General features: G+C 38.2%; 56 protein-coding genes and 1 pseudogene (1 of these 57 only partly in view). 9 read left to right on the top strand and 48 right to left on the bottom strand.

Translation table 11 applies throughout. From position 1 onward, the window contains the following. Together OMU_RS14715 and OMU_RS14710 are read right to left on the bottom strand one after the other, a co-directional pair. Nucleotides 1-775 carry the 5' portion of a FecCD family ABC transporter permease gene (locus tag OMU_RS14715; RefSeq protein ID WP_016180675.1) on the bottom strand. Its footprint begins 209 nt before the window's first position, so only the first 775 of its 984 coding nucleotides appear in the window; the start codon lies at nucleotides 773-775; its stop codon lies off the left edge, out of view. Between the two features lie 2 nt (nucleotides 776-777). Beyond that, nucleotides 778-1,566 (bottom strand): ABC transporter ATP-binding protein, encoded by a 789-nt coding sequence (locus OMU_RS14710; protein WP_016180674.1) that lies wholly within the window; start codon nucleotides 1,564-1,566, stop codon nucleotides 778-780. A gap of 158 nt (nucleotides 1,567-1,724) precedes the next feature. Between OMU_RS14710 and OMU_RS14705 the strand changes: the two genes are divergently transcribed. Then, nucleotides 1,725-2,651: an ABC transporter substrate-binding protein gene (locus OMU_RS14705; RefSeq protein WP_016180673.1), complete on the top strand. Its 927-nt coding sequence runs from the start codon at nucleotides 1,725-1,727 to the stop codon at nucleotides 2,649-2,651. A 59-nt stretch (nucleotides 2,652-2,710) separates the two neighbouring features. On the opposite strand, the gene OMU_RS14700 is transcribed toward OMU_RS14705, so the two are convergent. The 7 genes from OMU_RS14700 to OMU_RS14670 form a co-directional block, all read right to left on the bottom strand. Continuing rightward, complete coding sequence (locus OMU_RS14700) at nucleotides 2,711-3,442, bottom strand: DUF6681 family protein (protein WP_016180672.1); 732 nt, start codon at nucleotides 3,440-3,442, stop codon at nucleotides 2,711-2,713. After that, nucleotides 3,439-3,846, bottom strand: coding sequence for a hypothetical protein (locus OMU_RS14695; protein WP_016180671.1), 408 nt, complete (start codon nucleotides 3,844-3,846; stop codon nucleotides 3,439-3,441). Before OMU_RS14695 ends, OMU_RS14700 begins: the two co-directional genes overlap by 4 nt. 272 nt (nucleotides 3,847-4,118) lie before the next feature. After that, nucleotides 4,119-4,268, bottom strand: coding sequence for a 50S ribosomal protein L33 (gene rpmG, locus OMU_RS14690; RefSeq protein ID WP_010740369.1), 150 nt, complete (start codon nucleotides 4,266-4,268; stop codon nucleotides 4,119-4,121). Nucleotides 4,269-4,392: 124 nt separating this feature from the next. Then, nucleotides 4,393-4,866: a glutathione peroxidase gene (locus OMU_RS14685; RefSeq protein WP_016180670.1), complete on the bottom strand. Its 474-nt coding sequence runs from the start codon at nucleotides 4,864-4,866 to the stop codon at nucleotides 4,393-4,395. 163 nt (nucleotides 4,867-5,029) lie between these two features. Beyond that, nucleotides 5,030-7,156: a penicillin-binding transpeptidase domain-containing protein gene (locus tag OMU_RS14680; RefSeq protein WP_016180669.1), complete on the bottom strand. Its 2,127-nt coding sequence runs from the start codon at nucleotides 7,154-7,156 to the stop codon at nucleotides 5,030-5,032. Nucleotides 7,157-7,575: 419 nt separating this feature from the next. Continuing rightward, nucleotides 7,576-9,516 (bottom strand): threonine--tRNA ligase, encoded by a 1,941-nt coding sequence (gene thrS / locus OMU_RS14675; protein WP_016180668.1) that lies wholly within the window; start codon nucleotides 9,514-9,516, stop codon nucleotides 7,576-7,578. Nucleotides 9,517-9,834: 318 nt separating this feature from the next. Beyond that, nucleotides 9,835-10,011, bottom strand: a complete 177-nt coding sequence (locus OMU_RS14670; protein WP_016180667.1) for a 2-hydroxymuconate tautomerase — start codon at nucleotides 10,009-10,011, stop codon at nucleotides 9,835-9,837. A gap of 318 nt (nucleotides 10,012-10,329) precedes the next feature. Between OMU_RS14670 and OMU_RS14665 the strand changes: the two genes are divergently transcribed. Both OMU_RS14665 and OMU_RS14660 read left to right on the top strand, forming a co-directional pair. Then, entirely contained in the window at nucleotides 10,330-10,740 is a 411-nt protein-coding gene (locus OMU_RS14665) for a VOC family protein (protein WP_016180666.1), read from the top strand. A gap of 17 nt (nucleotides 10,741-10,757) precedes the next feature. Next, complete coding sequence (locus tag OMU_RS14660; protein WP_016180665.1) at nucleotides 10,758-11,624, top strand: VOC family protein; 867 nt, start codon at nucleotides 10,758-10,760, stop codon at nucleotides 11,622-11,624. Nucleotides 11,625-11,761: 137 nt separating this feature from the next. On the opposite strand, the gene OMU_RS22950 is transcribed toward OMU_RS14660, so the two are convergent. Further along, a protein-coding gene (locus tag OMU_RS22950) for an IS3 family transposase (RefSeq protein WP_225844249.1) occupies nucleotides 11,762-13,182 on the bottom strand; the annotation gives its coding sequence in 2 pieces (ribosomal slippage) (nucleotides 11,762-12,705 and nucleotides 12,705-13,182; 1,422 coding nt in all). A gap of 403 nt (nucleotides 13,183-13,585) precedes the next feature. On the opposite strand from OMU_RS22950, the gene helD reads away from it, so the two are divergent. Further along, nucleotides 13,586-15,868, top strand: a complete 2,283-nt coding sequence (gene helD, locus OMU_RS14645) for an RNA polymerase recycling motor HelD (protein WP_016180662.1) — start codon at nucleotides 13,586-13,588, stop codon at nucleotides 15,866-15,868. Between the two features lie 44 nt (nucleotides 15,869-15,912). Here the strand turns inward: helD and OMU_RS14640 are convergent, their stop codons facing one another. The 31 genes from OMU_RS14640 to OMU_RS14490 form a co-directional block, all read right to left on the bottom strand. Then, nucleotides 15,913-16,632 carry a YebC/PmpR family DNA-binding transcriptional regulator gene (locus OMU_RS14640; RefSeq protein WP_016180661.1) on the bottom strand — a complete coding sequence of 240 codons (720 nt, stop codon included), beginning with the start codon at nucleotides 16,630-16,632 and terminating at the stop codon, nucleotides 15,913-15,915. Between the two features lie 72 nt (nucleotides 16,633-16,704). Next, nucleotides 16,705-17,844, bottom strand: coding sequence for a nucleotidyltransferase (locus OMU_RS14635; RefSeq protein ID WP_016180660.1), 1,140 nt, complete (start codon nucleotides 17,842-17,844; stop codon nucleotides 16,705-16,707). Between the two features lie 74 nt (nucleotides 17,845-17,918). Further along, nucleotides 17,919-18,647, bottom strand: coding sequence for a class I SAM-dependent DNA methyltransferase (locus OMU_RS14630; protein WP_016180659.1), 729 nt, complete (start codon nucleotides 18,645-18,647; stop codon nucleotides 17,919-17,921). Further along, nucleotides 18,647-19,003: a ribosome silencing factor gene (rsfS, locus tag OMU_RS14625; RefSeq protein ID WP_277956735.1), complete on the bottom strand. Its 357-nt coding sequence runs from the start codon at nucleotides 19,001-19,003 to the stop codon at nucleotides 18,647-18,649. Before rsfS ends, OMU_RS14630 begins: the two co-directional genes overlap by 1 nt. 59 nt (nucleotides 19,004-19,062) lie before the next feature. Next, the gene (gene yqeK, locus OMU_RS14620; protein ID WP_016180657.1) at nucleotides 19,063-19,659 is read right to left on the bottom strand and encodes a bis(5'-nucleosyl)-tetraphosphatase (symmetrical) YqeK; all 597 of its coding nucleotides are present in this window, start codon (nucleotides 19,657-19,659) and stop codon (nucleotides 19,063-19,065) included. Further along, complete coding sequence (locus OMU_RS14615) at nucleotides 19,649-20,284, bottom strand: nicotinate-nucleotide adenylyltransferase (protein WP_016180656.1); 636 nt, start codon at nucleotides 20,282-20,284, stop codon at nucleotides 19,649-19,651. The genes yqeK and OMU_RS14615 overlap by 11 nt, the downstream gene beginning before the upstream one ends. Nucleotides 20,285-20,317: 33 nt before the next feature. Next, nucleotides 20,318-20,629 carry a ribosome assembly RNA-binding protein YhbY gene (yhbY, locus tag OMU_RS14610; protein WP_016180655.1) on the bottom strand — a complete coding sequence of 104 codons (312 nt, stop codon included), beginning with the start codon at nucleotides 20,627-20,629 and terminating at the stop codon, nucleotides 20,318-20,320. 29 nt (nucleotides 20,630-20,658) lie between these two features. Then, nucleotides 20,659-21,768 (bottom strand): ribosome biogenesis GTPase YqeH, encoded by a 1,110-nt coding sequence (gene yqeH / locus OMU_RS14605; RefSeq protein ID WP_016180654.1) that lies wholly within the window; start codon nucleotides 21,766-21,768, stop codon nucleotides 20,659-20,661. Beyond that, on the bottom strand, nucleotides 21,769-22,293 hold the full coding sequence (locus tag OMU_RS14600) for a YqeG family HAD IIIA-type phosphatase (RefSeq protein WP_016180653.1): 525 nt from the start codon (nucleotides 22,291-22,293) through the stop codon (nucleotides 21,769-21,771). It abuts the gene before it with no gap. A gap of 127 nt (nucleotides 22,294-22,420) precedes the next feature. Continuing rightward, entirely contained in the window at nucleotides 22,421-23,155 is a 735-nt protein-coding gene (locus OMU_RS14595; protein ID WP_016180652.1) for an amino acid ABC transporter ATP-binding protein, read from the bottom strand. Nucleotides 23,156-23,173: 18 nt separating this feature from the next. Continuing rightward, complete coding sequence (locus OMU_RS14590; RefSeq protein ID WP_016180651.1) at nucleotides 23,174-23,863, bottom strand: amino acid ABC transporter permease; 690 nt, start codon at nucleotides 23,861-23,863, stop codon at nucleotides 23,174-23,176. A 12-nt stretch (nucleotides 23,864-23,875) separates the two neighbouring features. Next, a complete protein-coding gene (locus tag OMU_RS14585) occupies nucleotides 23,876-24,718 on the bottom strand; it encodes a transporter substrate-binding domain-containing protein (RefSeq protein WP_016180650.1) in 843 nt (280 codons plus the stop codon). A gap of 243 nt (nucleotides 24,719-24,961) precedes the next feature. Further along, nucleotides 24,962-25,747 (bottom strand): acetyl-CoA carboxylase carboxyl transferase subunit alpha, encoded by a 786-nt coding sequence (locus tag OMU_RS14580; RefSeq protein ID WP_016180649.1) that lies wholly within the window; start codon nucleotides 25,745-25,747, stop codon nucleotides 24,962-24,964. Further along, nucleotides 25,747-26,613, bottom strand: a complete 867-nt coding sequence (accD, locus tag OMU_RS14575; RefSeq protein ID WP_016180648.1) for an acetyl-CoA carboxylase, carboxyltransferase subunit beta — start codon at nucleotides 26,611-26,613, stop codon at nucleotides 25,747-25,749. Before accD ends, OMU_RS14580 begins: the two co-directional genes overlap by 1 nt. A gap of 11 nt (nucleotides 26,614-26,624) precedes the next feature. Beyond that, a complete protein-coding gene (locus OMU_RS14570; protein ID WP_016180647.1) occupies nucleotides 26,625-27,989 on the bottom strand; it encodes an acetyl-CoA carboxylase biotin carboxylase subunit in 1,365 nt (454 codons plus the stop codon). A 6-nt stretch (nucleotides 27,990-27,995) separates the two neighbouring features. After that, the gene (gene fabZ, locus OMU_RS14565) at nucleotides 27,996-28,418 is read right to left on the bottom strand and encodes a 3-hydroxyacyl-ACP dehydratase FabZ (RefSeq protein ID WP_016180646.1); all 423 of its coding nucleotides are present in this window, start codon (nucleotides 28,416-28,418) and stop codon (nucleotides 27,996-27,998) included. A 200-nt stretch (nucleotides 28,419-28,618) separates the two neighbouring features. Further along, nucleotides 28,619-29,086, bottom strand: a complete 468-nt coding sequence (accB, locus tag OMU_RS14560) for an acetyl-CoA carboxylase biotin carboxyl carrier protein (RefSeq protein ID WP_016180645.1) — start codon at nucleotides 29,084-29,086, stop codon at nucleotides 28,619-28,621. Nucleotides 29,087-29,088: 2 nt separating this feature from the next. Beyond that, a complete protein-coding gene (gene fabF, locus OMU_RS14555; protein WP_016180644.1) occupies nucleotides 29,089-30,315 on the bottom strand; it encodes a beta-ketoacyl-ACP synthase II in 1,227 nt (408 codons plus the stop codon). Between the two features lie 17 nt (nucleotides 30,316-30,332). Then, entirely contained in the window at nucleotides 30,333-31,064 is a 732-nt protein-coding gene (fabG, locus tag OMU_RS14550) for a 3-oxoacyl-[acyl-carrier-protein] reductase (RefSeq protein ID WP_016180643.1), read from the bottom strand. 46 nt (nucleotides 31,065-31,110) lie between these two features. Further along, nucleotides 31,111-32,037 (bottom strand): ACP S-malonyltransferase, encoded by a 927-nt coding sequence (gene fabD / locus OMU_RS14545; RefSeq protein WP_016180642.1) that lies wholly within the window; start codon nucleotides 32,035-32,037, stop codon nucleotides 31,111-31,113. A 64-nt stretch (nucleotides 32,038-32,101) separates the two neighbouring features. After that, nucleotides 32,102-32,329 (bottom strand): acyl carrier protein, encoded by a 228-nt coding sequence (locus OMU_RS14540; RefSeq protein ID WP_010746005.1) that lies wholly within the window; start codon nucleotides 32,327-32,329, stop codon nucleotides 32,102-32,104. Nucleotides 32,330-32,381: 52 nt separating this feature from the next. Further along, the gene (locus OMU_RS14535; RefSeq protein ID WP_016180641.1) at nucleotides 32,382-33,344 is read right to left on the bottom strand and encodes a beta-ketoacyl-ACP synthase III; all 963 of its coding nucleotides are present in this window, start codon (nucleotides 33,342-33,344) and stop codon (nucleotides 32,382-32,384) included. Further along, nucleotides 33,341-33,781 carry a fatty acid biosynthesis transcriptional regulator FabT gene (fabT, locus tag OMU_RS14530; protein WP_016180640.1) on the bottom strand — a complete coding sequence of 147 codons (441 nt, stop codon included), beginning with the start codon at nucleotides 33,779-33,781 and terminating at the stop codon, nucleotides 33,341-33,343. The genes OMU_RS14535 and fabT overlap by 4 nt, the downstream gene beginning before the upstream one ends. Nucleotides 33,782-33,988: 207 nt before the next feature. Further along, the gene (locus OMU_RS14525; protein WP_016180639.1) at nucleotides 33,989-35,404 is read right to left on the bottom strand and encodes a DUF2142 domain-containing protein; all 1,416 of its coding nucleotides are present in this window, start codon (nucleotides 35,402-35,404) and stop codon (nucleotides 33,989-33,991) included. Between the two features lie 133 nt (nucleotides 35,405-35,537). Continuing rightward, nucleotides 35,538-36,701, bottom strand: a complete 1,164-nt coding sequence (locus OMU_RS14520) for an SAM-dependent methyltransferase (RefSeq protein ID WP_016180638.1) — start codon at nucleotides 36,699-36,701, stop codon at nucleotides 35,538-35,540. A gap of 248 nt (nucleotides 36,702-36,949) precedes the next feature. Next, complete coding sequence (locus OMU_RS14515) at nucleotides 36,950-37,180, bottom strand: YkuJ family protein (RefSeq protein WP_016180637.1); 231 nt, start codon at nucleotides 37,178-37,180, stop codon at nucleotides 36,950-36,952. Nucleotides 37,181-37,284: 104 nt separating this feature from the next. Beyond that, entirely contained in the window at nucleotides 37,285-38,184 is a 900-nt protein-coding gene (locus OMU_RS14510) for an NAD(P)-dependent oxidoreductase (RefSeq protein WP_225844248.1), read from the bottom strand. 32 nt (nucleotides 38,185-38,216) lie between these two features. Then, entirely contained in the window at nucleotides 38,217-39,455 is a 1,239-nt protein-coding gene (locus OMU_RS14505; RefSeq protein ID WP_016180635.1) for a glycosyltransferase family 4 protein, read from the bottom strand. Nucleotides 39,456-39,470: 15 nt separating this feature from the next. Further along, the gene (locus OMU_RS14500; protein ID WP_016180634.1) at nucleotides 39,471-40,514 is read right to left on the bottom strand and encodes an LTA glycolipid anchor biosynthesis glycosyltransferase, IagA/BgsA family; all 1,044 of its coding nucleotides are present in this window, start codon (nucleotides 40,512-40,514) and stop codon (nucleotides 39,471-39,473) included. 249 nt (nucleotides 40,515-40,763) lie between these two features. Then, the gene (gene ptsP, locus OMU_RS14495) at nucleotides 40,764-42,491 is read right to left on the bottom strand and encodes a phosphoenolpyruvate--protein phosphotransferase (protein ID WP_016180633.1); all 1,728 of its coding nucleotides are present in this window, start codon (nucleotides 42,489-42,491) and stop codon (nucleotides 40,764-40,766) included. After that, entirely contained in the window at nucleotides 42,491-42,757 is a 267-nt protein-coding gene (locus tag OMU_RS14490; protein WP_010740408.1) for a phosphocarrier protein HPr, read from the bottom strand. The genes ptsP and OMU_RS14490 overlap by 1 nt, the downstream gene beginning before the upstream one ends. Nucleotides 42,758-43,197: 440 nt before the next feature. On the opposite strand from OMU_RS14490, the gene OMU_RS14485 reads away from it, so the two are divergent. Beyond that, nucleotides 43,198-45,417 (top strand): ATP-dependent Clp protease ATP-binding subunit, encoded by a 2,220-nt coding sequence (locus OMU_RS14485; RefSeq protein WP_016180632.1) that lies wholly within the window; start codon nucleotides 43,198-43,200, stop codon nucleotides 45,415-45,417. A gap of 148 nt (nucleotides 45,418-45,565) precedes the next feature. Beyond that, nucleotides 45,566-45,862, top strand: a complete 297-nt coding sequence (locus OMU_RS14480; protein WP_016180631.1) for a DUF1827 family protein — start codon at nucleotides 45,566-45,568, stop codon at nucleotides 45,860-45,862. A gap of 26 nt (nucleotides 45,863-45,888) precedes the next feature. On the opposite strand, the gene OMU_RS14475 is transcribed toward OMU_RS14480, so the two are convergent. From OMU_RS14475 to OMU_RS14460, 4 genes are all read right to left on the bottom strand, one after another. Beyond that, complete coding sequence (locus tag OMU_RS14475) at nucleotides 45,889-47,667, bottom strand: hypothetical protein (protein ID WP_016180630.1); 1,779 nt, start codon at nucleotides 47,665-47,667, stop codon at nucleotides 45,889-45,891. 22 nt (nucleotides 47,668-47,689) lie between these two features. Beyond that, nucleotides 47,690-49,267 (bottom strand): peptide chain release factor 3, encoded by a 1,578-nt coding sequence (locus OMU_RS14470; protein WP_016180629.1) that lies wholly within the window; start codon nucleotides 49,265-49,267, stop codon nucleotides 47,690-47,692. Nucleotides 49,268-49,474: 207 nt separating this feature from the next. Continuing rightward, entirely contained in the window at nucleotides 49,475-50,851 is a 1,377-nt protein-coding gene (locus tag OMU_RS14465; protein WP_016180628.1) for a hemolysin family protein, read from the bottom strand. A 112-nt stretch (nucleotides 50,852-50,963) separates the two neighbouring features. Further along, nucleotides 50,964-52,088, bottom strand: a complete 1,125-nt coding sequence (locus OMU_RS14460) for an AI-2E family transporter (RefSeq protein WP_016180627.1) — start codon at nucleotides 52,086-52,088, stop codon at nucleotides 50,964-50,966. Between the two features lie 76 nt (nucleotides 52,089-52,164). Here OMU_RS14460 and OMU_RS14455 point away from each other — a divergent pair, with 76 nt between their 5' ends. After that, nucleotides 52,165-52,608, top strand: coding sequence for a GNAT family N-acetyltransferase (locus tag OMU_RS14455; RefSeq protein ID WP_016180626.1), 444 nt, complete (start codon nucleotides 52,165-52,167; stop codon nucleotides 52,606-52,608). Between the two features lie 84 nt (nucleotides 52,609-52,692). On the opposite strand, the gene ntdP is transcribed toward OMU_RS14455, so the two are convergent. The 3 genes from ntdP to recX form a co-directional block, all read right to left on the bottom strand. Then, nucleotides 52,693-53,226, bottom strand: coding sequence for a nucleoside tri-diphosphate phosphatase (ntdP, locus tag OMU_RS14450; RefSeq protein WP_010740416.1), 534 nt, complete (start codon nucleotides 53,224-53,226; stop codon nucleotides 52,693-52,695). A gap of 96 nt (nucleotides 53,227-53,322) precedes the next feature. Continuing rightward, a complete protein-coding gene (mutY, locus tag OMU_RS14445) occupies nucleotides 53,323-54,474 on the bottom strand; it encodes an A/G-specific adenine glycosylase (protein WP_016180625.1) in 1,152 nt (383 codons plus the stop codon). Beyond that, a complete protein-coding gene (gene recX / locus OMU_RS14440; protein ID WP_016180624.1) occupies nucleotides 54,467-55,264 on the bottom strand; it encodes a recombination regulator RecX in 798 nt (265 codons plus the stop codon). Before recX ends, mutY begins: the two co-directional genes overlap by 8 nt. A gap of 173 nt (nucleotides 55,265-55,437) precedes the next feature. On the opposite strand from recX, the gene rlmD reads away from it, so the two are divergent. Continuing rightward, nucleotides 55,438-56,811, top strand: coding sequence for a 23S rRNA (uracil(1939)-C(5))-methyltransferase RlmD (rlmD, locus tag OMU_RS14435; protein ID WP_016180623.1), 1,374 nt, complete (start codon nucleotides 55,438-55,440; stop codon nucleotides 56,809-56,811). Between the two features lie 233 nt (nucleotides 56,812-57,044). Further along, nucleotides 57,045-57,671 (top strand): annotated as a pseudogene (locus OMU_RS14430) (ISL3-like element IS1476 family transposase); the annotation flags it as partial.

Genomic DNA, 57,671 nt, shown 5'->3' with positions numbered 1-57,671 from the left:
ACCCAATGAAACCGATTGTTCCAACTAAAGCTACAGAACTCCCTGCTAATAGTAAAACAAGTAACATGCTTAGTTGTCGAATCCGACTGGGATTTTTCCCCAACGAAATTGCTGTTTCATCTCCTAAACTCAGTAACGTAATTTGTGGGCTGATTAAACATGTACCAATAACACCCACTACAATTACTGGAGTGATTACCTGCAATTGATTCCAAGTAAGATTAGACGTTCCTCCCACAAACCAAAAGGTCATATCTTGATTCAGATCAAAAAGCAAACTGATACTTTGGCTTATAGCTGTAAAAAAAGAACTCAAAGCAGCACCCAATAAAATAATTCGGACTGGAGATAATCCAAATGAGATTTTAGTTGAAACTAGATAAATCAAAAACAGCGAGACCGAGGCTCCGATAAATGAACCTAGCACTCCCATAGTTGGTGAAGGATTTGTATTGAAAGCAAAAACCAAGGCAAGACCTAGACCTGCTCCTGAATTGATTCCTAATAACCCAGAGTCAGCGATTGGATTTGAAGTGATTCCTTGGATCAATGCTCCAGAAATAGCAAAAGCCGCTCCAACCGAAATAGCTCCTAACATACGCGGCAGACGCAGATATCGAATCAATTGTTCCCCCTGATTATTCGAATCAAAGTGCAGTAAAGCCTGAGTGACATCTGACCACTTGCTGGTAACCGCTCCATAGCGCAGGGAAAAAAACATAGCTACTAATAGTAACAGAAAAACAATCGGAAAAAAGTATTTTCGTTTTGCCATTTCTAGTGCTCCTTTACTAAATCATAAGCAAGAACTAACGGTTTGTCGCTATTAGGCATCGTGGCAAAGGTTGCTTGAATGTCAAAAAGATTCAATAATTTCTCTGCAGTAAAAATCTCCTTTGGTGTACCTTGAAAAATCAACTCACCATTTTTCATTCCTAACAAGTAATCGGAGAAACGCGAAGCATGATTCAAATCATGAATTGTCATTAAGATTGTTTTTCCCTGACGATTGATTCCTTGTAACAACTCCAATATTTCTAATTGATGAGCAGGGTCTAAAAAAGTAATGGGTTCATCCAAAATTAAAATATCCGTGTCTTGAGCTAAAGCCATAGCGATCCATACTCGTTGCTGCTGGCCACCAGATAACGTAATTAATGTCCGCTCTTTCAATTCTTGTAGATTCGTTGCCTCTATCGCCCAATTAATCAAATGATGATCCTGTTCTTTTAAGCCTGAAAAACCTTTCTGATATGGGAAACGACCATAGGCAACTATTTCTTCAACAGTCAGCCCGCTGATTTGTGTACTGGTTTGTGATAATGAAGCGATTTTTTGTGCGACTGTTTTGGTATCTAAACGTTGAATATTCTCACCGTCAATAAAAACTTCACCTTTGGCAGGCTCAAGAATTCGAGCTAAGGTTTTTAGTAAAGTCGATTTTCCACTACCATTTGGACCAATCAAACTAGTGATCTGACCTTTAGGGATTTCTACGGTAATATCGTTTACGACAATTTTTTTATCATACCCGATTGAAAGATCAGTGGTATTCAATTTTGTCATAGACTTTCCTCATTTCTCTGATAATCGTTCTCAATTATGAGCTTATTTGTTATCTACGTCAACTATCATTTAGAAAAAATTACGGTTGACACCCTTATGTCTTTCAGTAATAATAGCAATTGAGAATATTTCTCAATTAACTTCAAAGGAGTTTTTTTATGCTAAAAAAAATAATTTTAGGTACATTTTCTCTGCTGGCTTTAATCAGCTTAACTGCTTGTGGGCAAAGCAGTGAGAGTAAAGATAAAAACAATGACGTGCGAACGATGACCGATGCGCAAGATCATAAAGTGAAAATCCCTAATAAACCGAAACGTATCATTGCCTCCTATTTAGAGGATTACTTAGTGGCTCTAAACGAAAAACCGATTGCTCAGTGGACAGTCGGTGAAGGAAAAATTCAAAATTACTTACAAGATGAACTAAAAGATATTCCGACTATTAATTACGACTTACCCTATGAAGCTGTATTGAAATTTGAACCTGATCTGTTATTAATTGGAGCAAACGGGTCACTTGAAGGCGGAAAATACAAAGAGTATTCTAAGATTGCACCAACCTATGTTGTAAAAAATGGTGGGAACGTCACTTGGCGGGAGCAATTAGAAGATATCGGCAACGTTTTGGATAAAAAAGACCAAGCCAAAAAAGTGGAAAAAGACTATGATCAACTCATTGACCAAACTAAAAAGGATCTGAAAGAGCAAATCAACGGCAAGTCAGCTGCCGTATTATGGGTAACAAATAATTCAGCCTTCATGGTAGCGGATAATCGTTCAAGTGGGCAACTACTATATAAAGAACTTGGATTTGAAGTTCCTCAACTGACAAAAGATATCAGTAAAAAAGCAACGGCAGATTTTTCTCAAGTCTCTTTAGAAAGCCTGTCACAACTTGACGCGGATTATATTTTCTTAGTCAATAGCGATTCTGGTGCTGCGATGTTTAAAGATCCGTTATGGAGCAATATTCCAGCTGTCAAAAACAACCGACTATTTGAATTTGATGGAGAGTCAAGCTGGTTGTACAATGGTCCCATCGCTTATACAAAAATGGTGGAAAATATTCGAGATGTCTTAAAATAAAAATACCGTTCTGATCAAAGCTCATTCTATTTAGAAAGCGGCTCTTGATCAGACGGTATTTATTTTTTACTACGGCGAGTTCGTGTAGTGCTTTCTTCTACTCTGACTAAAAATTTTAAGCGATAAGGTTCATGGTATCGTATGCCCTCCTTAACAAAATCTCCACCGACGATAAATAATCCAATCGGTTTTAGTGGTTCGACATGTCGAATGGTTCCAATCGTTTCCAATTCACGATAATTTCTACCAATCTGTAACTGATATATCCCTGTATCGACTTGCTTAACATAATAATAGGGATACAATGTATTTTCGTCGATTAAAAATCCTTCTTCTTTAGAAAGATCTCGCGTTACAATCTCTTTTTTATCAATTAGTGATTGGATGTTTTCAGCGAGTTTTAATTGATAATCTTCATTGAAGTCAACTGAAATTTCTTTGGCCTGACCAAAAACTTTCTTATTTTTTCTAGGTTGTTCATTTTGAATATTGAAGGCATCATCCGGTAGATATTTAACAAAAAGCTGTGTAATATCTCCCTTCACATTTCTATCCAAAAAGTAATAAAAGAAATTCAAAACGAAGAAATACACTAAAACAATAAAGATTAACCCATAGAGTACTAATTGCAGATAGTTTTGATTAAGCCACAATCCATAAACAATTCGTAAAATATACACAGTTGGAATAATACTCAACAAAGTGTATGCTCGATTTGAGTACTTCGGACTGATATCTAAAAATCCTAAAAACTTATTTAGCCCATTAATAATATCTAAAAGTATCGTCATTGATTACCACCTGCTTCTGAACCAATTGGAGCATCAGCTGGCTGCTGTGTGGGCGTCGTCTGCGATGCCTCCGTTGAGGTTTGAGCTGTTACAGAGCTGCTTTCTGTTGAAGGTTGTGTATTTTCAACCTGATTGTTTCCAGCCGTGCTTTCTTGAATAGTATTATTAGCCTTCGACTCTTCAGTCGGTGTCACTTCATCGGCTGTACTTGTTTCATTGGTAATGCTATTTAGATCACGAGAAGAATCGGTCGTAGGATTCGTAGATTCTGTCGTCGAAGTTGTCGGTGTCGTTGCTTTAACCTGTCGATAACTCGAATTATTTAAAATTCCTGTAGTCGTCGCTATCAAGATTGACAGGGTCAGAAGAGCGATTGGCTTTAAAATCGGTGGAACTTTACGCATTGGATTCTTCCTTTCTATGTTTAGTTTATTTAATACTTAGTTTTAGCACTGGAAGGTTAGCTTTTGTTTAGGATTCTGTGAAGATTTCATGTAGATTTCTGAAAATGATTTGCGACTCTAACATTCTTTATAAATTACCCTTAGCTAAAATTTTTACTAAAAGCAGATAGACTCATCTTTACCTACGGATACAATTATACTGATAAAAACGTGTAACTTTAAAAACACAAAAAAGCCAGCAATCATAAGTGATCGCTGGCTTATTGATATGACTATTTTACTTCTTTATGCAAAGTAACCTTACGTTCGCGTGGGCAATATTTCATTTTTTCCAAACGATCTGGATTGTTACGTTTGTTTTTATTAGTTAGGTAGTTACGTTCTTTACAAGAAGTACATTCTAAAGTGATATTTACGCGCATGATTTTCCCTCCCCAGTTAAGATCAGTTTTCCAAGATATTTCTCAGACTTTGATATCATATCATGTTTTTATTTTCTTGACCAGTCTTTTTGTCAATTTTGTTAAGTAGTTCTACTTGACGTTTTTAAAGTTGGGCTTCAATATCTTTTGCAATATCTTCTGGCTTTGTTTGTGATGCATAGCGTTTTATTACGTTTCCCTCACGATCAATCAGGAATTTTGTAAAATTCCATTTGATAGCTTTGTTAAGTAAACCACCTTGCGCACTCTTTAGATAGCTATACAATGGGGCTTCATTTTCGCCGTTCACATCGATTTTTCCAAATGTTTCAAACGTCGTATGATAATTCATCTGACAAAAATCTGCGACTTCGGCATTGGTGCCAGGTGCTTGATTTCCAAATTGATTGCAAGGAAAATCCAGAATTTCAAAGCCGCTATCTTTATAATGGTCATACAAGTTTTGCAATCCTTCATATTGCGGTGTAAACCCGCATCCGGTTGCTGTATTAACGATCAATAAAACTTTTCCTTGATAATCCGCTAAAGATTTTTCTGTCCCATCCGTTTGTTTCACTTCAAAGTTATAAACTGTCATAGTGTCTACTCCCTTTCATACAAAGTCCATTTATCCTTTTTAGGAAAATACTTTTATGCTATATTTCTCTCAAAACTATGGTTAAGAATTCTCTCTACTCTTCTTTCACAAGAATAATAGAGAAAACTAAACAAATAAAGCTAAGGAGCAAAGCTCCCTAGCTTTATTGTACGCCATATGTGTCTGCAAATGCATTTATTATGTCTTTTGCAATTGCTTTATTTGTATCGTCATGCTCTTCGTCTAAGTTTGGCAGCATCACACTAATAGCTATTTGTGGTTTATCGTGGGGAGCATAGGCGACGATATTACTGTTAATCGTATTAACCGCCTGACCGTTGACCGATACAACTGTTTCGGCTGTTCCGGTTTTTGCCGCAGGATCAAGTTTTGCCGAAGCTAAGTCTCTAGCCGTTGTATAAGGATCACTTCCGTGTACTGCCTGATAAAAACCTTGCTTGATAATCCCCATTTGCTCTGCTGTGATATTCACTTGATCCAGTTTTTTGCCAGTAATCTCTTGCTGCAATTCTCCAAGACCACCGCTGTCATTATTTCCATAAATTCCCTTAACAACATGCGGAGCAATTCTAGTACCGCCATTCGCAACAGTGGACGCATATTGTGCTAATTGCATGGGTGTATACGTATCATACTGCCCAAATGACAGGTCAAGCAAGTTTCCGCCCCCAGGAGCATGATCCGTTCCAAAGTCTTCATTAACTAGCCCACGCGTTTCGTTTGGCAAATCAATTTGCGTCTTCACGCCCATCCCGTATTCTGCAAAAGCGTTACGTAATTTATCGTACATTTCTTTAGAAGAGGCGCTCTCTGGTAAGGACATTTCTTGTTGATATTGAACTCCTAGCATACGCAACACAATTTGCATCATATAAGCATTAGAGGACCATTCCAACGCTTTTACTGTATTCAATGGAATTTGATTTCCTAATACTTTATTATAAATCGACCCTTTTAGCGCTGTACCGGATAATTTAATCGGTTGATCAATTAATGTGTCATTTCCAGTAATGGCACCCGTCTGATAACCAGCGGTCACCGTACCGGCCTTCACCACAGAACCTGGTTCAAACGCGCTGGTGATTGTCCCTAATGTGTTTTCTTCTATCTCTTTGCTGTTCACATCATGTGTAAAGCCAGTCATAGCTAAAACTTCGCCTGTATTTGGGTTCATCGCTACAGCATAGGCCCCTGGAGAATACTTTGCAACACCACTATCAACTAAACCTTGATAATGCTTTTTCAGAATATCTTCGACTTTTTTCTGGAAGTCGCTATTAATAGTCAAAACGAGATTCGATCCCTTTTCACCTTTTTTTACTTCCTTTTGTTTTTCAATGTTTCCTTCACTGTTCAAGGTGACCTTGTATTCACCTTTCTTACCTTGAAGCTGCTCTTCATATTGCTTTTCTAGATAGCTCTTGCCGACACGGTCATTCCTTGCATAACCTTTTTTCAATAATTCGTCCGCTTCTTCGGCAGGCAGTCCTTCTTTTTCCGTTGTAATTTTCCCTAGGATACTTCTTAATGAACCATCTAAATCCTCATTATAAGAACGATCCCAGTCAGTACCTGTAGAGACTCCTGGCAAATCGGAGGCACGTTCAGCTACCACTGCCAACTCCTCGTCTGTCACACCATCATTTTTAATGAATACAGTGCTAAGCGCGGAGGCACTATTCATTCGTTTAAAGATCGTTGCAATTTTCAACTGGTCTTCGGTGAATTGAATTTCACTATCTTTAACTTTATCTACAAGTTTTTGGTATTCATTTGTATTATCAAGATTTTTTTCCTTAAAGGATAACCGATCCTCGGCTTCTTTTAAATGATCCTTATCCGCAAGCCAATAGTCCTTTTTGTCGCGGGTAGTTAGATTTTCATCAGCCGGTACATCGATTAACTTATCCAACTCAATCGCTAACTTGAGAATATCTGATGCTTCCATTTGATTACCACGGGTAAAGGTGATTGCTGGGTTAGCCTTATTATTAACTAACGCTGTTCCTTTAGCATCATAAATAACCCCACGTGGTGCATTTTCTTTCACAGTGATTGTGGTAGAAGCCTTCATTTCGGCTTTCATTTTATCGCCCTCAACAATTTGGAGATAACCTAGTCGTGTAACCAAAATAACGAATAAGCCGAAAATCACAAAAAATAGAAAATTCAACCTGAATGGAATATGACTCTTATTTTGATTACGGCCTTTTTCATCCGCAAGTTTTAATTTCTCAAAAAAATTCTTAAATGGATTCGTTAGTTTCATTCATCTGTTCCTTCCACTTTGACAGTTACTTGTCTTATTGTAGCCGAAAAAGTGTTTTTTCAAAAGGATTAATCGTGGTTCCTTTAATATAGTTTAAGAACTTCCGCTTACTTTACCTTGAAAACAGTAATGTGTTTCACGAGCATACAATTATTTTTTTAAACAAAAATTAATTTAGCTTAAAATATGGTTTTTCAGCTAATTACAAATCCTTCTTTTGTGAAACATTAAATTCAGCGATTTTCTGTGGAAAACTTTTAAAAATAAAAAAGCGTCTATTACGCATTTTCTTTAAAAAGTTTTCCACAAATGGTTCGTTCTCTCGTTTCCCATAAATTTGAGCTTATTCATTTATGATAAGACTATTTTTCCAATTTGAACCTAAGAAAAAACCGGTGGAGGAACCCACCGGCATTTTCTTAATTACGACTCATATTGTCAATGTCTGCTTTAATAGCATCTACGAACATATTCAAATCCTGTATCTCTTGTTCCTCACTACCATAGCGACGAACGTTAACTGTCGCATCATTGACTTCTTTGTCACCGATTACTAACAGATACGGAATTTTTTTAGTTTGTGCTTGACGAATCTTATAGCCAAGTTTTTCATTACGATCGTCAACTTCAACCCGGACACCCTCACGAACCAAACGATCTTTCACTTCATACGCATAATCGCCATGATGTTCTGGTGATACTGGCAGAATTGCTACTTGCTCTGGTGCTAACCAAGTTGGAAAAGCTCCTTTGTATTGTTCAATCAAGTAAGCAGTGAAGCGTTCCATTGTTGAAACAACACTACGATGAACAACGACTGGACGATGTTCTTTTCCATCTTCACCAATATAAGATAAATCAAAACGTTCTGGTAATAGGAAGTCAAATTGAATTGTCGATAATGTTTCTTCAGTCCCTAAAGCCGTTTGAACTTGCACGTCTAGTTTAGGACCATAGAAAGCTGCTTCGCCATCTGCTTCAAAATAATCAAAACCAGATTCATCCATAACTTCTTTCAATAGACGTTGAGAATTTTCCCACATCGCATCGTCATCAAAATATTTTTCAGTATTTTCAGGATCACGATAGCTTAAGCGGAAACGATAATCTTCAAAGCCAAAGTCTTTATAAACTTCCAAAATTAAGTCCAATGTACGACGGAATTCTTCTTTGATTTGATCCGGACGAACAAAAATATGCGCATCATTCATTGTCATTTCACGAACCCGTTGTAAACCAGACAACGCACCAGATTTTTCATAACGATGATCCATTCCTAGTTCAGCTAAACGAATTGGCAATTCACGGTATGAGTGAATATGATTTTTATAAATCATCATATGGTGTGGGCAGTTCATCGGACGAAGTACTAATGATTCCTCACCATCTCCCATGTCCATAATTGGGAACATGTCTTCTTTGTAATGATCCCAGTGACCAGAAGTTTTGTATAGACCAGTATCGGCTAATACAGGAGTATAAACATGTTCATAGCCCATTGAGATTTCTTTATCAACGATATAACGTTCGATGATTCGACGAATTGTTGCGCCTTTTGGCAACCAGAATGGCAAGCCTGAGCCTACTTCTTGCGAGATCATAAATAAATCTAATTCTTTACCTAGTTTACGGTGATCACGTTCTTTGGCTTCTTCACGCATTTTTAAGAAATGATCAAGATCTGCTTGTTTGAAGAATGCTGTTCCGTAAACCCGTTGCATCATTTTATTATCGGAGTTTCCTCGCCAATACGCACCAGCCACTGATAATAATTTGAAAATCTTGATTTTACCTGTTGAAGGCACATGTGGCCCGCGACATAAATCAGTGAATTCACCTTGAGAATACGCCGTGATAACTTCATCTTCTGGCAAATCTGTGATCAATTCTACTTTATATGGATCATAACTGAAGAAATCTAACGCTTCCTGACGACTCATTACTTTGCGTTCAATCGGCAGATTTTCTTTTATGATCTTCTTCATTTCTTTTTCAATTGCAGGGAAATCCTCTTCGCTGATTTGTTCTCCATCACCGTTGTCAGTATCATAATAAAACCCTGAATCAATCGCCGGACCTACACCAAAGTGCATATTTGGAAATAAACGGCGAATTGCTTGTGCCATTAAATGCGCGCTTGAATGACGAACTAGTGGTAGTGCTTCTTCATCTTGTTCAGTCACGATTTTTAATTCCGCATCTTCTTCGATTGCTCGGTTTAAATCTTCCAACTCACCGTTTACAACAACCGCTAATGCTTTTTTTGCCAATGAACTAGAAATGCTTTTTGCGATTTCTAAGCCAGTAATACCGTTGTCAAACTCTTTTACTGATCCGTCTGGAAATGAAATTTTTACCATCCTATGTTCCCCCTTATTCGTTTTGATTGATAAAAAAAGTCCTAGTACCGAAATCGGTACTAGGACGAATTAACGTGGTTCCACCTAATCTTTGGACAGATTTCCTGTCCCTCGCAAGCGATAACGGCGCTGTCCGCTCCTGCATTTAACAAGAGTCTTCTGAAAGTGGTCATCCCTTGCGCTTGTCTGGAAAAAGTTTCAGCCGAGCTTTTCCTCTCTGTTAAACAGCCTTCAAGTTCAGGTGTCTTTCTTCATCAATCAATTACAAAGTCATTATAAACACTTATTGGATTGAAATGCAAGTATAAATAGGAAATCTTATTTCCATTTACCACCTTGTGCATATTTGCCCTTTTGCATCTCATTAATGATAACATGAATATTTTCTTTTGGCGCTCCTGCTGTTCTTGAAACTGCCTCAGTTACTTCCTCCACCATTTTAGTCAATTGCTCTTCTGTTCTTCCTTCAATTAACTCGATGTGCACGAATGGCATAATAAATCGCTCCTTTAACATTTGTTTTTATCGCCTTATTTTATCATATTTCATCTAAAAACATGGTGCTACAGATTACCTTTTGCTAACTTAAGGAAATAATTGCAGATGATTAACGAATCAGAGCTTATTTTTTATACATAGAAAAATTTTTAAATTAGCAAAAAAGCTTCTAATTTAACCACCCTGAGCAGATTCACGACAACTATTTCAGCCATTCTTCAAAAAAATCAAGCATCTGTCTCTTCAGTAAGTCAAATTACTATTGATAGCCCTTTCTTCGTGTTAAAGTATCAGCATAAGAATGGAGGAAAAATCATGGATATTTACTTGCATTTCAAAGATCAAGCTGCTGAAGTAATCGCCTTTTATGAAAAAGTTTTCGAAACAGAGCCAGCTCAAATTATGACTTTTGGGCAGATGCCCCAAGATGACGAGCATCCGATTGATGATGGTCTCAAAGATTTAGTGATGAACTCCAATTTAAAAATTAATGACACGAATGTTATGATCTCAGACAGTCCTGAAAATTTGGCACCTCCAATAATTGTGGGGAACAACGTGGCCTTAGTATATAATGCGAAAACAACAGAAGAAGCTACAGATATTTTTCAGCAATTAGCAGAGAATGGTACTATATTGCTCCCGCTTGAAAAAACCTTTTGGGCAGAATTATATGGAATGGTTAAAGATCAATATGGTGTAATTTGGCACATCAATCTTTATTAAAAAGAGGAGGAAATTCCATGGAACAGCAATTTGGCTGTTGTCTCTGGTTTAACGGACATCTTAGTGAAGCTGCTGACTTTTATTCGTCCACCTTTGAAGATAGTAGGATTGTGAATCAAACACATTTTATTACAGATGAGCACGGTGAAATTGGTGACTTATTAACGATTACTTTAGAATTAGCCGGCTGCGAATTTCTTTTATTGAATGGAGGGGATGATTTCTCCCCGTCACCTGCAATCTCCTATGTTGTTAATTGTGAAAACGAAGAACAACTTCTTAATGTTTGGAAACAATTAAATCATGACGGTGAAACATTAATGCCACTGACAGATTATCCTGAGCTTGGCAAATTTGGCTGGACAAATGATCGCTATGGTTTTTCCTGGCAGGTCCGTTTGGGAGAAAACTTGCAAACAATCATCCCTTGTATCATGTTTGCCAACAACAATTATGGCTTGGCTCAAGCCGCAATTGATGAATGGATCGCCATCTTTGGTGGAAAACAGACTTTTGTCATCAAAGGAAAAGAAGACCGTCTGCGCGCTTCAGGATTTCAATTACGCGGTCACGATCTGATTATTATGGATAGCCCAGAAAAGCATACTTTTACTTTTACGATGGCAAATTCTTTTTACTTCTATTTTAAGGATCAAACGGATATTGATAAGGTATGGGAGGCTCTTACGTATGATGGCAAGGAATGGCCTTGCGGCTGGATGGAAGATCGATACGGAGTCTTTTGGCAAACACTCAATAAGGATCTGCTAAATTGGACCAATAGTTCGGATTCCGAAAAAGCTCGTCACGCGACGCAAGAAATGTACAAAATGAAAAAAATTAATCTTGCACAAATTAAGCAGGCTTTTGATGGAACTAATTGACTACCTATAAAGAAGTTTAGGTAAAATACCTAGTAAAACGAACACTTATGAGCTTTCATATTGAAGTGACCCCCAAATGTTAGACTTTTTTCGGAGTAGAGAAATCTACTCCGTTTTTTGTTTCTTAAGCTAAGCGATTATGCCGCTTTCTGTGCTGTTTCTCGAAACTGAACAGGGCTTTTCCAGTTCAATTTCTGTTTCATCCGGTGATTGTTGTAGTAATAGATAAAATCATCAATCGCCGTTTTTAGTTCATCAAAACTGTGATAGGTTTCTCCATGAAAAATTTCTTGTTTTAGAAGACTGAAGAAATTCTCCATGATGGAATTATCTAAACAATTTCCTTTTCGAGACATACTTTGAAAAATTTTCTGTTTCTTTAGTTTTCGACGGTAGGCTTTCATCTGATAAGCCCAGCCTTGATCCGAGTGGAAAGTGCGACGATACGGGCAATCATTCGTGATCGCTATGGCTTCTTCTAAGCCTTCCATGATTGCCAAGGCATTTGGCTTTTCCGAGATGCGGTACGAAAGAATCTCGCTATTATACATATCCATAAACGGGTCCAGATATAACTTTCTCTGACGGATCACGCCTTTGGTATCCACTTCAAGATATTTGAACTCTGTTGTATCTGTCGTAATTTTTTGGTGACAAATAGTCGTATAAAAGTGACGACGAATCCGGTGTTTCGCCACTTTCCCGACTTTTCCTCGGTAAGAACTGTAGCGCCGTGATTTCCGCGTGTATGAACGCACTTCGATTCCTAGTTTTCGAATCAAACGTTGGACTTTCTTTTTATTAACATGGAATCCACGATTCTTTAGTTCGTTCGTCATTCGTAAACAGCCATAATTTTTATGTTCTTTACGAATACGAAGCATTTCGGCTTCAATTTCTTGATCAGGGTTTTCTCTGTCAAATCGTTTTTGCCAGTACATAAACGTTGCTTTAGGAAAGTCCAAGGTCTCAAGAAGCTCAACTAATTTGAAGGATCCTCGGAGGCTGTGGATGATTCGTGCGATTGATTCGTTCGTCTTTGTTGGGCTTCCTGATTTCGCAGCTTCCTCAGTTCTTTTAAAAAGGCATTTTCTATCTGAAGTGAACGGACTTGTTTTTCTAATTCTTTAATACGGTCGCGTTCTTCCGATGTTACTTTAACAAAATCTTTCTTTGGCTTTTCTTTTTTCTTAGGCACGGTAGGTGGACGTCCTTTCGGTTTTGAGAGTCCCTTGATACCATCATCTCGAAAACTCCGCATCCAACTGGCAATCAGAGCATGATTCCTCATACCGAGTCTATTGGCAACTTCACGATAGGACAACTCACTCGTTTGATATAACTCTATCGCATCCATCTTGAATTGAACAGAGTAAGTATTATCATAATGTTTTCGAAAGAGTCCTTCCTCACCAAATTGTTGATAGGAATTAATCCAGCTTCTTACTTGATCCGCGTTCTTAACTCCATACTTTTTCGCTAGATAGCGATAGCCACCTTTTCCATCTAAATAATCTTGAACAACTTTCAGCTTGATTTCAAAGCCATATTCAGTCATAAAAATACCGACCTCCAAAAAGTTAGATTTTTGGTCTAACTTTTGGGGGTCGGTTCATATTTTAAAGCCCTTAGGTGTTCGTTTTTTATTAAAAGTCCTTCGTTTTAGAATTTCTTTGACCAAATAATTGAACAGTTCAATTTTCTTTGTCATTTTGCATTCCTCTAATCATCTAACAGCCTCACATTTGTCTGTTTCTCGACCTCTCTTGTTTATCTATATATTTCTTCCACTTCTCTCTAAAATTCAATGTTTTTCACGTTTAACATCAACTATTCAAATTTTAAAGTTACTAATTCCATCTCCTGCTAGTCAAAACGAGCTCTTTGCTTCTCTTTGACCTTATATGCTATACTATTATGCTGTTATAAACAGCTAATGGAAAAACAAAGGGGGATGCTCAATGAACGCAAGAGAGTACGAACAAGAGCACGTCCAACAGACAAGCGCTTTGATCCAACAAGAAATAGTTTTTTTGGACAGCCAAAAGAAAAAAACAAAAGAAAAATTTGATACTGATATGTTAGAAAATGCCGGACAAAGAATCCAAGGTGGTTCTTTTGAAGCTTTGGCTGAAACAATGGCCGATACTCGGCAGCATGAAGCAGAACTACTTGTACGCTACCAATCTTTAGCCTCTCAGGAAAAACGGCAACGAGCTTTAAGATTGATGTTGGAAAATCCTTATTTTGCACGAATCGATTTTAAAGAAGATCAAGAAGCTGAGACGCTTTATTTAGGAATCGCTTCTTTACGGGACCTCCAAGAAGAAACCGTAGTAATTGATTGGCGAGCACCGATTGCTAACCTTTATTATGAGGGGACATTGGGACAAACTCAGTATGAAGCTCATGATGCTATCATCCCGATTGAGTTATTGTTAAAGCGCCAGTTTAAAATCCGTGAAGGTCACATACTATCAATGGTAGATACATCAGAAGCAATCAATGATGATTTTCTATTGGAAATTTTGGACGAAGCCTCTTCTAATCATATGAAGAATATCGTAGCTACGATTCAACGTTCGCAAAATGAAATAATTCGAGATACGAGAAGCAAAGTTTTAGTAGTAGAGGGAATCGCCGGAAGCGGAAAGACCTCCGCATTACTCCAGCGTGTTGCTTACCTGCTGTACCACAATCGTAAGTGGTTAGATAATGAGCAGGTCTTATTATTTTCTCCTAATCATATTTTTTCTGATTACATCTCAACAGTCCTACCTTCACTTGGTGAGAGTGGTATTCCGACTGAAACATTTAAAACCTTTTTAAGCGCCCTACTTCCGTCCTATCAAATTCATACAGAAGAAAGCCATGAGGAAGTTTTTCTTTCTGGACAAGATGACCGAGTATTGCGAACGAAGAGTAGTTTTGCGATTGTTCAGGAATTGTACAAGTATGTCGATCGTATTACTGAGTTTGGTCCACTCTTTCGTGATCTTAAGTTGAATCAGGAAGTATTAATTTCTAAGAAGCAAATTCGCAATTGGTATCAAGAAGCTAATCTAGAGCTTCCAATGTATCAACGGATGCAATTATTGCAAACCAAGCTTTTGAAAAAAATTGGTGGCTTAGAAAAAGACGAAATGAAAAAAGATTGGGTTAAAAAGGCTGCAGATGAGTTGGTTGAAGCTGTATTTGTTAACAACCCTAATATGGAAGATTCAGAAAAGGCTGAACGCCGCCTACGCCGACAAATGGCACAAAAAATTGTACGTAAAAAAATGCGTCCGATCCGTAGAATGATTAATCGATTTGGATTTATTAATTACGCCAAACAATATCTGCATTTCTTACAGAGCATTCCAAACCAGCTCTTAACTCGCTATCAATTGACTGATGAAAATTGGAAAGATATGCTCGAGGCACTTCGAACCGATTTTAAACAAAAAGATATTAGTTTAGAGGATGGTACGTTGATGTTTCTTTTGATGAAATCCATTCATCCATTAGATGTGAAACAAAAAGCCCGCTTCATCTTTATCGATGAAATGCAGGATTTCTCACCTGCACAAGTGGCGTTATTGCGTCACCTATATCCGAAGGCGACGTATACCTTATGCGGCGACTTAAATCAAAAAGTTTTTGGAAATGAAAGTATGGTTCATTCATTAGAGGAGATTTTTCCAGAACAATCACTGACTCATTTTGAATTAACTACAAGTTACCGTTCAACAGAAGAAATCACCAACTTCGCCAATCAGTTTTTAACGCAAGAAAATCGCGTGGAACTAACTGCTCGTATTGGTAACCTGCCGCAAGTCTATTATGCTAATGAATCTAGCCAAATGATTGAAGGCTTGATTCATCAAATTGAAGAAACAGCTGAAATGGCGAAATATTGGCGAACGGCTATTATTGCCAAAACAGTAGAAGAATGTCAGGCATTGTATAATCAACTGACTACAGCTCAAAAAGAATACGTGCAACTATTGACTGATGAAGAAGACTTCATGAAGAAAAGTCTGATTATCATTCCTACTTATTTAGCAAAAGGATTAGAATTTGATCGTGTTTATGCGTGGAATATCTCGCCAGAAAATTATCATACTGAACAAGACAAATTAATTCTCTATACTGTCTGCACACGCGCGATGCATGAATTGAATTTATTAGTTATTGGGAAAAGAAGTCCTTTATTGGAAATGATTCCAGAAAATTTATATAAAGAACAATCTCTACTATAAAAAAAGGCCAGAAAGAAAAATGATTCTTTCTGGCCTTTTTTCTATTAATCATCTAATTCGACATTGTGATAAACTTGTTGAACATCTTCTAACTCGTCCAACACATCAATCATTTTCTCAAATTTTTCTAAATCATCACCAGTTAAAGTGACTTCATTCTGAGGAATCATTTGCATTTCAGCAACGGAAAATTCTGTAATACCTTTTTCTTTCAAGGCTTCTTGAATCGCATTGAAATCTTCAGGTTCACCATAGACAATGATCTGACCTTCTTCATCTACTACATCGCGTACATCGATTTCTTTGTCCATTAAGTATTCCAAAATTTCGTCAGCATCTTCTCCAGTAAAACCAAATAGTGCCGTATTGTCGAACATATAAGAAACCGCACCAGAAACACCCATGTTCCCACCGTTTTTACCAAAAGCAGCACGAACATCTGAAGCTGTCCGATTTACATTATTTGTTAATGCATCTACGATTACCATTGAACCGTTCGGGCCGAAGCCTTCGTAACGTAATTCTTGGAACGTTTCATCGCCAGAACCTTTTGCTTTTTCAATCGCTCGATCAATAATATGTTTTGGAACATTATACGTTTTCGCACGTTCGATAACAAAACGCAATTTTTGATTGGCATGCGGATCAGGCTCACCCGATTTAGCAGCTGCATAAATCTCAATTCCAAATTTAGCGTAAATTTTACTGTTGTTTGCATCTTTCGCAGTTTTCTTAGCTACGATATTCGCCCATTTACGTCCCATGTTTTCACTTCTCTTTCGTTAATTTCATACTTTCTCATTATAACGACTCCCTTGCGCTTTGCAAAGTATTTTTTATACTCGAATCGGAAATCGACCAATCGTTTGTTCCATAGGGTGAACTAATTGGTAAACTTGATCCGCACGATAAGTTAAGAAATGTTTTTCTTTTTCCTTTTGACCTATTTTCGCGGCCACTGGTAACGTAAATTTTTTCTTCATATTATTTAAATAAGTCTGTCCCTTTTCAGTAAAGCCCAAAATATGCAGCATTGTATTCTCCTGCTCCATTTGTATCTCAACTTCTTTGACTTGTAGCAAAACATAGGTTAAAAGACGTTGTAATCGAGGCTGTGTGTAACGTTTCGTACTGATTTCTCTTAAATAATTCGAAAAACTACCAAGATCTCGCTCAACTAAGCGATGCTCTAGACCTTCCCTCATCTGATAAATATCTCGCAGTTTGTCCAATGAACTTGCCCGTAATTGATAATTTAAATACGGCCAAAAATCTGACCATGAGATATGACACTGACTCACTTCAGCTTGTGTCTCCTTTGGCACAAATGCTGAGATATCTTCTCCCGTCAGAACAGCTTGTCGAATCCCTGTTGCACTTGCAAATTGATCAATAACTAACTGCTCATCATGGTAGCCTTGATCTTTACGCACTAGCGGAAAAATTTCCATTGGCTGTTCGTACATTGCATTTTCCTTTGCATAGCTTAATCCTAAAATATGGTTAGGAGGAAACGCCTTCGCTTTTGGATACAAACGTGAAACAACTTCAGCCATTTTTTCCGGATAACTCCAGCCAATGGGAAGTTCGTGAAAAAGCTGATCAATCGCTGTCTTCTCTTCAATAAAAAAACGACCGTATTCGGCGTAATCAAAAAGAGAATCACTATCTGTACCAAAACATAGGGCATCACACTTCAAAGCTTGCAGTAGCTTAATACTGCCTCTAGCGAAATAATCTGCAGATTGTACCGCCCATGAAAAGGGCAGTTCCACCACGAGATCAACCCCATTTTGCAAGGCTGTCTTTGTTCGTGCCCATTTGTCTATGATCGCCGGTTCTCCTCGTTGTAAAAAATTCCCACTCATTACAGCCACCACCACATCAGCACCACTTAATTCACGTGCCTTTTCAGCATGATATCGATGTCCATTATGGAAGGGATTGTACTCTACTACGATTCCACAGCTGCGCATATTGATCCTCCTTCTCTCTTTGTTAACGCTAAGCAGCGAAGATAAATTCACAAAAAAACCGAGATTTCTCTCGGCTATTTTTGACAGACAAAAAACCAACGTTTACTTGTCTTACTCGGTGCTTCATCTGTAAAGTCTGCAAAGACTTCAAACTTAAAACCAACCTCAGTTAACATCTTCTGATATGTTTCTAATGGATATGTCCGTTCCTTATGCAATTCATCGATTCGTTCAAACATTTCGTCTTCTCTTTTAACAAAGAATGTCAAAAAATGTTCAACACTATGAGGAAAATCGCCTGAATAGCTATCCCACAGAAAGGCAAAATCATCAGTTTGATCATGAAAACTATAGTCGGGAAAAATTTCATCTATTTGATGTGTCGAATGGACATCAAAAACAAATGTTCCTGAAACTTCTAATAAATCATATACACCCTCAAAAACTTGTTTGACTTGTGTTACGTCCCCCATATAGCAAAGGGAATCTGAAAAACAGGTAACTGCTTGGTAGTTTCCAATATCTGTTAAATCCAACATATCTCCAGCAATCCAATTAATAGAGACATTTTCTTGAATAGCACGATTACTGGCCAGTGTCAGCATTTCCTCAGATAGGTCCAATCCTGTTATCTCAAAACCATTTTTAGCAAATTCTACCGCTAATGCCCCAGTCCCACAAGCTAGTTCCAAAACTTGGTTCGTTGTTTTTGGCAGATGACGCATTGAAAAGTCCAACCATTTCTGGTATAAAGAATCGTCCATTATCTCATCATATACAAAGGCGAATGTTTCATAGGCCATTAATCTAACCAAGCCTCGATATTTTCAAGCGGTGCATCTGACCACAATTTTTCTAAATTATAAAATTCACGTTCTGAAGTACTGAAGACATGAACAATCACATCACCTAAGTCGATCAAGACCCACTTCCCGCCATCTTTTCCTTCAACCCGTTTCACTTCTACTTGTGCTTCTTCTTCTTTGTCAATAATTTCATCGACAATCGCATTGATTTGACGATCCGAATTCGCTGAACAAATCAGAAAATAATCCGCCAATAATGAGACCTGTGAGACATTTAAAGCCACAATATCAACTGCTCGTTTCGAATCAGCTGCCTTCACGGCGATTTCTAACATATTTTTACTATCTATGATAATTCTCCTCCTTATTCCAAATCACTTGCTTATTCAATATTGCTACTATTATCATTATTTTACATCATTCTGGATACCCAACGATTATATGTCTCAATCGTTTTAGGATAAACTGGCGTTTCACTTTCGATTAGATGAGCCAGTGTATGTTTCGTTTCAAATGCTACGGCTTGATCTAAATCACTAAAAGCAATGACACGCGCATCTTCTACTCCTGGAAAATGTCTTCCCGGTTCGATGTAGTCTGCTACATAAATAATCTTATCTAATAACGTCATTTCTGCTGCTCCTGTAGTGTGAAGACGAATCGCATTCAATATCTCTTCATCTGTAATCTCTAACTCACGCGCAACAAAGTCCGCGCCTACAAGCCCATGCCAGATAGCATTGCCGTACTTTAACAGCTCTGTTTTATTCTCATAATTTCCTTTAGCAATTGCCAATTTAAATTCTTCATCAGAACGTTCTTTCGCATAGTCATGCGTCAGTGCTGCAATACTTGCCTTTTTAGGTGAGCCACCAAAGCGTTCTGCCAAAGCCACTGCTGTTTCTTCAACACCTAAAACGTGCTTGAAACGACGTTCACTCATTCGCATCTGAACAGCTTGCATCAGTGCTTCACGATCTAATGCTGTATACTTTTCATCATATTTCATCAAGGTACAATCCTTCTTCTGTGATATATTCCCGCACTCGATCTGGAACAAGGTAGCGAATCGAACAACCTTGATTAACCTGTTTTCTAATATAGGAAGACGATAATTGGATTTCGGGTACATCAACCCAAATGATTGGATATGGGCTTTCCGATGAATATCCTGCGCGCTTCACCCCTACAAAGTTAACGAGGCGAACCAGTTCATCAATTCGATGCCATTTAGGCAGATAAGCAACCTCATCCCCGCCAATAATGAAATAATACTCCGTATCAGGGTTTTCAGCAGTCATTTCCAGCATCGTATCAATCGTATAGCTTTTACCTTTACGAGCAAGCTCTCTTGTATCTATTGATAAAAAAGAATTATCTTCAATCGCCAATTTGGCCATCGCCAATCGATGCTTACTATCGATCGTTTTCTTTTCGTCGATATGCGGCGGTAAATAACTTGGCAGTAGATGTACTTCGTCAAATCCCATTTTCTGTCCGACCTGTTCCGCAATCATTAAGTGCGCATTATGAATCGGATTAAAGTTACCACCCAATAGACCGACCTGCTTTTTAGGCATCATAGTATCCGTCATTGGTTTGACTTTTGGAATCGTTAAGACATCTTGATACAACAGTTACTCCCCCTCATTATTCTAAAAAGTTGTTTAAATCCCTTGCACTTCTTTCGAGATTTTTTGATACTTTTCTTTGCTTGAAGCTTTGTATAAAACCAATACACGTCCAATGATTTGAACAATCTCACAATTAATTTTTTCTTCTAATACGTGAGCCACATCTTCAGCAATCTCATCAGTATTTTGCAATAAATTGATTTTGATCAATTCCCTTTTCTCTAACGCTTCATTGATCTGAACAATTACTGCGTCATTGATCCCATTTTTTCCAATTTGAAAAATCGGTTGTAAATGATGGGCCTGACTGCGTAAGAAACGTTTTTGTTTTCCTCTTAATTCCATTCATACTCCCCTTATTTAGATGATAGATTTTAAATTAATGCTTTGCGGGTCAAGACATCTACACTCTTAGGTGCCCAGCCAGCTACAACGGCGGGCTTCGTCACCGTTACCCAGCCAAGTCCCGCAAAAACAATATCCGACTTTTCTTTGATAGAAAATTCGAAACGAACTAGTTCTGGGAAACTCTCGACTTCATCTGGACGCGGTGGTTGTAGTAATCCTCCAATATGTTTTTCATAGAAGGCATCCGCTTTTTCCAATTTTGTTCGATGCGGATCAATATCATTTGACACATAAGCAACAAATGGAGCGCGATCCCCTTGAATGAAATCAAAACGAGCTAAACCGCCTAAGAATAATGTTTGACCGGCGTTTAACTGATAGACTTTAGGCTTTATTTCTTTGTGCGGAGCAATAATCTTCAAGTCTTTCTTTCCAAGATAATGCGCCATCTGATGCCGATGGATGATTCCCGGCGTATCAAATAAATAGTGGCCATCGTCTAAAGGAATCTCGATCTTATCTAAAGTAGTACCTGGAAACTGAGAGGTTGTAATTAAATCCTGAACACCAGCAGTTTGCTTAATGATTTGATTAATCAATGTTGATTTCCCAACATTTGTCACACCCACTACATAAACATCTCGACCATTTCGATACTCTTCAATTTTTTCTAATAAATCAGCCATTTCATTTGATTTACGCGCACTTGTTAATAAGATGTCAATAGGTCGCAAGCCTTCTTCATGAGCACGTTCTCGCATCCATTGTGTTAAACGCCCTCTCTTCAATGATTTCGGTAATAAATCGACTTTATTTCCGACTAACAGCACTGGATTATCACCGACAAAACGGTGCAGCCCAGGAATCAATGAGCCATTAAAATCAAAAATGTCCACCACATTTACAATCAAGGCGTCTGCTTTTCCTAACTCATTCAATAAACGTAAAAAGTCATCATCAGTCAATGACACATCTTGAATCTCATTATAATGACGCAAACGAAAGCAGCGCTGACAGTAAACTTCGCCACTGGCTAGGCCTTTTTCCAAAGCTGAAAGCGGTGTGTAGCCTAATTCATTTGAATGCTCTGTTTGAATCTTTGCACCACAGCCGATACAAAATAATTCTTCTTCCATTTATAGTTCACTCTTCCATTTCATATCAGGATCTTTGCGCAACAAAATATGCATCACACGACGTTCAAAAAAACGATTGATTCGCGTATTCCAACCATCTGTGTTTAAAATGGGACGAACCAGAATGCTGCGTATACCAGCTGCATTAGCTCCGCGAATATCAGTCATCACTTGATCACCAATCATAACAATCTCATCTTTTGAAACACCCAATTGCTGCTGAGCATTCTTTATTCCCACCGCAAATGGTTTCATTGCCCGAGCAACAAAGTCTAGTTGAAAGCTTTCTAACGCTTTAGCCACGCGGCTAGCCTTATTATTTGAAACAACAACCACAGGAATTCCTGCGTCATCCATCATTTTCAGCCAATCAATCAGCTCTTTTGTACCGTTAGGATTGTTCCAAGCAATCAAGGTATTATCTAAATCCGTCAAAACCGCTCTGAATCCATGCATCTTTAATTGCTCAGGGGTTATTTGATAAATGGCTTCGACCATCCACGTTGGTTTGTATTTATCTAACATGGCAACTCCTATAACTTTATTTATACTTCTACAAAACCTGATTATAACGCAATTTTTTTGAAAACTCTACATTTCGCTACAAAGGTTTAAAAAAAGACTAGGCTTTCTTTGCCTAGTCTCACTATTCTTATAATACTTTTGACAAAAAATCAATCGTTCGAGGGCTTTTCGTGTGGTCAAAAACGTCCTCTGGAGTTCCTTCTTCTACAATCACACCGCCATCCATAAAGATGACACGATCGCCAACTTCCTTAGCAAATCCCATTTCGTGAGTCACGATCATCATGGTCATTCCTTCTTTAGCCAGCTGCTGCATAACTTCTAATACGTCGCCGACCATTTCAGGATCAAGTGCTGAGGTTGGTTCATCAAAGAGCATAACATCTGGTTGCATTGCTAATGCGCGTGCGATAGCAATACGCTGCTGTTGTCCACCAGATAACGATTGCGGGTACGCCCCAGCTTTTTCCGACAAGCCCACTTTTTCAAGCAATTCCTTCGCGATCGTTTCCGCTTCAGCTTTTGCCAATCCTTTAACCTTAATCGGTGATAAAGTGATATTGTCTAAAACCGTCATATTGGGAAATAAATTGAACTGTTGAAAAACCATCCCCATTTTTTCACGTGTTTTAAAAATGTCATTCTTTTTATCGGTAATATCTGTTCCTTCGAATCTAATAGTGCCTGAAGTCGGAACCTCCAATAAATTGACACATCGTAAAAACGTGCTTTTTCCAGAACCAGAGGGCCCGATAATCACGACCACTTCGCCTGGGAGAATCTCCGCAGATATATCCTTCAGGACTTCATTGTCACCAAATTTTTTATTTAGATGTTCAATTTGAATCAATGCTTCTGTCATTATATTCACCTCTGCTCCTTATCGCTGATAGCCTTTTCCAAGTTTTTTCTCCCACAGATTTACTAAACGGGAAGTGATGAAGGTCATCACGAAATAAACGGCCGCAGCGACAATTAATGGTTCTAAAGGAATATAAGAGTTTGAGACAACGATTTGGGCAGAGCCCATTAATTCATTGATCCCAATCGTTGCAAGCAAAGATGAATCCTTAATCAAAGTAATAAATTCATTTCCTAATGGCGGTAGGATGTTTCTCAACGCTTGTGGTAAGATCACATAACGCATTGTTTGCGCTGGACGCAATCCTAATGAATGCGCAGCTTCCGTCTGACCATAATTCACCGCTGTAATACCGCCACGAATGATTTCTGCAACATAGGCTCCAGAATTCAAAGATAGGACAATCATCCCTGGAAATAAGCGACTCAGGCTAACTGTTAACACCCCGACATCTAAATCTTTGGAAGGAAAAAAACCTTGTAAAATTAAAAATCCGATTGTAATTTGTAATAACATCGGAGTGCCGCGAAGCACTTCGATGTAGATATTTGCTAACCAGTTTAAGGGCTTGTGTTTAGATAACTTTAATAGTGCCATTGCAAGACCGATTAAAGTCCCAAGACAAACTGTTACTAGCGAGATAATAACGGTAATTCCCGCTCCTGAAACGAAATAAGATAAGTATTTATCCAAAAAAGAAAAGTTCAAAACCTGTTTCCCCTATTCTTCTGCTGATTTTTCGGCTAATTCATGATTTTGTTGAACATATTCATCAATCTTGCCTTCATCATTCAACTTTTTGATAATCTTATTAATTTCTGCTTGTAGTTTATCACTGCCATCTTTTGGTAAAGCAATTGCGAAGGCTTCATCTTCATTTGCCTTTAAATCAATATTAGCGATCATTAATTCAGGATTTTGTTGGACATAAGATTCTGCGATTGTTTTTTCTACAACCATTGCATCTAACGAACCGCTGTTCACTTCAATCACCATGTTTGGTACTTTTTCGATTGAAACAAGTTTGGCATCTTTAATTTGTGTTTTTACAACATCCTCTTGAATCGAACCTTTTTGCGCACCGACATTTTTATCTTTTAACGTTTCTAAACTTGTAAATTTATTTTCATTCTTTTTATTGATAATCACTACTTGTGGCGGATTGTAGTAGTTATCCGTAAAGTTAAATTGTTCCTGACGTTCTTTTGTAGCAGAAATCGCTGAGATAGCGATATCCGATTTTCCTTCCTTCAATGAAGCTAAAACGGTGTTAAAGCTCATGTCTGAAACTTCCGCCTTGACTCCTAATTGCTTGGCAATCTCATTGACTAAATCGATATCTGCACCGACAATTTTATCTTTACCGTCCACCATGGTATGGAACTCAAACGGCGCATAGTCCGCTGAAGTTGCAACCTTTAATACGCCTGCTTTTTTGATTGCTGCCAATTGATCCTCTGTTTTAGCACTTGATGAGTCCGATGATTTATCGCCGCCTCCACCACATGCTGCTAGGGTAAATAATGCTACTAATGTCATAACTAAGCCGGTAATCTTTTTCATCCTAATTCCTCCTATTTTTGAATGCTTTTTTCAATGAATTTATTATAGCATGTAATTTTCATAAAACAAGCATTTTTATGTATAAATATTAAAATATTTTTGGAAATAAGTTCTATTGTTGCATATATCCCACCCCTAAATGTATAAATATTTTTATCATGATTGATAGAAAACTTCTGACTACTCTCAATTTTCATTATATAAAAACAAAGACGACGGCCTTTGCCGTCGTCGGATGTTTGGTTAAAATTTACGAAATCGTTGATATCTATTTTCGATCAATTCTTTAGTAGAAATTTTTGATAACTCAGTAATTTTTTCAATCAATAATTTTTTCATCATGCGAATAATCTTATCTTCACTGAGTTTTTTTCCCTTCAACGTTTCAGGAATGACTCGATCAATAACATCTAGCTCTAAAAGCTCAGCTGCGGTAATTTTCATCAGCTCTGCCGCCTCATCCGCGCGCTTTCCATCTTTCCAAAGAATCGATGCAAAGCCTTCGGGTGAAAGAATCGCATAAATGCTGTATTCCATCATCCAGACTTCATCAGCTAAAGCCAAGGCTAAAGCACCCCCACTACCGCCTTCTCCAGTTACAATCGAAATAATTGGTACTTTTAAATCAGACATTTCCATAAGGTTACGAGCAATGGCTTCCCCCTCGCCACGCTCTTCGGCTTCAACACCGCAGAAAGCTCCAGGCGTATTCACGAAGCAAATCACAGGTCGCTTGAATTTTTCTGCCTGCTTCATTAAACGTAACGCTTTGCGATAACCTTCAGGATTGGGCTGACCGAAATTACGCGCCATATTTTCTTTTAGATCGTTTCCTTTTTGAATCCCGATCACAGTGACTGGCTTTCCTGCAAGATTCGCAATTCCGCCAACAATCGCAGGATCATCACCGAATAAACGATCACCATGGAATTCTTGAAAATCGGTAAAAATTTTTTCGAAATAATCCAGACTAGTCAGACGTTCTTGATGTCTCGCTAATTTTACAATTTCTCCAGCAGTCAGACCCATTATTCGCACCAGCCTTTCTGTTGATGGAATGATAATAATTGCGTTAAACGATCGCGCAGCTCTAAACGCGGAACGATCTGATCAATAAACCCATGCTGCAAAAGAAATTCCGCTTTTTGGAAATCATCCGGCAGTTGTTGACGAATCGTCTGTTCGATCACTCGTCGACCAGCAAATCCAACTAAAGTTTGTGGTTCAGCTAAGATAATATCGCCTTCCATCGCGAAACTAGCGGTCACGCCACCAGTTGTCGGATCAGTTAAGACAGTAATATAAAGTAAGCCGGCATTACTATGGCGCTTAACCGCCGCCGAAATTTTAGCCATTTGCATTAAAGAAAAAATTCCTTCTTGCATTCGAGCACCACCAGAAGCCGTAAAAAGCACGACTGGTAATTCTTCAACGATCGCTTTTTCAAAGAGTCGCGTGATTTTTTCACCAACCACAGTTCCCATACTGCCCATAATAAAGTTAGCATCCATTACACCGATTGCAACATTTTGATCATTAATCGTTGCCTTGCCTGTTATAATAGCTTCATCCAACCCAGTTGCTTCTTTTGTTTTATCGATTTTAGCCAAATACCCAGGAAAATCAATCGGATTTTTTTGAACTAAATCATTGTCCCAATCGATAAAACTTTTTTCATCAATCGTCAATGCCAATCGTTCCCAAGCGCTGATTCGAAAGCTGTATCCACAGTGAGGACAAACTTTTTCGGCACCCATCTCTTTTTTATAGAGTGTTCGTTTACAATTTGGACATTTCGCCCACATATCGTCAGGGACAGTTGGCTTCGTTGTCGGTACACTGTCGCGATTAGGATTGATCCGAATGTAGTTTTTTTTCTTATTAAAAAGGCCCACCTAAATTCCTCCTACTCGCTTTGTTGCCATTCAGGTAAAAATGTTTTTTGTAAGAAGCTTGTATCATAATCTCCAAATAAAACACTTGGGTGGCTGATCAGATCCATTTGGAATTCAACGTTCGTAATCACACCATCTGAAACAAATTCACCTAAGGCTCTTTGCATCTTCATTAGAGCATCAAAACGATCTTCTCCGTGAACAATAATCTTCGCAATCATTGAATCATAATATGGTGGGATTGTCACTCCGCTGTACATCGCACTGTCTACGCGTAAGCCTAAACCACCGCTTGGTAATAGCAACGTTTTGATTTTCCCTGGAGAAGGCGCAAAATTGAACGCTGGATTTTCAGCATTGATCCGACACTCGATAGAATGGCCCTGAAATTTTACGTCTGATTGTTTTAAACCTAAAGGCTCGCCAGCAGCAATCTTGATTTGCTTTTTGACAATATCGATTCCCGTGATCATTTCTGTGATGGGATGCTCCACTTGGATACGCGTATTCATCTCCATAAAGTAGAAATTGCCCTCTTCATCACGTAAAAACTCAATTGTTCCAGCGCTTTCGTAATTTACAGCCTTTCCTGCCTTAACAGCAATATCTCCAAGCATCTTACGATTCTCTTCGCCAATCACTACAGAAGGCGCTTCTTCTAAAACCTTTTGATTGTTCCGTTGTAATGAACAATCTCGTTCGCCTAGATGAATGACCTCACCCTGCTGATCCCCAAGAATCTGCACCTCAATATGGCGCGCTGGGTAAATAATTTTTTCCATGTACATCGCATCATCGCCAAAAGCTGCTTTAGCTTCTGATTTCGCAGATAGAAAATGTTTTTCAAGTTCACTTTTCTTAGGAACTTTACGAATGCCTTTCCCGCCTCCGCCAGCAGCAGCTTTCAGCATGACTGGATAACCGATTTTATCTGCTAGTTTTTCAGCTTCCTCTAAAGTATCGATCGCTCCATCACTGCCGGGAATGACTGGAACACCGGCTTCTTGCATCAATTGTCGCGCGTGGATTTTATTTCCCATCGCGTCGATGGTTTTTTCACTTGGTCCGATAAATTTGATATTGCATTCGGCACACATCGTTGCAAACAAACTATTTTCTGACAAGAAACCAAAACCTGGATGGATTGCTTCTGCATTGGTCACAATTGCTGCGCTTAAAATTTCCTGCATGTTTAAATAGGATTCGCTTGAACGAGCCGGACCGATGCAAATCGCTTCGTCCGCCATCTCAGTGTGTAATGCTTCTTTATCCGCCTCAGAATAAACCGCGACTGTCTGAATTCCTAATTCACGACAGGCACGGATGATTCGTACGGCAATTTCGCCACGGTTGGCGATCAAAATTTTTGAAAACATAGACATCTATCCAATCATAAAAGTCAATTCTGCTTCGGCTACTTTTTTGCCATCGACATACGCGATGCCTTTTCCGCAACCAGCTGAAGAACGAACCTTTGTTAATTCTACTTCTAATACTAAAGTATCTCCCGGCACGACTTTCTTACGGAATTTCGCTTTATCGATTCCGCCAAAATAAGCTGTTTTGCCTTTGAACTCCTCCATTGATAATAAAGCGACAGCACCTGCTTGGGCCATTGCTTCAACGATTAATACACCAGGCATTACTGGTTCATGAGGGAAATGTCCTTGGAAGAATGGTTCATTAACAGAAACATTTTTCTTTGCTTTGATACTTTTACCTGCTTCTAATTCTTCTACGCGATCGATCAACAACATTGGATAGCGATGCGGGATAATTTCTTTAATTTCTTCAATTGTTAGCATTTTAAATCCTCCTCGTTCATATTAACGGATTGTTTTTTTATCAGTCTGATTTTCTCTACGTAGCCTAATTCACTAAAGTTAGAAACCCGAAGAATTTGGAAAATAAAATCAATTCAAAAAACAACCTTTTAATTGTCGTTGGCATCCGAGTCCACTAACCATTAAAAACACCCAAGTGTAACTCATAACGAACAGCCTATTTAACCAATTCGGAATAGTGGTTGGCCGTATTCAACAACGTCTTCATTTTCTACTAAGATCTCAGTAACAGTGCCATCAAAATCACTTGTGATTTCATTTAGCAATTTCATTGCTTCAATGATGCAAACAGTTTCTCCCTGTTTCACTGAATCACCAACTGATTTATAGGCCTCTTGATCTGGAGATGGCTGTAAGTAGACAATCCCTACGATTGGTGAAGTGATAACTTGACCTTCTCCTTTTGCCACAGTTGGTGCTGCTTCCGGTTCAACCGTTGTCGAACTAGTCGAAGTTGCTACAGCGACTGGCGCTTCCACGGATTGTTCCGTTTGACTAGGTGCCGCAGTTTGACGACTTGTTTGATTTTTATTCATATATAATTCAAAACTGCCCTCTCGTAAATCAAATTCAGTGAGATTCGAATCGTTGAATTGATTCAGCAGTTCCTTGACTTCATTGATTTCCATTGTTATGCCTCCCAGCGTTTCAAACAGATCACAGCGTTGTGACCGCCAAAACCTAGAGAATTACTTACAGCGTAGTTGACTGTTGTTTCTTTTGCTTCATTAATTACAACATTTGCTACAACCTCTGGATCGATCTCTTTAATATTTGCAGTTGGTGGAATAAATTGATGTTGTAAAGCCATTAGGGATGCTACCGCTTCGACTCCGCCAGCACCGCCCAATAAGTGGCCAGTCAACGATTTTGTACTGCTGACATAAGCATTGTCAGTCAATGCTTTTGCAATCGCTCGACTCTCAGGAACATCATTAGGTGGCGTACTTGTACCGTGAGCATTCACATAATTCACTTCTTCTGGCTGAATCCCAGCCTCTTTAATTGCTTCAGTAATCGCTCTTGCAGCACCATCACCATCAGGTGTAGGCGATGTCATATGGTATGCATCACAGGTTGCACCATAACCAACAACTTCACCTAGAATTTTTGCACCGCGTTTTTGCGCATGGTCTAAAGATTCCAAGACCAAGACACCGGCACCTTCTCCCATCACAAATCCGTTACGATCTTTATCAAACGGAATGGATGCACGAGCAGGATCTTCCGAAGTGCTCAAAGCTGTTAAGGCCGCAAAACCAGCTATTCCAATTTTGTTAATACATGATTCAGCACCACCAGCGACAATTACATCAGAATAGCCATGCTTTATATTTCTAAACGCTTCACCGATTGAATGTGTACCACTAGCACAAGCTGTTACAGTACTAGTACAAATTCCTTTTGCACCAATTCGTAATGCCACATTTCCTGCAGCCATATTAGCAATAGCCAAAGGAACAAACATTGGTGATACTCGAGCGGGGCCCTTTGCATCCATTTTTAGTACCTGATCTTGGATTGTTCCCAAACCGCCAACACCAGAGCCAATCATCACGCCAAAACGTTCCATGTTTTCCTCTTCTGTGTTAATACCGCTCATTTCTAACGCTTCAAGAGCAGAATAGATGGCATATAATGAATAAGTTTCCATCCGTTTCGTATCTTTTTTAACAAAATATTTTTCCAAAGGGAAATCCTTGACTTCTGCTGCTACCGAGATACCAGTTTCGCTGGCATCAAAACGCGTGATCGGTCCAAAACCATGATTTCCTTCTTTTAAATTCTTTAAAAATGTCTCTTCATCGTTACCAATTGGTGATGCGACACCAAAGCCTGTAATTACAACACGATTCATTTACTTCCGTCCTTTCTTTACATGACCATTCCGCCATCCACATTTAGCACTTGGCCAGTGATGTAGCTGTTTTGAGCTAAGAATAACGCAGCATTCGCTACATCCTCTACACTGCCGAAACATTTCAACGGGATTTGACCTTCCATTTGTTCTTTTACTTTATCGTTTAATTCATCTGTCATATCTGTTTTGATAAAACCTGGAGCGATCGCGTTGCAGGTGATGCCTCGCGGAGCAACTTCTCTAGCTACCGCTTTAGTAAATCCAATCACACCAGCTTTACTCGCTGCATAATTGCTTTGTCCAACATTTCCGATCAGACCAACCACACTAGAAAGGTTGATGATCACACCAGCGCGTTTTTTCATCATTTTTTTCAAAACTTGCTGGGTCATGTTGAAGGTTCCCTTCAAATTGATATCCATAACCGCATCGAAATCTTCCGGTTTCATGCGTAAAAGCAACTGATCCTTCGTGATACCAGCATTGTTGATCAAAATATCGATCGAGTCCAACGACTCTTCACATTCCTTAATCATTCTGCCCGCTTCATCGAATGAGCTGATGTCTCCGCAAATACTAATGCATTTTACGCCGAACGCTTCGATTTCAGCAATCTTGTCTGCTGGAATTTCCTTTCGACCGTTCAAAACGACATTTGCACCTGCTTGAGCAAAAGTCTTTGCGATGCCCCAGCCGATTCCACGACTACTGCCGGTAATAAACACTGTTTTATTCGTTAGTTCCATTCGATCCTCCTAATTCATTTTAAGGAATTTATTCTCACTACTCATACTATTCACCTAAAAAACTGACCGTCTCAGCTAATGTCTTTACATCTTCTACACGACTGGTTGCTAACGTGCGATCAATTTTCTTGATAAAGCCCGTCAAGACTTTTCCAGGACCAATCTCAATCAATTGAGACACACCAAGTTCTTTCAGAGTTACAATACTATCACTGAAACGAACTGGCGACATGACTTGTTTTGTCAAAAGCTCCACGACTTGATCCTGTGGCATAATTTCCGCTGTCGTATTTGAAATCACAGGCACTTGCATTTCATTAAAAGTGATTGTCTGCAATACTTCGTTTAGACGCTTGCTGGCTGGTTCCAATAGCGCTGTATGGAATGGTCCACTGACATTCAATGAAATCATCCGTTTTGTTCCAGCAGCTTGCAATAATTCTTCCGCTTTTTCAACTGCGGCCACTTCACCGCCAATCACGATTTGTTGCGGAGTATTATAGTTTGCTGGCGAAACAATACCTAAAGCCGAAGCTTGCTTACAGCAGTCTTCAATGATCTCTGCTGGCGTATTCATCACAGCCACCATTTTCCCACTGCCAGTCGGTGCTGCTTCACTCATAAATTGCCCTCGTTTGTGAACCAACTGAACGGCGTCACTGAATGCTAATGCACCAGAAGCAACTAATGCTGTATACTCTCCTAAACTCAATCCTGCAACTGCATCAGCCTGATAGCCTTTAGTCCTTAACACACGTAAAAAAGCGGTGCTGACTGTTAATATTGCTGGTTGCGTATATTTCGTTTCGTTAAGCTGGTTATTTCCTTCGAAGCATAAATTCTCCATCGAAAAACCTAGCAGATCGCTGGCTTCTTCAAACGTTTCCTTCACAATTGTTTCTTGCTGGTACAACTCTTTACCCATCCCGACATATTGAGCGCCCTGCCCGCTGAACAAGAATGCTGTTTTCATGATCGTCTCCTAATAGCAGGAAAGGCCAGGCCTTACGCCTAGCCTTTTCCCGAAATTTTATTAATTAAGCGTTTTGTTGTTTTTCAACATATTCAACTAAATCTTTAACTGTTGTGATGCCATCTTCTGTTTCGATTTTCACATCAAATTCGTCTTCGATTTCGTTGATGATTTGGAATAAATCTAAGCTATCTGCTTCAAGATCTTCTTGGATATTTGTTTCTAATTTAACTTCCTCTTTTTCTACCCCTAGTTCTTCTACGATAATGTCTTGGATTTTTTCGAATGTCATAAGTTGTTTCCTCCGATAATTTTAAGTTTTAGTTTTTATATTTTTAACAAACTTACAGCTGGATAAGTAGGTTTCCCCACGCTAATCCACCGCCATAGCCTGTCAATACCACTTTTTGATTGCTATTTAATGATAAAATATTTGCTTCAATGAGTTCATCCAATAAAATGGGGATGCTCGCCGCTGAAGTGTTCCCATAATTCATCAGATTCATGGGGAATTTTTCAATTGGCTCATTCATTTTACGAGCAATTTTTTCAATGATTCGTTTATTGGCTTGATGCAGCAGATAATAATCAACTGTTTCTTCACCAATAAATTCCTTCAAACTTTTAGTGACATCATTCAAGGCGAAATTCCAGATGCCGCGACCGTCCATTGCTAAGGTCGCACTCGTTTCTGGTCCTTCATGGAAAATATTACTGTTTTTGCGGAAACCAGATGTCAACGAATTGGCGCGCTCACCATCTGCTCGCAACATTTGCTTTATAATAGAAGCTTTTTCATTTGCTTCTAGCAAAACACCCGCTGCACCATCGCCGAAAAGAACTGCAGAAGAACGATCCTGCCAATCCAACAACTTCGAAGTTTTCTCACCGCCAATCACAATGCCTCGCTGCATTCCCGCACGCATAAAATTTTCAGCTGTGGCCAGTGCATAGACAAACCCCGCACAAGCGGCTGCAATATCGAAGGCCATTGCTTGTTTAGCTCCAAGTTCTCCTTGTACCTGACAAGCGACAGAAGGAGAAGTGTAATCTGGTGACATCGTTGCAACGATAATGAAGTCTAAATCTACTGGATCAATCCCAGATTTATCAATCAATTTTTTTGCAACCAGCGCGCACATATCTGAAGTATTTTCAGTTTCTGCAATGTGACGCTGTTTAATTCCAGTACGTGATTGAATCCATTCATCAGAAGTATCCATCCATTCAGCCAAGTCATCATTACTCACGATTTTCTCAGGTAAATAACGGGCTGTTGCGGTTATTTTTCCGAAACTCATACTCATTTGATCTCCTCTAAGTAACTATATAGATTCACTAGCGCCTTTAAGAAAACCTCTTGTTCATCCTCATCTAAATCCTTGATGGCACTTTTGACCATTTCATGATGAAAATGTTGATGAATACGAAAAACGAGTCTTCCTTTTTTCGTTAGACCTAATTTGACAACGCGGCGATCATCCTCACTGCGAATTCGTTCTACATAGCCCTTTTTCACTAAGCGATTGATCGATGTCGTTAAAGTCCCAACAGTTACTAATAGCTCTCTAGCAACCTCCGTGGTCGTTTTCTTCTTGTACATCCCGATCGCATCAATGGTATGCATCTCCGTGATCGTCAAATCGCTGAATTGTGATTTTTTTAGTTCGTTTTCTTCAATCGACAAAACGTCGTTGAAAATTGAAACTAAATAGGTATTTAATTCTTCCCAGTTTCTTTCCATGTCCTCACCTAATTAGTTTGATTATCAAATCATTTGATGTTCAAACTATATCTTATTTTTTTTCTGAATGCAACAAGATTTTTTCAATTAACCAAAAATTAATGATTAACACTCAATATAGATAAATCTAGTCATTAAAAAATACTTTGGGTGTCAAAGTAATTAAAAAAAGAACCGCATATTAGCGATTCTTAAATATAGCGATTCTTAAATATAGCGATTATTTAATGTAATCATGGTTGCGAGTAAAACAGTCAACATACATAAAGACAAAATCATATTAATTTTTTTATTCGACAAACTCAAGATTTTTTCTTTACTGGAAAATAGCGGAACAATGAGTAAACTTCCTGGGATAAAATATCTTCCTTGGACTCCTTCAATAGAGCTTTTGCGATTAACCTTATTCCATATCTGATACAAAGCAAAAAAAGTAAGAAATATATATGCGACAATTCCCAGTATCATCAATACACGTTGGAGGATCAATAAAGAATGATCTCCCTCTTGTTGGACTAGGCAGCCGATGGTCAGACTGATAAAATAAATAATCACCCAATGCCATCCCAGTGGCGTATCTAACCATCCAAAATTTCCGACAAAAGAATAGATGATGCCATCCCCTTTTATTCCAAATAGATAATTCTCGAAAAAATTTACGAAAAATATCTGGGGATTATTGAGAAACGCTTTTACCTGAGCTTCAGGATTTGCAAAATCACGATAAAGAAGCTGTTGATCAATCATTAATTTATTCCAGGAAACATAAAGTAAAATACTAATAAGAAAAATTCCTATACCCCAAATACCCTTTCTTTTTAGATCCAAAGTTTTGTTAGGGATTAAAAAGAACAATATTCCTAATACGATTAACGTTGGTTTCATCAAGACAAGGCTCACCATCATCAGAGCGCTGACTAACATTTGTCGATCTGTTATTTTTGCCTCGCTAATTAATTTCAACATCCAAGAAGTAAAGAAAAAACTTCCAGCAATTATCATACCGTCGCCTGAAACAGAAGAGGTCAGAAATAAGGCCATTGGATTCAGCGCAAGTATTGCTGCTCCCCACTTAGAAAAAGGGAAAATTTTAAGGGCGAAAAAAACAATAAAAATATAAAAAATTAAATTGAACACTCTCGCTGAATAGTATTGCCAGACATAGTTTTTTTGAAATAATTTTCCAATCTGAATGCCTATTAATTGAGGTATATAATTAATAAACGAATAGTTGGTAATACCACCAGTACCAATAAACATTTTTTCTGCAATATTTTTTTCTTTTATCTGGTAGGGAGGTTTAGACTCTTTTCCTTGTGTCTGATTGGCATACTCATTCATTTTGTAAATTTCAGAAGAGACCTTAAATCCATATTCTCCCCAGGTTGAATTTCCTTTTTTACTAGAAGTTGAAGACTTTTCTCGTGGACGAATTTTAAAATCCGAAAAAGCTTCTGCTTTTACATAGTGCCCAATCTCATCTGGCGCTTGCAGTGGAGGAATTGTCTTTATCATCAACACACCAAAAAAACTTGAAAAAACTAAAAAGAATTTTAGAACGTAGGGGAGTTCAATGAGCCTTTTGATTTTTTCCTTCATGCTATTTTTTATTTGTTCTACCATAATTCCTCCTTAAAAAAAGAAACACGTAATTTTTATAAAATAATTATATCAGTAATTGAGAATACTGAATATGTATAGTCACAATCTATATTACACTTGTTTTAATTCAAAAAAGAAGCGGGAGTTCCGCTTCTTAAACATTCCGATGCATAGGTATTGAATTATTATTTGGATGAACCAGTAAATATTGAATGACATCGATATTGCTGGCCTGAAATGATGCTGCACAAGCTTGTAAATATAAATCCCACATTCGATAGAAAGCTTCGTCTTTTTGCTCCATAACTTTGTCAGCAACTTGATGGAAATTTCTTGTCCAATGTTCTAAGGTTAATTGATAATCACGTCGCAAGCTTTCAAGATCAATTAATTGTAAATCGTTTTCTGTGATATGTCCGACTAATTCCGTCACACCAGGAATATACCCGCCTGGAAAAATATATTGATTAATCCACGCATTTTTCGCACCACCTTGCTGACGACTGATACCATGGATCAAAGCCGTACCATTTGGCGCTAAATGTCGTTTAATCACTTTGAAATATTCTTGCAAATTTTCGGCACCAACGTGTTCAAACATACCGACACTTGTAATATGATCGAAAGTTCCAACTAAATCACGGTAATCCATAAGTTCTACTGAAACAGTATCTTCTAGTTGTTCTTTGGTGATTATTTCTTGGATATGCTGATATTGCTCCTCGCTTAACGTAATACCTTTAGCCTTGACCTTATATTCTTTCGCGGCTGTCAAAATCAACGTACCCCAACCACAACCGATGTCTAACAATGTTTCACCTGGTTGAGTAAATAGTTTATCTAAGATGTGATGAACTTTATTTATTTGTGCTTGTTCCAAAGTATCGTTTGGCGACTCAAAAAATGCACAAGAATAGGTCAAAGTATGATCTAGCCACATCTCATAAAAATCATTTCCTAAATCATAGTGACTATGAATATCATGAGCGGATTGCTTTTTTGTGTGCTTTTCCTTTGGCATCCATTTCTTAAAATTCGTATTATGAAAAAAACCATCCGCTTGATTATAAACATCATAAATCAATGCCTGCAGGTCGCCCTCGATCTCGATTTTCTTTTCCATATAAGCTTCGCCTAATGCTAATGAAGCATTATTTATGAGTTCTTTAACAGGGATCTTTTCGTTGAAAATAATTTTGAAGATTACTTCACTTTCAGAATCACCATACTCTTTCACAGAACCATCCCAGAAAGTAACTTGCGTTCTCTTTGAAAAAGATGGCTTAAATAGTTGATTGTATACTTCTTTGTCTAACATATCATTACCTCCTCATAATATCTTCTGACTAAATCTTAATAAGTTCAAAAGATTTGACCTGAGTTGGCTTAAAAAATAGGAATTACTCATAAAATTATAATCAAAAATTATCTGAAAACCCTTTAGTCCAAAGAAAAAGGTGACCATCTAAAAATAGGAAGTAATGAAGCTACTAGTCTGAGTAGCACTCTTACTAACTATTAGTTAAACAAGTAAAAATGTGTACAAAAAAAACGGGTTTCCCCGTTTTATTGAATCAAATCATAAATTTCCATCGCAACAATATCGATGTTATCAAATTGATAAGATTGTTTGCTGTCGCTTTCAGTCAGCTCAAATGTTTCTGTCGTATTATCATAAGTTACAGTACATTTTTCTACGCCCTCTTTTTCAAAACGACGTACTTGTACTTCATTATCAGTCGATTCAGTCATTGCTTCTAAGCGTTTAATAATGGCAACTAATTGTGAATGTTTCATCTAGGTGCCCCCCTTCTTCTCAATTCTGTCTTATTGTATCAAATCCGACCGTATCTTGCATTGATTTTCATCAATAAATTTATGTTTTTTTTACTAAATCTAACTTAAGATTTCGACCACCATAATTTAATTAATGCTTGTGTCCCGTCATTGTCGAATCCTTGGTCAGCTAACCGTTCATATAATTCAGTCGCTAATTTTGTTGCAGGAAGGTTTAAGTGCATCTTCTCTGCTTCATCTAAAGCAATTTTTAAGTCTTTGATAAAATGTTTGACGAAAAAGCCAGGGGAGTAATCAGCTTTTAGAATCCGTGGTGCATAATTGCTCATGGACCAATTTTGTGCTGCGCCGCCACCTAATGTCTCCAAAACTTTCTCTACATCTAAGTTCGCCGCCTTAGCGTAGACCAGCATTTCTGTCATCCCCGTCATCGTTCCAGCAATCATGATCTGATTTGCCATTTTTGTGTGCTGACCAGCACCAGCTTTTCCTTGAAGAGAATAGCTTTTGCCCATAATATCGAAAAGAGGTACAACACTATCGTATACTGCTTGATCTCCGCCTATCATTATCGATAATGTTCCATTCTGAGCCCCTAAATCTCCCCCGGATACCGGAGCGTCTAAAGCTGCTGCGCCCTCTTTTTTAGCTGTTTGATAAATCTTTTCAGCCAGTGTTGGAGTTGAAGTTGTTAAATCAACCAAAATCTTATCTTTAACCTCTACTGAGAAGATTCCGTTTGCGCCATAATAAATTTCTTCTACATCGCTAGGATAACCTACCATTGAAAAAATAATTTCGCTAGCATTCGTAACTTCTGCTGGTGTCTCTTGCCAAATCGCACCTTGGGCAACTAATTCATCTGATTTGCTTTTTGTACGATTGTACACCATCACTTCATGACCCTTTGCTAAAAAATGTTTAACGATTGATTTTCCCATTACACCAGTACCGATAAATCCTATTCTCATGCTATTAACCCTCCATAATAAAAAATAATCCACCTCCAGTATACATGAAGAGGTGGATTTCAGCTTTATTTATCTTCGTTGTTTCTAAGGGAATTAATTCGAACCCGCATTTTTTGAACTGTTCGACTAGGCAATCTTACTTCCGTATAGTTTTCAGCATAATAAGCAATCATCTCTTGATAGAACTTGATCATCTCATCACCGAAGCGCTCAGCCGAAATTTCCATTAGTTTTTTTTGTTGGACCCTAGGATCTATAGCGATCTGTTGTTGAACATAACTAACAAAACTTTCACTAAAATCCGCATCCTGTTCAAATGTGATTCCCAAAGACTCATCGTTTAACAATTGATTTAAGTAATCATTTCCTTCAACAATGCATTGTGTCCCCGACGCAATTGCTTCGGCGTAAGTCAAGCCTTGTGTCTCTGAAGTAGAGGCGCTAACAAAATAATCTGCAGCATGATAATAATATGCGACATCCTCATGAGGAACTTCTCCAGTAAATTGTATATAGTCTTCGACACCTAATTGACGACTTAACTCTTCTAAATCTTCACGATAAGGCCCCTTGCCAACAATTACTAGTCGAGCGTTAGGATAACTCATTAAAACCTCCGGAAATTGTTGAACAATGACATGGATATTCTTTTCATAAGAAATCCGGCTCAATGATAAAATCATCAAATCATCTGTGTGTAATCCTAACTTATCCCGTAGCTGATCTGTATCTTTCTTCGTTATATCAGGTCGTGAAAATCTAGATACATCAATGCCTGTAGGAATAATTCGCATTGGAACATCAACTTCATAACGCTTTAGTGTGTCCACCACACGTTTACTAGGGCACACGACGCCAGTTGAATGATTAACAAACATTTTTATGAAATGTTTAACGTGAGATGGTCTTACGACTTTCCCATTCGCAATATAGTGAAGATAGTCTTCATACATCGTATGATAGGTATGAATGACTGGGATACGCAAACGATTTGCTACCATTTTCCCTAAAAATCCGGTCCCAAACTCTGTATGTGTATGAATGATCTCTAATTCTAATTCCTTGGCAATTTGATAAGCAAACCAAAGACCACGGACTACAATCCGCCGATCTGTAAAGGATATAAAAGGAACGCTAGGCATACGTACAATATCCTTTTCAAATTCATCTGCATCGGGATCTGTCGTCGTAAAAATATAAACCTCATGGCCTTGCTTTTCCAGTTCATTTTTTAGTGTTCTAATTGATGTTGCTACCCCGCTGACCTGGGGAAAATAAGTGTCTGTAAAAAAACCGATCCGCACGTCCACTCCTCCAAACTATTTTGTAACTTTTGCATAGACCTGATGATCATACGGCAGCTCCAAAACCGCTTGATAAACAGATTTCAACTCTTCACCAATTTGCGTAATACTTTTTTCCTGAGCTGTTCTAAAACCAGCCATAGAAAGATTAGGTAAACGATGATTGACTAATTGATGAATCAATTGTTCAAATTCTTGATTGTTATCCCCCATATAGCAATTCTTTCGATCCTCCATCCAACCATCGTAGACAGGAATATTTCTTAATAAGACCTGCTGCTGACTAGCTAAGGCTTCTAGTACAACAATCCCTTCAGTTTCTTCATAAGAAGGAAAGAAGAATAAATCAGCTCCCGAATAGGCCCCTTCAATCAAATCTCCATTGATATAGCCAGGGAAAATAACATTTTTTGGGTGTGCTTTTTTTACAACGTGTCTAATATTCGCCGGGATCGAAATCATTGGTACATCACCAAACCAAATAAATGTATATTCAGGCATTTTCTCTGCAATCTTAACAAAATCTAGAATTCCCTTGCGTTCAAAAAAGAGTCCCACACAAATGATGACCTTTTGCGTTTCCGTCAAATTAAAATGTTTCCTAAAGGCTGCTTCTTTATGTTCGTCAGGATAGTATTTTTTTAAATCAATCCCATTTGAAATAGCCGAGATCGGCTGAGTTAAGCCATAACTGCGCAACAATTTTTTTGAATAGGGTGTCGGCGTAATTAAATGATCTGCTTGTTGGTATAAAGAGACAAGCCATTTTTTGAACAAGGGCGCAAGCTGATTCGATCCAACAAATGAATTTCGAAAATCCTCTTCAGTTGAATGTGCATGAAAAACAATTTTTTTACCGAGTCTTTTGGCTTTTTTTACTAAACGTAAGCTTTTCGGTCCATACGTATTAATATGTAAAATATCATAATCAGTCGCTTTAGGGTCCAATGTATAATCAATGCCAATGGAGCTTAGCGCTCTTTTTTGGTGGCTAAGCGCTCGACCAATGCCAGATTTACCAATTACATTCTGACCTTCAAAGTATAATAATATTTTCATAAGCGCCTCCTTCTACATTTCACTATGATGACTCTTTGCATAATTATCTTTATTTTCTCGATTCACTTCTTAAAGCAGTAAGCAAATCGAAAATTGACTTCCTTCTAAAACAAATCAATTATATCATAAGCATTTCAGCTTTTTCTCAACCTATAGTCTGATTTTACAATGAAAACGTTTGCTTCGTTTTTTTAAGAAGATATGTAAAAAACCGTTGCCTTTAAAAGGCAACGGTTCAATAAACCATTTTTATTTTACATATTCTTCTACTAATTCTTGAACTTCTTCCATTGTGTCGCATTCTTTCAATGCTTTTTCAGCTAATTCAGCCATCTTAGTTGTTGTTAGACGTTTCATCAAGCTACGAGTTCTAAGCACAGATGTAGCACTCATAGAGAACTCATCTAAGCCCATACCCATTAACAATGGAACAGCAGTTTGATCGCCGGCCATCTCGCCGCACATACCAGCCCATTTTCCTTCAGCGTGCGCTGCATCAATCACGTTTTTGATTAAGCGTAGAATTGATGGGTTATATGGTTGGTAAAGGTAAGAAACGCGTTCGTTCATACGGTCAGCTGCCATCGTGTATTGAATTAAGTCATTTGTTCCGATACTGAAGAAATCAACTTCTTTGGCAAACTTGTCAGCTAGTACAGCTGCAGCTGGAATTTCGATCATGATTCCGACTTGGATCGTATCAGAAACTTCCACGCCTTCTTTAACCAATTTTTCTTTTTCTTCGTTGAACATTTTCTTCGCTGCACGGAATTCTTTTAATGTCGCAACCATTGGGAACATGATGCGTAAGTTACCATGAACAGAAGCGCGCAACAATGCACGTAATTGTGTACGGAACATGTCATCGCCTAGTTCGGATAGACTAATACGCAATGCACGATAACCCAAGAATGGATTCATTTCGTGAGGTAAAGTCAAGTAAGGTAATTCTTTGTCTCCCCCGATATCCATTGTACGAACTACGACTGGTTTGTCGCCCATGCCTTCTAAAACGGCTTTGTAAGCTTCAAATTGATCGTCTTCTGTTGGAAAATCTGAAGAGTCCATGTATAAGAATTCAGTACGATACAAACCAATTGCTTCAGCGCCATTATTATGAACGCCTTCAAGATCTTTTGGTGTACCGATGTTTGCTGCTAATTCAAAATGCTTGCCATCAGCTGTAACTGTTTCAGCATCCTTTAATTTTTCCCATTCTGCTTTTTGCGTTGCGTAAGCTTCGCCAGCTTTTTTGTATTCAGCCGCTTGTTCTTCAGTTGGGTTAACGATCGTTTCACCGATGATTCCATTAACTGCCAATACATCGCCTTCTTTTACTTTAGAAGTGATTTCTTTCGTACCAACGATTGCTGGGATTTCTAATGAACGAGCCATAATTGCTGAGTGAGACGTCCGTCCGCCAATATCAGTAACAAAGGCTTTAACAAAATTTTTATCTAGTTGAGCAGTATCACTTGGCGTCAAGTCATGCGCTACAACGATAACTTCTTCGTCGATCATTGATGGATCTGGCAAAGATACTCCTAATAAATGCGCCATAACACGTTTCGTTACATCGCGAATATCCGCTGCACGTTCTTGCATATAAGCGTTATCATCCATTGCCTCGAACATGCCAATATACATATCAGTTACTTCTTTAAGTGAGCTTTCAGCATTCACTTTGTTATCTTGAATATGTTGCTTAATTTGACCAATCATTTCTGGATCTGAAAGAACCATTAAATGAGCATCAAAAACTTGTGCTTCTTCTTCACCTAAGCTTTTCGCTGCTTTATCCCGAATTTTTTCTAATTCAGCAGAAGAAGCCGCCAAAGCGTCGTCTAAACGCTTTTCTTCGGCAGCAGTGTCTTCTACATTATTTTGTTTGAAAGATAAATCCGGTTGTACTAGCAGATAAGCTTTCGCAACGGCAACTCCGTCACTTGCGGCAATACCTTTTAGTAATTCAACCATTATTCAGATAATCCTTCTTTCTTCATTGTTTCTACGATTGCTTCCATTGCTTCTTTTTCGTCAGCACCTTCAGCAGAGATAGTCACGTCAGAGCCTTGGCCAACACCTAGAGACATAACTCCCATGATTGATTTAAGGTTAACTGATTTTCCTTTATACTCTAAGTTAATATCAGAGTTAAATTTGCTTGCAGCTTGCACCAATAAAGTTGCGGGACGTGCATGAATCCCTGTTTCTGCTACTACGTGAAAATCTTTTTTTTCCATATTGACCGTTCTCCTTTATAAAAAAAAATGTTTTTTTATGTTAGGGCTTTAATGATAACATCCATCTTTTTGAGCCCTTCATTTTCTTAGATTACCATTTTTTTGCGGTGGATACAACAATTTTAATCGATTTATTCTCTCAATTTGTATGCCCTTTCTTAAAATATCTTGATTAACTGTTTAAACCCTTATTATTCTTGTTTTCATCTTTTTTACATAACAACTATGACTTGCGAAAAAAGTAATTGTCCATTCATTTTAGCACTCTATATCTCTGTCTGCTAAAAAATGAAACAAACTGTTTGCATTTATTGAGATTCTCGCTATAATTATTCTTAAGGTCAGTAAAAGTCAAACAACTGATCAGCGTATCTTTTTACGAGATTCGCTTACTCGATGTACAATGGAAGAAACAATTAACTGTTGAAAGGGTGAAAAAAATGCTTTGCCAAAATTGTCATGAAAATGAAGCAACGATTCATTTATATGCAAATGTCAATGGTCAACGAAAGCAATTAGATTATTGTCAAAATTGCTATCAAAAATTGAAGAATCAAGCTGGAGGTGCGCCGCAAATGGCAGGAAATGATCCTTTTGGTTTTGGAAGTTTAGATGACTTGTTCCGCTCTATGTCCCAACAAATGCAACAGCGTCAAGGAGCTGCGGATCAAACACCACCTACCCAATTCGGTGGCGGAAATGGTATTAACAATCAACCACCCCGGAATAATGGTGGCGGTCTATTAGGTGAATACGGAATTAATATCACAGGATTGGCTCGTGAAGGAAATATCGATCCAGTCGTTGGTCGAGACGATGAAATTCAACGCGTCATCGAAATTTTAAATCGCCGGACAAAAAACAATCCGGTTCTTATCGGAGAACCCGGTGTTGGTAAAACAGCGGTTGTTGAAGGATTGGCTCAAAAAATCGTTGACGGCGATGTACCACAGAAATTAATGGACAAGGATGTTATCCGTTTGGATGTTGCTTCGCTTGTTCAAGGTACTGGAATCCGTGGCCAATTTGAAGAACGGATGCAGAAATTGATCGAAGAAATACGTCAAGCTGAAAATATTATCCTCTTCATCGATGAAGTACATGAAATTGTTGGTGCGGGTGCCGCCGGAGATGGCAACATGGATGCTGGTAATATCTTAAAACCTGCTTTAGCTCGTGGCGAATTGCAGATGGTTGGCGCCACCACGTTAAACGAATACCGAATCATTGAAAAAGATGCGGCGCTAGAACGTCGGATGCAACCTGTTCGAGTGGAAGAACCATCTGTTCAAGAAACGATCGAAATTTTGAAGGGTTTACAACCACGCTATGAAGATTATCATCATGTAAAATATACGGATGATGCTATCAAAGCAGCAGCTGAGCTTTCAAATCGTTACATTCAAGACCGCTTCTTACCGGATAAAGCCATTGATTTGCTAGATGAAACAGGTTCAAAGAAAAACTTAACGATTCAAATCGTCGATCCAAAGACGATTGACAAGAAATTAGCGGAAGCTGAACAACAAAAATCACAAGCTTCTCAAGAAGAAGATTTTGAAAAAGCCGCTTACTACCGTGATCAAATCAATAAATTGCAAAAAATGAAAGATCGTCAATTGACGGATGAAGAAACACCGGTCATCTCTGAAAAGGACATGGAGCAGATCGTTGAAAAACGGACTGGCATTCCAGTGGGCGAACTTAAAGAAAAAGAACAAACACAATTGAAGAATCTTGCCGTCGACTTGAAGCAACACGTTATTGGACAAGATGAAGCAGTCGATAAAGTAGCTAAAGCTATTCGTCGTAATCGTGTCGGTTTGAATAAGAAAAATCGTCCAATTGGTTCTTTCCTGTTTGTTGGACCTACTGGTGTTGGTAAAACTGAGCTGGCTCGTCAACTAGCTGAAGAACTATTTGGCTCTAGTGATTCCATGATTCGCTTTGATATGAGTGAATATATGGAAAAACACAGTGTCTCTAAATTGATCGGTTCTCCTCCAGGTTATGTTGGATACGAAGAAGCTGGACAATTGACCGAGCAAGTTCGTCGTCATCCCTACAGTTTAATCTTACTAGATGAAATAGAAAAGGCGCATCCTGATGTACTTCATATGTTCTTGCAAATTCTTGATGATGGACGTTTAACTGATTCTCAAGGTCGAACAGTCAGCTTTAAGGACACGATTATTATCATGACTAGTAACGCTGGAACTGGCAAGATCGAAGCCAATGTCGGTTTCGGAGCTGCAAGAGAAGGAACTACCCGCTCTGTTTTGGGTCAACTAAAAGACTTCTTTGCTCCTGAGTTCTTAAACCGTTTTGACGGTATCATCGAGTTCAGCTCACTGTCAAAAGAAAACTTGATGAAAATCGTTTCGCTTATGCTAGATGATGTCAACGAAATGTTGGCTTCGCAAAAACTTCATATTGATGTACCAGATAATGTCAAAGAAAAATTAGTAGATCTTGGCTATGATCCTGCAATGGGGGCTCGTCCATTACGTCGGACGATTCAAGAAAATATCGAGGACGGAATCGCTGAATTCTATTTAGATCATCCAACGATTACCGATCTAAAAGCAAAGCTTGATAAAGAAGATCGTATTGTGATCACGTCAAAGCCTGAACGCTTAGCCAAAGAAGATAAAGTTTAAAAGGAAAGGATTCTCTATCGCGAGAATCCTTTCCTTTTTACCAAATTTTTCAAATATTCTAATAAAAGTGAGCAACATCCTTCTTTTTTCTTAATCTTTCTTATATAATTACATTATGGAGTAAGGTTTAGGAAGAAGGTGTTTCAGGATGAAACTTATTAACGTGACCAATAGTCATTCGCAATTGGTTTATAATCAACTGGAAAACACTGATGCAAACATGATTAAAGTCTATACAATCGGCAATACGACTGTGATTTATACAGATGCCTATAAGCATGCCGAAATTGTATTAAAAAACGATAATCGAAACATCCTGCCATCAGAAGTTGATTTTGTACATAAATATTTTAAAAGAAAACTAGACAAGGGAACTTATGATTTCGCAAATATCTCTTACTTGGAGTCCCCTGGTTTAATTGAAATGTCGATCAATAAAAAATAGTTGGAGCTAAAAAAACTTAGCTTCAACTATTTTTTGTTGATTCTCTTAGCAATAATCGGTAATTGTAGAATTCCTACAAAGGCCAAAATTTCAATCCATTGAATCACTGGCACACCTGCCCCTGTATAAATCATCATAAACATATCCTTACGTTCTGGTGCCCAAGAGCAAAACCATGAAACACCAATAATAAAAATTAAATATGACAATGTTAATCCTAGTAAGAGCAATAACAATCCGCGAAAAATTTTTAACTGTGCCTTTGAAAAAAGGCTGCCCACTAAGATTATTAAAACCCCAAATCCAAATAAAACTAACCAAATTGGATTTAAATCACGATAAATTTGAATGATACGATTAGATAACTTGGCAGAATTTGTAATTTTAACCGGCTCAGAACGAGGCTTATTCACATCTTGCCAGTTTTCAGCAAAAGATTGATTTAGTAATTTTTCTGCTTTAGCTACATCCTCTTTTGGCCCAAGGGTTGTGTCTGATCCCTGACCATAGTTTTTGTAAAAAAGATTATACTTCAAACCGCTTTGCATGAAATCCCCTACTGATGGCAGGTCTTTCATTAATTTGCCGTCTCCCGTAGCAGTAAGATAAATCTCTTTTTTCTCTTTAATTTGTCCATTTTTGTATGCTTTGGCTAATTCTGTGTCAACTTTTTCCCAAAATCGTTCTGTTTTTTTTCCATCCTTATAATACCCAGCCTGATCTGCAGCATCTCTTAATGCCCAAAAGATGATATCGCCAGCGATATCTTCGCCACCGCTCCAAGGACTTCCTTGATAAATCCAGTCAATATTTTTTTCGATTGATTTAAGTGTCGGTGAAGCCGCTTCAGCCTTTTTCAATGCTTTTTTTGATACCCAGACCTTGCTGTTCGTTTGATTCAAATTTGTCCCATCATCCATGCGAATTAACTGCTTTGAGACATTGGCAAAAGCTCCACCTGTCCGGTCATTAACCACGGCGATTCCATAATGCTCTTCGTTTATTTTTTCAAGTAACTTTGTTGTAGAAAAAAGCAAAACGAAGGGTAACACACAAAAAATTAACTTAGCCAATTGCCTTTTCGTAAAGTAGAATTTTTTGATAGCTATACGGATATTTTTGATTTTGAAGCTAGAATCATTTTCAAAAATGACAGAGCCGGCAATAATCAATAAACCGACACTCGCTAACGGTAACAACCATAATGAATCTTCTCGTATATACCAATAAAAAGAAAAAATTATTGATAAGCCCAGAGACCACAAAATAAACGGTTTTAGCTTTCCATTTCTTCTAAAATATAATCCAATAAGGCAACCAACTACTAATAAAACAGCCGGAACCACGAGCGTATTCCGATAAATTCTAGTGCTATATTCACTCGTAAAAGTCACTGGTGAATATAAAAAGAATGTATAAACAAACGTTAGAATCCACCGATTTTTTAGTAATGGTCGTAAAGCGATTGCTGCTATCGAACTAGCGAATATATTGAACAGACCCAAAAGAAATCCATACGACAGGTGTAGCTTATTAGCCCAAACCATGAAAAACGAATAAGATACTCCCTTAGATAAGGTTTTTGTTGAATATTCACCTAGCCAATTTCCCTTTAATAATTCTTCACTGTAATGAATAAATAATTGATCATCATAACCAGCAAATAAATTGATAAAATAGGGGGATTTTATGCTCAACATTAGGCGAAACATCGTTAACACGATCAAAATAATTAACCAGAATAAATTACTTGGTCGTATCACTTTTTTTAAAGCAAAAGTCGTATCACTTTTTAGTTTTTGCATCAAAAATCCCTTTCTAATCTTTTTACATCAAGCTCTTCAATTCTACATCTGGATACTTATCTGCAAACCAGCGCATCGCAAATTGATTTTCGAATAAGAATAGTGGTTGATCGAAACGATCTTTCGCCAAAATATTGCGGCTTGAGCTCATTCGTTCGTCTAATTGTTCTGGATCAATCCAACGAGCGATTTTGTTACCCATCGGTGTCATAACTACTTCCGCATTGTATTCATTTAGCATGCGGTGTTGGAACACTTCAAACTGTAACTGTCCCACGGCGCCAATAATATACTCGTCTGTTAAATAGGTTTTATACAGCTGGATCGCACCTTCTTGAACCAATTGATAAATTCCCTTGTGGAAGGATTTTTGTTTCATCACATTTTTAGCAGTAACCTTCATAAATAATTCAGGCGTAAAAGATGGCAGCTCTTCGTAAGCGACTTTCAGTTTTCCCTCATATAAAGTATCTCCGATTTGATAGTTTCCTGTATCATAGACTCCAATAATATCGCCGGCAACAGCTTCCTCGACATTTTCACGAGCATCCGCCATAAATTGGGTAACGTTACTTAATTTCATTTTTTTACCGGTACGACCAAGGGTTACATCCATCCCACGTTCAAAAGTACCCGAGCATACCCGAACAAAAGCAATCCGATCACGATGATTTGGATTCATGTTAGCTTGAATTTTGAAAACAAATCCAGAGAACTCTTCTTCATAAGGAGAGACTGCCTCTCCTTCTTCTGTTTTATGAGCATGCGGTTTCGGTGCAAGATCAACGAATGTTTCCAAAAATGTTTCAACACCAAAATTGGTTAATGCAGAACCAAAGAAGACAGGGGTTTGATCTCCTCGTTGAATTTTCTCAAGATTGAATTGATCTCCAGCTTCTCGAACTAATTCCACTTCACCGATCACATCTTCATAAATTGATTTCTCCTTCAATGGATGTTCCCCAGCGATTTCACCATCCGTCAACTTTACAAATCGTTCCCCTTCATATTGTTCAGGGCGATAAAATTCAATTCGTTCGTTATAGATATCGTAAATTCCTTCTAAGCCCTTTCCCATACCTATCGGCCAATTCATAGGATAAGACTCTATATCTAATAACTCCTCCAGCTCTTCTAATAAATCTAATGGTTCGCGGCCATCGCGGTCCAGCTTATTAATAAAAGTAAAAATCGGAATTCCTCGACGCTTAACAACTTGGAAAAGCTTTTTCGTCTGCGCCTCGATTCCTTTTGCGCTATCAATAACCATTACGGCACTGTCGACTGCCATTAATGTACGGTAGGTATCCTCAGAGAAGTCTTCATGCCCTGGTGTATCTAAAATGTTTACTCGTTTTCCCTCAAAATCAAACTGCATCACAGAACTCGTCACTGAGATTCCCCGTTGCTTTTCAATATCCATCCAGTCAGATTTCGCAAAATTTCCAGTTTTTTTCCCTTTAACTGTTCCCGCCTGGCGAATCGCTCCGCCGAATAATAATAGTTGTTCAGTGATGGTCGTCTTACCAGCATCCGGATGGGAAATAATCGCGAAGGTACGACGGCTGTCCACTTGTTGTTTTAAATTAGGATTATTCATTCTATTGCTCCATTCATCTCTTTCAAATTTCAACCCAATCAGTATAGCATGGATTTTACTCTATTGGAAAGTTGAATCGCTCATTCTTAAATGTTGCCTAACGCATACATTATCAGGCATTTTTAAAAATCTAGGAAAAAGCAGTTTTGAAAAAAACAGGTCTTAATCTCCGAATAAGAGATTAAGACCTGTTTAGTTATCATTTATCTAACGGCGAGGCTCGTCATCCTCAAAATCCTTAGTAAATAGGCGACGTTCTTCTTCTGGTTCAGCATTCTCATGTTCTTCCGGATGGAAAATTGCACGCAAGGTCAAAACACGAGATCCTTCCATTTCTTCTGAGATCAAAGTCAAATCGTCAACATCAAACGAAAGCTTTTCCCCTTGATCAGGAATTGTTCCCAAAGCTGTGATCAGATATCCTGCCATCGTATCGACGTCACTCATATGCAAGTTCAAACCAAACTCTTCGTTGAACTCGTCAATCAGCATCTTCCCATTGATCAAGTATTCGTTGTCCCCGACTTTTTCATAAAGCTTCTCAACTTCATCAGATTCATCATCGATTTCTCCAACGATTTCCTCAAGCAAATCTTCTAATGTGACTAATCCTACCATACCACCATACTCGTCAAGTAGAATCGACATTTGATTTTGGGTTTTCTTCAATTCATATAATAAATCATCAATGAAAATGGTTTCTGGCACAAATAGCGGTTCTTGTAAAATCTTTTGTAAATTGACATTTTCAAAACCGAATTGGCGAGCTGCCTTCAATAAGGTTTTAGTGTGTAAAATCCCTACAACTTTATCCTTATCATCATCATATACTGGAATTCGTGAATAGCTTTCATTCAAAATCTCATCAATGCTTTCCAATACTGGATCATTGATATCTATCATGAAGGAATCTGTTCGAGGAACCATTACTTCGCGAGCGACCTTTGTATCTAATGAAAAGACACCTTGCAGCATCTCGATCTCGTCGTTGTCCAGCACACCTTCATTTTCTAACATATAACGCATTTCGTCACGGGTCATTCTAGTGTCTTCATCATCAAACTTCATCGGCGTAATCTTTGCCAATAAGTTTGTTGAAGCCGTTAACAACCAAACGAAAGGTTTTGTGATTACTCCTAATTTACGAACCACGCCAGAGGTAAATTGTGCGACTTCCTCGGTCTTGGTCATAGCAATTCGTTTGGGATATAATTCTCCAAATACAATTGATACATAGGTCAATAATATCATGACGATCGCCGCAGAAGCTGTCCGCGCAATCGCACTTCCGCCTAATAAAGGCGTCAAACGAGCAGACAAGCTATCAGCCAAGGAGGCCCCTGACAAGATGTTGACTAAAGTAATCCCAACTTGGATCGTTGATAAGAAATTATTCGGACTTTCAATAACCTCTAATAATCTTTTTGATTTTGGGTTTCCTTCATCCGCCTTTTGTTCTACTCGGTTTTTATTGACCGACACCACCGAAATTTCAGCTGCAGCTAAAAATCCGTTGATTAACGTCAAAATTACTAATAAACCTAGTTGTAAAATTAACGACTGACTATCGGGGTCAGCATTCATAATTGCATTCGCTCCTTATTTTTAAGTGTAAAAAAAGTGGCACAAAGGCCACGATAAAATCGTATCACATCGCTTCTTTTTATGCAATCTTTTCCGAATAAAGAGCGATTTGCTAACTTAAAAATTCTTGCTCTCGTTCTTCTTGTTTGCTTTGTTTAACTATTTTAACCACAAAAACAACTAATGTGCGTAAAATAGCATAAACAGGAACACCTAAAAAGACACCTAATATGCCAGAAAGATTTCCGGCTACTAATAAAATTAAAATAATCGTTAGTGGATGAATATTCAACGATTTTCCAATTACATTCGGGTAGATTACATTCCCATCAATCTGCTGCACAATAATTACAACCACTATACAGAGTAAGGCTCTTGTTGGCGAATCAAAAAATGTGTAGATCAATGCGGGGGCCAATCCTAAATACGGTCCCAAATAAGGAATCAAATTCGTCAATCCTGCGATTACTCCAAATAAGAACGCATAGTCCACGCCAATCAGCAGATAACCTAGAAACGTAAATGTTCCCACAAACAAACACTCGATTGCTTGTCCGCTAATATAATCAGACAAGGTTTTATTTAACTGCTGCAAGAGTCCTTTGATATTTTCTCTTTGCTTTTCTGGGAAAAGACGTTCAATATTGGGAACTAATTTTTCGCCGTCCTTCAACATATAAAATAAAATGAAGGGAACCGTGACGAGTAATAAGACTATCGTTGTAATCTTGCCTATCACTGAACCTAACCCGTTTGTCACGCCCGTTAACGACTGCTGGATTATGCTTCCTGCAGAGACATCTAAATTGCTAATGTACTTGTCAACGTCTAATTCTTTAAATAGCGGAAAACGTGTCGCATTATTAGCCAATTCTTGCAACCAAGTTTGCATATTACTGATAAATCCTGGAATATTCCTAGCTAAGGAAACTAGCTGCTCAACTAGATTAGGGATGATACTCATAAAAATCAGCACGATCATTCCAATCAGTAAAATAAAGATTAATGCAATTGCTGCTAAGCGTTTGACACCCATTTTCATTAGTAAGTTCACTAAAGGATTCAATAAGTAATACAAAAAGCCTGCAATTAAAATCGGCGCGAACAACGTAGTAAAAAATGTGCCTATCGGCTGAAAAACAAAATCAATTTTTGAAGAAACCAAAATCAATGTGGCAATAATCAATAGTTCAACCGACCAGAACATTAATTTTGAATTTTTAATTTTCTCAAACATTCATCTACTCCTTTTTTTAGATTTAGTTTATAGTATACATCATGTGAAAGAAAATCCCCTTGAGGAAGGTGTCATTATGAAAATTTTAATCACTAAGGATACAATGAGCGAAATCTATCTCGATGCCGTTCGTATCCGCCAAAAAGTCTTTGTACAAGAACAAGGTGTTCCTGCTAATTTAGAAATCGATGGAAATGAAGCCTATTCTGTTCATTTCGTACTTTACACCGACGATAAGAAGCCTGCAGCAACTGTGCGACTATTACCTCTGAATGACCATACATTCAAATTACAACGGATGGCTGTGTTAAAAGAATACCGTAGAAAAAATCTAGGTTCTGAAATCATTACAGAAGCTGAAGCATTTGCCAAACAACAGCATTATAAAACAATCGAATTAGGCGCACAATTATCAGCGGAAAAATTTTACAAAAAACTAGGATACATTACTTACGGTGAAATATTTGAAGACGCTGGAATTGATCATGTGCATATGAAGAAAGAACTGCAAACATTTTAAAACTAAAAAATTTTTTTCTACTTCCATGCATTCATAAAAAGCTGGCAAAAAAGACTGTACCATTTCTGGCACAGCCTTTTCTTTCTACTTTCGCGACAATTGCTTGTAACGATCATACCAAATATCAATATAGCCTTGAGAAAAAGGCCCCTTTTCATTGTTGATCCAGTCCACTAAGATCTTGACATTTTCTTTGAGAATATAATCAATTTCTTTAGAGTAATGCATTTGCTGACTATGGGCTTCATATTCATCCACGTCCAACAGACGTTTCTCGCCATCGGGAAAAACTTTGACATCTAAATCATAATCAATATACTTTAGTGCCTCGTCATCTAATACATAAGGTGATGCTAGATTACAATAATAAGAAACTCCCTTCTCTCGAATCATTGCTATTATGTTGAACCAGTATTTTTGATGAAAATAAACGATTGCTGGTTCGCGAGTGACCCATCTTCTGCCGTCTGATTCTGTGACCAATGTGTGGTCATTCAAGCCAATCAGTGAACACTCACTTGTTTTTAATACCATGGTATCACGCCACGTTCGATGCAAACTGCCGTCGTGCTTGTAACTTTTAATCGTCACAAACTCTCCTTCTTTTGGAACTCCCATAGCTACCCTTCCCTCAGCGAAAAAATTTTCGCATTTGTTTGGGTGTTATCACACCGACATCAGAATTATTATAGCAATAAAATGAAAGATTGCCTACTAATCTTTGTCATCGGATAAATAATTTTCAAAAACTTCCAACATTTTTTGCTGTGGTTTTGGAAAAACATAGCCAGAAAATTCATTTGTTTTCACCCAATGGCCTTTGAGTGTTAAAGGTGCTGCACTTCGACCGTAGAAAACAAGAATATGCCAGCGTAAATGACTAAAGACATGCTTAACCTCTCCCAGAACCTTTTTTTGCCAAATAATATTTTGAGCTGAAAAGAAATCAGGACTGTCTTCTGCAATCTGTGAACTAGAAAATAAATCCCAGCTTTTAGGATCATATTGCTCCTGCAATTCGCTGAATCGTTCTACTGAAACTTCTTCTAAAGGAAAGAGCCACATATTTGCTAATAACCCTGTTTCTGGGCGTTGTTGAAGAAAAATCTCTTGTTCTTTATTTTCAATAATGCCAGCTACGTAATACACATCTTTTGGCTTTTGCTTTTTCGATTTCACTGGAAAATCGGTTTGACGATCTTCTCGATAAGCCTGACAAAATTGCTGAATCGGACAAATTTCACATTGTGGATTCGTAGGTGTACAGATACTGGAGCCTAAATCCATCATCGCTTGATTAAAGTCGCCTGGCTGCTTTTGACTAATGATCTTGCGCATCGCTTCATCAAAAAAGGTTCGACTACTTGCTTTCGCAATATCTGCTTCAATACAAAATAATCTACTAACGACTCGCATCACATTCCCATCGATTGCAGGTTCTGGAATCTCGAAAGCAATACTGCTAATAGCGCCAGCAGTATATGGTCCAATTCCTTTAAGTGAACGAATCTCTTCGACCGTTTTCGGAAACTTTCCGCCGAATTCTTCCATAATCTGTTTTGCCGCAGCCTGCAAATTACGAGCCCTAGAATAATAACCTAACCCTTCCCAAACTTTCAGTAATTTGTCCTCTGGTGCCTCTGCTAACGCTTGAATCGTTGGAAATTGCTCCATAAATCGATAAAAATAATCAATCACGGTATCGACTCGTGTTTGCTGCAACATGATTTCCGAGATCCAGATGCGATAAGGATCTTGGTTGTAACGCCATGGAAGATTTCGCTTTTCCTGCTGGTACCATTCTAGAAAAGCTTCTTGAAATTGTTCCACGTCTGAAGCTGACCAATTTTCCCAACCTCTACTCATCTGCTTCCTCTTTTCCACGAATAAAGGCATCGATCTGATCTAGCTGAAATCCCTTTTGATACAAACTCTGTTTGACCTTTTGTCGCCGTTTTGCTGGTTCAAATCGCTGATTCTTGCGCCAAAGCTTCTCACCCTGAAGCTCTAATGCATCCGTCTCTTGCTCCTCGATTTCAGAAAAATCAAGTTCGGCTAATACATTTTTACTGATGTCGCTGCTGAAGCCTTTTGTCATCAGCAATTGCTGAATTTTTCGTTGAACTTCGCGTGGGCTGCTATGATGAAATTTTCGCATCGCCTTTTTTGCTGTATGCGCAGCAACTTGAAATTGTTCGTCTGCTTCATAAAGATATAACGCGTGTTGAATATCCGTATCGTTCAGCCCTTTTTGTTTTAGCTTTTGCTGTAAAACTCGTGGTCCTTTATCTCCTATGCGCATTTGCGTGCGAACATAGCTTTCTCCATAGACAAGATCATTCAGTAAATCCATTTCTTTCAGACGAACAACAATTTTTTGCCGATCAGCACTTTCGATCTCATTCTCTTTTAGATAGGTTCGAAGTTCTTTTTCCGTCCGTAATTGATAGCTTAAATAATTTAAAGCAAGTTGAAATCCCAGATCTTCTTTGCCCTCCTGCTTAATCTCATCTAGCATCTTCTCATCTAGCTCTTGGCCTTTAAGCAAGCGATGACGTACAACTGTATCTTCTGACAATCGCAGCTTTTCGCCATTAGAAAATTCTACTTTATAGTAAGGTCCACGACCTTGACTGATTTTTACTACCGTCAGCATCTTATGTCCTCCAATTTACTATTTCTATATATACTCCTCATCCGCCTAGTGGAGAATAGTATTAATCTCCTCACAAAAACTAATTCTATCACAGATAATCAACCAATCGATAAAAATATGCTAAAATGAATTGCGCTTAAAAAGCTGAAAAAAATTTGAGAAAGAGGCTAACCATGGCTGTTCAACTTAAACCTAACCAAACATTAACCTTGAAAATAAAACGGCTCGGTATCAATGGCGAGGGCATCGCTTATTACAAACGTCTGATTATTTTCGTCACTGGTGCGTTACCAAATGAAACGGTTATCGCACGAATCACTAAAGCAACTCCTCGTTTTGCGGAAGCCCGCTTAGTAAAAATTACGAAAAAGAGTCCCGATCGTATCACGCCCCCATGTCCTGTTTATGAAGAATGCGGCGGTTGTCAGCTTCAACATCTAGTCTACAGCAAGCAATTAGACTTTAAGAAAGATTTATTGCGTCAAGCTTTAGAGAAATATAAACCTGAAGGCTATCAAAAATTCGAATTGCGCAATACAATTGGCATGGATGATCCTTGGCACTATCGCAATAAAGCGCAATTTCAATTGCGGAAAAATAAACGAACCAATCAAGTCGAAGCTGGTCTTTATCAGGCGGATTCTCATCAATTGGTTCCGATCAAAGATTGCTTGGTCCAAGAACCAACAACGCAAAAAGTCATCAATACGGTAGTAAACTTATTAACAAAATATGATCTGCCGATTTATGATGAACGTTCAAATTCCGGTATTCTGCGTACATTAATGGTTCGAATTGGTGTTGAAACTGGCGAGGTCCAATTAGTCATGATTACAAAAACACCGAAGCTGCCGCAAAAAAATGCATTGATTCGAGAAATCACGAATCGTTTGCCAGAAATTGTTTCAATCATGCAAAATATCCAAGAGAAAAAAACCTCTGTCATTATGGGGGATGAAACCATTCATCTTTGGGGCAAAGAAGTTATCAACGAAAAAATCAATGAAGTCAGCTTTGAACTTTCGCCGCGGGCGTTCTTCCAATTGAATCCCCAGCAAACGAAGATCCTTTATCAAGAAGCCATCAATGCTCTGGATTTAACAACGCCTAAAACAGTAGTAGATGCGTATTGCGGTGTTGGTACAATTGGACTGTCATTAGCTAAAAAAGCCAAAGAAGTCCGGGGTATGGATGTAATCCCACAAGCCATTGACGATGCGAAGAAAAATGCGGAAGCAATGAACCTAACCAATACCCGTTACGAGGTCGGAACTGCTGAAAGCTTATTACCAAAATGGCTAAAGGAGGGCTTTTCGCCAGATGCAATTGTCGTTGATCCGCCACGAACAGGTCTGGATAATCAATTGCTTAAGGCGATTCAAGAATCACCAAGTCCCCAAATGGTTTATATTTCCTGTAATGTCTCCACTTTGGCTCGCGATCTTGTCAGTCTTGCAAAAATCTATCATATAGACTATTTACAATCTGTTGATATGTTTCCACAAACAGCTCGTTGTGAGGTTGTCGTAAAAATGTCTAGAAAATAGTAACTATCAGAGATTCAGCTTTTGAAAAATCGATAAAAACAAAGCGTTCCTATTTCTATCGTACGTGATAGAAATAGGAACGCTCGTTTTTTAGGTTCTATAATATTTTGTGTTGGTGGAAAATCGAAAGCGATTTTCTACTAACACTTTTTTCTTCGTTTCAACTCAAAAAGAGACTCACTTTTGGTAAAATTTAGTCGACCAAAACGTCACCCTACCAAAGGAGTCTCTCAATGGATAATCATACTAGAAAATTACTCGGATTAACAGATAAACATTTATTTTTTGATGAAGAATGGCTGATTGAAAAAGAATATAAAGGCGTTCAAGCGCAGTTTATTAAAGGAAAATTGGATAACTCTCCTTCCTATTGTGAACACTGTGGATCGATTCGTATTATCCGCAACGGTTCCTATACGACACGCACTCAGATGTTGAAAGTCAAAGAAAAGTTGACTATTTTAGAATTAAAACGTACCCGTTTTCTCTGCCATGATTGTGGAAGGACCTTTTCTGCGAAAACGGACTTAGTTGATGAACATCATCAACTAACAAAGGAACTGAAGCAGGCGATTCTCATGGAACTGTACGAAAATCAATCACGTAAACTAATCGCTAAGAAGTACTTCGTCTCGGATGGGACAGTGACACGGATCTTGCGTGAAGCAACGAAGCATTACCAGCCACGTATGAACTTCCTTCCGACGGTGTTGTGTATGGATGAGTTCAAATCAATGAAGTCTGTTTCTGGTTCCATGAGTTTTATTTGTGTTGATGGGACAACCAATCAGCTATTTACGATCCTTGAAGATCGCAGACTTTACAAACTAACTCAATACTTCCTGCGCTTTCCTAGAAAG

Origin of the sequence: Enterococcus avium ATCC 14025, assembly GCF_000406965.1 — a bacterium.
GTDB classification, from domain to species: domain Bacteria; phylum Bacillota; class Bacilli; order Lactobacillales; family Enterococcaceae; genus Enterococcus_A; species Enterococcus_A avium.
The sequence above is the reverse complement of the archived record's forward strand: the minus strand, read 5'-3'. Positions and strand labels throughout refer to the sequence as shown.

Bases quoted from the DNA above. Each gene is read 5' to 3' on its own strand.
- OMU_RS14710 (WP_016180674.1), bottom strand. From the start codon at position 1,566: ATGACAAAATTGAATACCACTGATCTTTCAATCGGGTATGATAAAAAA.
- OMU_RS14705 (WP_016180673.1), top strand. From the start codon at position 1,725: ATGCTAAAAAAAATAATTTTAGGTACATTTTCTCTGCTGGCTTTAATC.
- OMU_RS14700 (WP_016180672.1), bottom strand. From the start codon at position 3,442: ATGACGATACTTTTAGATATTATTAATGGGCTAAATAAGTTTTTAGGA.
- OMU_RS14695 (WP_016180671.1), bottom strand. From the start codon at position 3,846: ATGCGTAAAGTTCCACCGATTTTAAAGCCAATCGCTCTTCTGACCCTG.
- rpmG (WP_010740369.1), bottom strand. From the start codon at position 4,268: ATGCGCGTAAATATCACTTTAGAATGTACTTCTTGTAAAGAACGTAAC.
- OMU_RS14685 (WP_016180670.1), bottom strand. From the start codon at position 4,866: ATGACAGTTTATAACTTTGAAGTGAAACAAACGGATGGGACAGAAAAA.
- OMU_RS14680 (WP_016180669.1), bottom strand. From the start codon at position 7,156: ATGAAACTAACGAATCCATTTAAGAATTTTTTTGAGAAATTAAAACTT.
- thrS (WP_016180668.1), bottom strand. From the start codon at position 9,516: ATGGTAAAAATTTCATTTCCAGACGGATCAGTAAAAGAGTTTGACAAC.
- OMU_RS14670 (WP_016180667.1), bottom strand. From the start codon at position 10,011: ATGCCATTCGTGCACATCGAGTTAATTGAAGGAAGAACAGAAGAGCAA.
- OMU_RS14665 (WP_016180666.1), top strand. From the start codon at position 10,330: ATGGATATTTACTTGCATTTCAAAGATCAAGCTGCTGAAGTAATCGCC.
- OMU_RS14660 (WP_016180665.1), top strand. From the start codon at position 10,758: ATGGAACAGCAATTTGGCTGTTGTCTCTGGTTTAACGGACATCTTAGT.
- helD (WP_016180662.1), top strand. From the start codon at position 13,586: ATGAACGCAAGAGAGTACGAACAAGAGCACGTCCAACAGACAAGCGCT.
- OMU_RS14640 (WP_016180661.1), bottom strand. From the start codon at position 16,632: ATGGGACGTAAATGGGCGAATATCGTAGCTAAGAAAACTGCGAAAGAT.
- OMU_RS14635 (WP_016180660.1), bottom strand. From the start codon at position 17,844: ATGCGCAGCTGTGGAATCGTAGTAGAGTACAATCCCTTCCATAATGGA.
- OMU_RS14630 (WP_016180659.1), bottom strand. From the start codon at position 18,647: ATGGCCTATGAAACATTCGCCTTTGTATATGATGAGATAATGGACGAT.
- yqeK (WP_016180657.1), bottom strand. From the start codon at position 19,659: ATGAAATATGATGAAAAGTATACAGCATTAGATCGTGAAGCACTGATG.
- yhbY (WP_016180655.1), bottom strand. From the start codon at position 20,629: ATGGAATTAAGAGGAAAACAAAAACGTTTCTTACGCAGTCAGGCCCAT.
- yqeH (WP_016180654.1), bottom strand. From the start codon at position 21,768: ATGGAAGAAGAATTATTTTGTATCGGCTGTGGTGCAAAGATTCAAACA.
- OMU_RS14600 (WP_016180653.1), bottom strand. From the start codon at position 22,293: ATGTTAGATAAATACAAACCAACGTGGATGGTCGAAGCCATTTATCAA.
- OMU_RS14595 (WP_016180652.1), bottom strand. From the start codon at position 23,155: ATGACAGAAGCATTGATTCAAATTGAACATCTAAATAAAAAATTTGGT.
- OMU_RS14585 (WP_016180650.1), bottom strand. From the start codon at position 24,718: ATGAAAAAGATTACCGGCTTAGTTATGACATTAGTAGCATTATTTACC.
- OMU_RS14580 (WP_016180649.1), bottom strand. From the start codon at position 25,747: ATGGGTCTGACTGCTGGAGAAATTGTAAAATTAGCGAGACATCAAGAA.
- OMU_RS14570 (WP_016180647.1), bottom strand. From the start codon at position 27,989: ATGTTTTCAAAAATTTTGATCGCCAACCGTGGCGAAATTGCCGTACGA.
- fabZ (WP_016180646.1), bottom strand. From the start codon at position 28,418: ATGCTAACAATTGAAGAAATTAAAGAAATTATCCCGCATCGCTATCCA.
- accB (WP_016180645.1), bottom strand. From the start codon at position 29,086: ATGGAAATCAATGAAGTCAAGGAACTGCTGAATCAATTCAACGATTCG.
- fabF (WP_016180644.1), bottom strand. From the start codon at position 30,315: ATGAATCGTGTTGTAATTACAGGCTTTGGTGTCGCATCACCAATTGGT.
- fabG (WP_016180643.1), bottom strand. From the start codon at position 31,064: ATGGAACTAACGAATAAAACAGTGTTTATTACCGGCAGTAGTCGTGGA.
- fabD (WP_016180642.1), bottom strand. From the start codon at position 32,037: ATGAAAACAGCATTCTTGTTCAGCGGGCAGGGCGCTCAATATGTCGGG.
- OMU_RS14540 (WP_010746005.1), bottom strand. From the start codon at position 32,329: ATGACATTCGAAAAAATCCAAGACATTATCGTAGAAGAACTAGGGGTA.
- OMU_RS14535 (WP_016180641.1), bottom strand. From the start codon at position 33,344: ATGAGTATGAGTTTCGGAAAAATAACCGCAACAGCCCGTTATTTACCT.
- fabT (WP_016180640.1), bottom strand. From the start codon at position 33,781: ATGGAAAGAAACTGGGAAGAATTAAATACCTATTTAGTTTCAATTTTC.
- OMU_RS14525 (WP_016180639.1), bottom strand. From the start codon at position 35,404: ATGGTAGAACAAATAAAAAATAGCATGAAGGAAAAAATCAAAAGGCTC.
- OMU_RS14520 (WP_016180638.1), bottom strand. From the start codon at position 36,701: ATGTTAGACAAAGAAGTATACAATCAACTATTTAAGCCATCTTTTTCA.
- OMU_RS14515 (WP_016180637.1), bottom strand. From the start codon at position 37,180: ATGAAACATTCACAATTAGTTGCCATTATTAAACGCTTAGAAGCAATG.
- OMU_RS14500 (WP_016180634.1), bottom strand. From the start codon at position 40,514: ATGAAAATATTATTATACTTTGAAGGTCAGAATGTAATTGGTAAATCT.
- ptsP (WP_016180633.1), bottom strand. From the start codon at position 42,491: ATGGTTGAATTACTAAAAGGTATTGCCGCAAGTGACGGAGTTGCCGTT.
- OMU_RS14490 (WP_010740408.1), bottom strand. From the start codon at position 42,757: ATGGAAAAAAAAGATTTTCACGTAGTAGCAGAAACAGGGATTCATGCA.
- OMU_RS14485 (WP_016180632.1), top strand. From the start codon at position 43,198: ATGCTTTGCCAAAATTGTCATGAAAATGAAGCAACGATTCATTTATAT.
- OMU_RS14480 (WP_016180631.1), top strand. From the start codon at position 45,566: ATGAAACTTATTAACGTGACCAATAGTCATTCGCAATTGGTTTATAAT.
- OMU_RS14475 (WP_016180630.1), bottom strand. From the start codon at position 47,667: ATGCAAAAACTAAAAAGTGATACGACTTTTGCTTTAAAAAAAGTGATA.
- OMU_RS14470 (WP_016180629.1), bottom strand. From the start codon at position 49,267: ATGAATAATCCTAATTTAAAACAACAAGTGGACAGCCGTCGTACCTTC.
- OMU_RS14465 (WP_016180628.1), bottom strand. From the start codon at position 50,851: ATGAATGCTGACCCCGATAGTCAGTCGTTAATTTTACAACTAGGTTTA.
- OMU_RS14460 (WP_016180627.1), bottom strand. From the start codon at position 52,088: ATGTTTGAGAAAATTAAAAATTCAAAATTAATGTTCTGGTCGGTTGAA.
- OMU_RS14455 (WP_016180626.1), top strand. From the start codon at position 52,165: ATGAAAATTTTAATCACTAAGGATACAATGAGCGAAATCTATCTCGAT.
- ntdP (WP_010740416.1), bottom strand. From the start codon at position 53,226: ATGGGAGTTCCAAAAGAAGGAGAGTTTGTGACGATTAAAAGTTACAAG.
- mutY (WP_016180625.1), bottom strand. From the start codon at position 54,474: ATGAGTAGAGGTTGGGAAAATTGGTCAGCTTCAGACGTGGAACAATTT.
- recX (WP_016180624.1), bottom strand. From the start codon at position 55,264: ATGCTGACGGTAGTAAAAATCAGTCAAGGTCGTGGACCTTACTATAAA.
- rlmD (WP_016180623.1), top strand. From the start codon at position 55,438: ATGGCTGTTCAACTTAAACCTAACCAAACATTAACCTTGAAAATAAAA.